The organism is Streptomyces sp. NPDC054813, assembly GCF_053611365.1.
The window spans coordinates 1-56,977 of record NZ_JBSHAF010000004.1; the positions used below are offsets into that span (position 1 = coordinate 1).

The 56,977-nt window shown below is 72.2% G+C and carries 45 protein-coding genes and 1 pseudogene (1 of these 46 cut by a window edge); 21 read left to right on the forward strand and 25 right to left on the reverse strand.

From position 1 onward, the window contains the following. Positions 1-277 precede the first annotated feature (277 nt). Both ACWGJB_RS08615 and ACWGJB_RS08620 read right to left on the reverse strand, forming a co-directional pair. Positions 278-1,507: a CaiB/BaiF CoA transferase family protein gene (locus ACWGJB_RS08615; RefSeq protein ID WP_453379475.1), complete on the reverse strand. Its 1,230-nt coding sequence runs from the start codon at positions 1,505-1,507 to the stop codon at positions 278-280. Between the two features lie 5 nt (positions 1,508-1,512). Continuing rightward, positions 1,513-2,739 carry an acyl-CoA dehydrogenase family protein gene (locus ACWGJB_RS08620; RefSeq protein ID WP_453379476.1) on the reverse strand — a complete coding sequence of 409 codons (1,227 nt, stop codon included), beginning with the start codon at positions 2,737-2,739 and terminating at the stop codon, positions 1,513-1,515. Between the two features lie 332 nt (positions 2,740-3,071). On the opposite strand from ACWGJB_RS08620, the gene ACWGJB_RS08625 reads away from it, so the two are divergent. Then, positions 3,072-3,830 (forward strand): intradiol ring-cleavage dioxygenase, encoded by a 759-nt coding sequence (locus ACWGJB_RS08625; protein ID WP_453379477.1) that lies wholly within the window; start codon positions 3,072-3,074, stop codon positions 3,828-3,830. A 3-nt stretch (positions 3,831-3,833) separates the two neighbouring features. Here ACWGJB_RS08625 and ACWGJB_RS08630 read toward each other — a convergent pair. After that, a pseudogene (locus ACWGJB_RS08630) lies at positions 3,834-4,241 on the reverse strand (ATP-binding protein); the annotation flags it as partial. Between the two features lie 4 nt (positions 4,242-4,245). Here ACWGJB_RS08630 and ACWGJB_RS08635 point away from each other — a divergent pair. Beyond that, the gene (locus tag ACWGJB_RS08635; protein WP_453379478.1) at positions 4,246-5,076 is read left to right on the forward strand and encodes a helix-turn-helix domain-containing protein; all 831 of its coding nucleotides are present in this window, start codon (positions 4,246-4,248) and stop codon (positions 5,074-5,076) included. After that, positions 5,073-5,315, forward strand: coding sequence for a DUF397 domain-containing protein (locus ACWGJB_RS08640; RefSeq protein WP_453379479.1), 243 nt, complete (start codon positions 5,073-5,075; stop codon positions 5,313-5,315). The genes ACWGJB_RS08635 and ACWGJB_RS08640 overlap by 4 nt, the downstream gene beginning before the upstream one ends. Before the next feature lie 5 nt (positions 5,316-5,320). Here the strand turns inward: ACWGJB_RS08640 and ACWGJB_RS08645 are convergent, their stop codons facing one another. Next, positions 5,321-6,220, reverse strand: coding sequence for an aminoglycoside phosphotransferase family protein (locus tag ACWGJB_RS08645; protein ID WP_453379480.1), 900 nt, complete (start codon positions 6,218-6,220; stop codon positions 5,321-5,323). A gap of 104 nt (positions 6,221-6,324) precedes the next feature. Between ACWGJB_RS08645 and ACWGJB_RS08650 the strand changes: the two genes are divergently transcribed. Then, entirely contained in the window at positions 6,325-7,308 is a 984-nt protein-coding gene (locus ACWGJB_RS08650) for a GlxA family transcriptional regulator (RefSeq protein ID WP_453379481.1), read from the forward strand. 60 nt (positions 7,309-7,368) lie between these two features. On the opposite strand, the gene ACWGJB_RS08655 is transcribed toward ACWGJB_RS08650, so the two are convergent. Next, positions 7,369-8,811: a carboxylesterase/lipase family protein gene (locus tag ACWGJB_RS08655; protein WP_453379482.1), complete on the reverse strand. Its 1,443-nt coding sequence runs from the start codon at positions 8,809-8,811 to the stop codon at positions 7,369-7,371. 112 nt (positions 8,812-8,923) lie between these two features. Between ACWGJB_RS08655 and ACWGJB_RS08660 the strand changes: the two genes are divergently transcribed. Further along, a complete protein-coding gene (locus ACWGJB_RS08660; protein WP_453379483.1) occupies positions 8,924-9,901 on the forward strand; it encodes an Lrp/AsnC family transcriptional regulator in 978 nt (325 codons plus the stop codon). Positions 9,902-9,910: 9 nt separating this feature from the next. Here the strand turns inward: ACWGJB_RS08660 and ACWGJB_RS08665 are convergent, their stop codons facing one another. Together ACWGJB_RS08665 and ACWGJB_RS08670 are read right to left on the reverse strand one after the other, a co-directional pair. Next, entirely contained in the window at positions 9,911-10,570 is a 660-nt protein-coding gene (locus tag ACWGJB_RS08665; RefSeq protein ID WP_360487158.1) for a DUF4360 domain-containing protein, read from the reverse strand. Positions 10,571-10,796: 226 nt separating this feature from the next. Further along, the gene (locus tag ACWGJB_RS08670; protein ID WP_382526754.1) at positions 10,797-11,255 is read right to left on the reverse strand and encodes an RrF2 family transcriptional regulator; all 459 of its coding nucleotides are present in this window, start codon (positions 11,253-11,255) and stop codon (positions 10,797-10,799) included. 73 nt (positions 11,256-11,328) lie between these two features. Between ACWGJB_RS08670 and ACWGJB_RS08675 the strand changes: the two genes are divergently transcribed. After that, positions 11,329-14,367, forward strand: a complete 3,039-nt coding sequence (locus tag ACWGJB_RS08675; RefSeq protein ID WP_453379484.1) for a beta-galactosidase — start codon at positions 11,329-11,331, stop codon at positions 14,365-14,367. Positions 14,368-14,431: 64 nt separating this feature from the next. Here ACWGJB_RS08675 and arfA read toward each other — a convergent pair whose 3' ends face one another. From arfA to ACWGJB_RS08700, 5 genes are all read right to left on the reverse strand, one after another. After that, on the reverse strand, positions 14,432-15,943 hold the full coding sequence (gene arfA / locus ACWGJB_RS08680; RefSeq protein WP_453379485.1) for an arabinosylfuranosidase ArfA: 1,512 nt from the start codon (positions 15,941-15,943) through the stop codon (positions 14,432-14,434). 107 nt (positions 15,944-16,050) lie between these two features. Then, positions 16,051-17,022: an arabinan endo-1,5-alpha-L-arabinosidase gene (locus ACWGJB_RS08685; protein ID WP_453379486.1), complete on the reverse strand. Its 972-nt coding sequence runs from the start codon at positions 17,020-17,022 to the stop codon at positions 16,051-16,053. 10 nt (positions 17,023-17,032) lie between these two features. Continuing rightward, a complete protein-coding gene (locus ACWGJB_RS08690) occupies positions 17,033-17,884 on the reverse strand; it encodes a carbohydrate ABC transporter permease (protein WP_453379487.1) in 852 nt (283 codons plus the stop codon). Beyond that, positions 17,881-18,819 carry a carbohydrate ABC transporter permease gene (locus ACWGJB_RS08695; protein ID WP_453379488.1) on the reverse strand — a complete coding sequence of 313 codons (939 nt, stop codon included), beginning with the start codon at positions 18,817-18,819 and terminating at the stop codon, positions 17,881-17,883. The genes ACWGJB_RS08690 and ACWGJB_RS08695 overlap by 4 nt, the downstream gene beginning before the upstream one ends. Beyond that, positions 18,816-20,171 (reverse strand): extracellular solute-binding protein, encoded by a 1,356-nt coding sequence (locus ACWGJB_RS08700; RefSeq protein WP_453379489.1) that lies wholly within the window; start codon positions 20,169-20,171, stop codon positions 18,816-18,818. Before ACWGJB_RS08700 ends, ACWGJB_RS08695 begins: the two co-directional genes overlap by 4 nt. 267 nt (positions 20,172-20,438) lie before the next feature. On the opposite strand from ACWGJB_RS08700, the gene ACWGJB_RS08705 reads away from it, so the two are divergent. Genes ACWGJB_RS08705 through ACWGJB_RS08715 form a run of 3 tightly spaced genes read left to right on the forward strand, consistent with a single transcriptional unit; the run spans position 20,439 to position 23,660 of the window. Further along, complete coding sequence (locus ACWGJB_RS08705) at positions 20,439-21,041, forward strand: toxin-antitoxin system, toxin component family protein (protein ID WP_453379490.1); 603 nt, start codon at positions 20,439-20,441, stop codon at positions 21,039-21,041. Next, positions 21,038-22,273, forward strand: coding sequence for an MAB_1171c family putative transporter (locus tag ACWGJB_RS08710; RefSeq protein WP_453379491.1), 1,236 nt, complete (start codon positions 21,038-21,040; stop codon positions 22,271-22,273). Before ACWGJB_RS08705 ends, ACWGJB_RS08710 begins: the two co-directional genes overlap by 4 nt. Further along, positions 22,266-23,660, forward strand: a complete 1,395-nt coding sequence (locus ACWGJB_RS08715) for an NAD(P)/FAD-dependent oxidoreductase (RefSeq protein WP_453379492.1) — start codon at positions 22,266-22,268, stop codon at positions 23,658-23,660. Before ACWGJB_RS08710 ends, ACWGJB_RS08715 begins: the two co-directional genes overlap by 8 nt. 35 nt (positions 23,661-23,695) lie before the next feature. On the opposite strand, the gene ACWGJB_RS08720 is transcribed toward ACWGJB_RS08715, so the two are convergent. Both ACWGJB_RS08720 and ACWGJB_RS08725 read right to left on the reverse strand, forming a co-directional pair. Then, positions 23,696-24,562 carry an SMP-30/gluconolactonase/LRE family protein gene (locus tag ACWGJB_RS08720; RefSeq protein WP_453379493.1) on the reverse strand — a complete coding sequence of 289 codons (867 nt, stop codon included), beginning with the start codon at positions 24,560-24,562 and terminating at the stop codon, positions 23,696-23,698. Beyond that, positions 24,559-25,332 (reverse strand): IclR family transcriptional regulator, encoded by a 774-nt coding sequence (locus ACWGJB_RS08725; RefSeq protein ID WP_453379494.1) that lies wholly within the window; start codon positions 25,330-25,332, stop codon positions 24,559-24,561. Before ACWGJB_RS08725 ends, ACWGJB_RS08720 begins: the two co-directional genes overlap by 4 nt. A gap of 121 nt (positions 25,333-25,453) precedes the next feature. On the opposite strand from ACWGJB_RS08725, the gene ACWGJB_RS08730 reads away from it, so the two are divergent. Further along, positions 25,454-26,053 carry a hypothetical protein gene (locus ACWGJB_RS08730; protein ID WP_453379495.1) on the forward strand — a complete coding sequence of 200 codons (600 nt, stop codon included), beginning with the start codon at positions 25,454-25,456 and terminating at the stop codon, positions 26,051-26,053. Here ACWGJB_RS08730 and ACWGJB_RS08735 read toward each other — a convergent pair. Further along, positions 26,034-26,906, reverse strand: coding sequence for an ATP-grasp domain-containing protein (locus ACWGJB_RS08735; protein ID WP_453379496.1), 873 nt, complete (start codon positions 26,904-26,906; stop codon positions 26,034-26,036). The genes ACWGJB_RS08730 and ACWGJB_RS08735 overlap by 20 nt on opposite strands. Positions 26,907-27,063: 157 nt before the next feature. Between ACWGJB_RS08735 and ACWGJB_RS08740 the strand changes: the two genes are divergently transcribed. From ACWGJB_RS08740 to ACWGJB_RS08750, 3 genes are all read left to right on the forward strand, one after another. Beyond that, on the forward strand, positions 27,064-28,131 hold the full coding sequence (locus tag ACWGJB_RS08740) for a MerR family transcriptional regulator (protein ID WP_453379497.1): 1,068 nt from the start codon (positions 27,064-27,066) through the stop codon (positions 28,129-28,131). A gap of 99 nt (positions 28,132-28,230) precedes the next feature. Next, positions 28,231-29,712, forward strand: a complete 1,482-nt coding sequence (locus tag ACWGJB_RS08745) for an acyl-CoA synthetase (protein ID WP_453379498.1) — start codon at positions 28,231-28,233, stop codon at positions 29,710-29,712. After that, a complete protein-coding gene (locus ACWGJB_RS08750; RefSeq protein ID WP_453379499.1) occupies positions 29,705-31,066 on the forward strand; it encodes a carboxyl transferase domain-containing protein in 1,362 nt (453 codons plus the stop codon). Before ACWGJB_RS08745 ends, ACWGJB_RS08750 begins: the two co-directional genes overlap by 8 nt. Position 31,067: 1 nt before the next feature. Here the strand turns inward: ACWGJB_RS08750 and ACWGJB_RS08755 are convergent, their stop codons facing one another. After that, positions 31,068-34,670, reverse strand: coding sequence for a S8 family serine peptidase (locus ACWGJB_RS08755; RefSeq protein WP_453379500.1), 3,603 nt, complete (start codon positions 34,668-34,670; stop codon positions 31,068-31,070). A 454-nt stretch (positions 34,671-35,124) separates the two neighbouring features. Here ACWGJB_RS08755 and ACWGJB_RS08760 point away from each other — a divergent pair, with 454 nt between their 5' ends. After that, entirely contained in the window at positions 35,125-36,162 is a 1,038-nt protein-coding gene (locus ACWGJB_RS08760) for a rod shape-determining protein (protein WP_453379501.1), read from the forward strand. Positions 36,163-36,275: 113 nt separating this feature from the next. Then, positions 36,276-38,399: a prolyl oligopeptidase family serine peptidase gene (locus tag ACWGJB_RS08765; RefSeq protein WP_453379502.1), complete on the forward strand. Its 2,124-nt coding sequence runs from the start codon at positions 36,276-36,278 to the stop codon at positions 38,397-38,399. Positions 38,400-38,420: 21 nt separating this feature from the next. On the opposite strand, the gene ACWGJB_RS08770 is transcribed toward ACWGJB_RS08765, so the two are convergent. The 3 genes from ACWGJB_RS08770 to ACWGJB_RS08780 all read right to left on the reverse strand — a co-directional run bounded on the left by ACWGJB_RS08770 (position 38,421) and on the right by ACWGJB_RS08780 (position 41,898). Continuing rightward, positions 38,421-39,125 (reverse strand): Clp protease N-terminal domain-containing protein, encoded by a 705-nt coding sequence (locus ACWGJB_RS08770; protein ID WP_453379503.1) that lies wholly within the window; start codon positions 39,123-39,125, stop codon positions 38,421-38,423. 424 nt (positions 39,126-39,549) lie between these two features. Then, positions 39,550-40,539, reverse strand: a complete 990-nt coding sequence (locus ACWGJB_RS08775) for an NADPH:quinone reductase (RefSeq protein WP_453379504.1) — start codon at positions 40,537-40,539, stop codon at positions 39,550-39,552. Between the two features lie 51 nt (positions 40,540-40,590). Then, a complete protein-coding gene (locus ACWGJB_RS08780; RefSeq protein ID WP_453379505.1) occupies positions 40,591-41,898 on the reverse strand; it encodes an alpha/beta hydrolase in 1,308 nt (435 codons plus the stop codon). Between the two features lie 175 nt (positions 41,899-42,073). On the opposite strand from ACWGJB_RS08780, the gene ACWGJB_RS08785 reads away from it, so the two are divergent. Beyond that, positions 42,074-44,947 (forward strand): AAA family ATPase, encoded by a 2,874-nt coding sequence (locus ACWGJB_RS08785; RefSeq protein WP_453379506.1) that lies wholly within the window; start codon positions 42,074-42,076, stop codon positions 44,945-44,947. A gap of 127 nt (positions 44,948-45,074) precedes the next feature. Then, positions 45,075-46,700 (forward strand): S53 family peptidase, encoded by a 1,626-nt coding sequence (locus ACWGJB_RS08790; RefSeq protein ID WP_453379507.1) that lies wholly within the window; start codon positions 45,075-45,077, stop codon positions 46,698-46,700. Positions 46,701-46,877: 177 nt separating this feature from the next. Here ACWGJB_RS08790 and ACWGJB_RS08795 read toward each other — a convergent pair whose 3' ends face one another. Continuing rightward, the gene (locus tag ACWGJB_RS08795; RefSeq protein ID WP_453379508.1) at positions 46,878-47,669 is read right to left on the reverse strand and encodes a hypothetical protein; all 792 of its coding nucleotides are present in this window, start codon (positions 47,667-47,669) and stop codon (positions 46,878-46,880) included. A 326-nt stretch (positions 47,670-47,995) separates the two neighbouring features. Between ACWGJB_RS08795 and ACWGJB_RS08800 the strand changes: the two genes are divergently transcribed. The 4 genes from ACWGJB_RS08800 to ACWGJB_RS08815 are packed head-to-tail and all read left to right on the forward strand — an operon-like array spanning position 47,996 to position 51,031. Continuing rightward, complete coding sequence (locus ACWGJB_RS08800; RefSeq protein ID WP_453379509.1) at positions 47,996-49,354, forward strand: GH25 family lysozyme; 1,359 nt, start codon at positions 47,996-47,998, stop codon at positions 49,352-49,354. A 34-nt stretch (positions 49,355-49,388) separates the two neighbouring features. Then, complete coding sequence (locus ACWGJB_RS08805) at positions 49,389-49,787, forward strand: hypothetical protein (protein ID WP_453379510.1); 399 nt, start codon at positions 49,389-49,391, stop codon at positions 49,785-49,787. A gap of 53 nt (positions 49,788-49,840) precedes the next feature. Further along, positions 49,841-50,257: a hypothetical protein gene (locus tag ACWGJB_RS08810; RefSeq protein ID WP_453379511.1), complete on the forward strand. Its 417-nt coding sequence runs from the start codon at positions 49,841-49,843 to the stop codon at positions 50,255-50,257. A 24-nt stretch (positions 50,258-50,281) separates the two neighbouring features. Further along, on the forward strand, positions 50,282-51,031 hold the full coding sequence (locus tag ACWGJB_RS08815) for a D-Ala-D-Ala carboxypeptidase family metallohydrolase (RefSeq protein WP_453379512.1): 750 nt from the start codon (positions 50,282-50,284) through the stop codon (positions 51,029-51,031). Between the two features lie 69 nt (positions 51,032-51,100). Here the strand turns inward: ACWGJB_RS08815 and ACWGJB_RS08820 are convergent, their stop codons facing one another. From ACWGJB_RS08820 to ACWGJB_RS08840, 5 genes are all read right to left on the reverse strand, one after another. After that, positions 51,101-52,213, reverse strand: coding sequence for a helix-turn-helix domain-containing protein (locus tag ACWGJB_RS08820; protein ID WP_453379513.1), 1,113 nt, complete (start codon positions 52,211-52,213; stop codon positions 51,101-51,103). A gap of 223 nt (positions 52,214-52,436) precedes the next feature. Next, a complete protein-coding gene (locus ACWGJB_RS08825; RefSeq protein WP_453379514.1) occupies positions 52,437-53,360 on the reverse strand; it encodes an NADP-dependent oxidoreductase in 924 nt (307 codons plus the stop codon). A 65-nt stretch (positions 53,361-53,425) separates the two neighbouring features. Then, positions 53,426-53,854, reverse strand: coding sequence for a nitroreductase family deazaflavin-dependent oxidoreductase (locus ACWGJB_RS08830; protein WP_453379515.1), 429 nt, complete (start codon positions 53,852-53,854; stop codon positions 53,426-53,428). 160 nt (positions 53,855-54,014) lie between these two features. Further along, complete coding sequence (locus tag ACWGJB_RS08835; RefSeq protein ID WP_453379516.1) at positions 54,015-56,669, reverse strand: LuxR C-terminal-related transcriptional regulator; 2,655 nt, start codon at positions 56,667-56,669, stop codon at positions 54,015-54,017. Between the two features lie 302 nt (positions 56,670-56,971). Next, positions 56,972-56,977 carry the 3' end of a hypothetical protein gene (locus tag ACWGJB_RS08840; RefSeq protein ID WP_453379517.1) on the reverse strand. The gene runs 333 nt beyond the window's last position, so 6 of the gene's 339 nt are visible here — the last part of the coding sequence; the start codon falls outside the window, past its right edge — the gene reads right to left on this strand; it ends in the stop codon at positions 56,972-56,974.

Below are 56,977 nucleotides of genomic sequence, written 5' to 3' on the forward strand. Positions count from 1 at the left end.
CTCCTTCGGCGTGGCCTTCGTCAGCGGCAGCAGACGGGAGCCGAGTCCGGCGGCGGGGATCACGGCCCTGCGGATCGTCGGTGGCATCAGGTCTCTCTCGGTCGGGGCGGCACGGGATACGCCGACGCTACCAACGGCCCCTGTCCCACTCGGCAAACGCCGACCGGCCGGACGCCTTCGTCCAGGCGACTTCAAGGCGAAGTCGAGACGAAGGCCGAGATGAGGGATACGGACGTCCCGGCCCGCCGACTCCTCCGACGAGGCCGTGCTCACCCGGCTACTCCGTTTCCCTGTCCGTGGCGTCGGGGACCGCTCCCCGGGCACGCAGTTCGGCGATCTCGGCGGGGCCGAATCCCAGCTCGGCGAGGATCTCGTCGTTGTGCTCGCCCAGGTCCGGCGCCCGTCTCGCCGGCGCCTTCGGCACCCCGCGGAGGTTGACCGGGCTGTTGACGGTCTCCGCCAGCCCGCTGACGCCCTCCAGCGGGACGACGATGTCGTTCTCGCGCAGCTGCGGGTCCCGAGCGGCCTCTTCCGGCGTCTGGATGAGGCTGTAGGTGATGCGTTCCCGGTCCAGCGCGTCCTTCCAGTGGGCGAAGGGCCGCGAGCGGAACGCGGTGTCGAGCAGCTCGGCCAGCGCGGAGGCGTGCCGGACCAGACCCTCCAGGTCGGCGAACCGGGGATCCTCCAGCAGTTCGGGGTGTCCGACGGCGCGTGCCAGTCCCTGCCAGCGCGCGGGTGAGGCGACCAGCATGAGCCACTCGCCGTCCGCGGTCCGGTAGGGGTTGTTCAGCGGGTTGGCCGGCGCCTTCCGGTCGTGCAGCTCGAAGGGTGTGCCGTCGGCGAGGGCGCCGGCCACCAGGGTTCCGGTGGCCCAGACGCCGGTGGCGAGCAGTGACGTCCCGACGTTGGCCCCCTGTCCGGTCCGCTCGCGGTGGTAGAGGGCGGTCGTGATCGCCGCGTAGATGGCGATGGCCGTCGTGTAGTCGCCGCTGCCCCAGACCGGGACGGTCGGCGGGGCGCCCGCGTCACGGGTGGAGGCCAGCAGGCCGCTGCGCGACCAGAAGGCGGTCAGGTCGAAGCCCGGCTGCCGGGCGTCGGGACCGGTGTCCCCGAAGCCGGTGAGGTCGGCGTAGACGACCCTCGGGTTCCAGCCCGCGACCTCCTCGTAGCCGAGGTGCAGCTTCTCGCGCGTGCCGTGCGGGAAGTTGGTGATCACCACGTCGGCCCACTCGACGAGCCGCTTGAGGACCTCGACGGCCGCCGGCGACTTCAGGTCCAGCACCATGCCCCGTTTGTTGCGGTTGGCGAGGTGCCAGCTGTAGTTCGCCCGCGCCTGCGGACTGGGCGGCACGGAACTCAGCCGCCGCTGAGGGTCGCCCGCGCCCGGCGGCTCGATCTTGATGACGTCCGCTCCGAAGTCGGAGAGCACGGTGGCCGCGGCCGGTGCCGCGATGAACGAGGCCGCGTCGATGACCTTCAGGCCGGTGAAGACCGATTCGGTGGTCATCGTCATCACTTCACGAAGGCGCTCAGGCCGCCGGTGACGGCGCGTCCCACGATCAGGGTCTGGATCTCCCGCGTGCCCTCGTACGAGTAGAGGGCCTCGGCGTCGGCGACGAAGCGGCCGACCTTGTAGTCCAGGACGATGCCGTTGCCGGCCAGCAGCTCCCGGGCCCACCCGACGCTCTCCCGCATCCGTACGGTGCAGTACGCCTTCGCCAGGGCGGAGTGCTCGTCCTTGAAGATCCCGGCGTCCTGCAACTGGGCGAGGCGCACCACCATCCCGCACGAGGCGGTGGCGTTGCCGAGCATCTTCACCAGCAGATCCTGGACGAGCTGGAAGCCGCCGATCGGGCGCCCGAACTGCTCGCGTTCCTTCGCGTACTGCAACGCGATCTCGTAGGCGCCGAACATCGTCCCCACGGCCTGCCAGGCCACCCCGCTGCGTGTCTGGCGCAGGATGCCGGCGGTGTCCTTGAACGAGTTCGCGTTCTGCAGCCGGTTGGCCTCCGGGACGCGGCAGCCCTCCAGCACGATGTCGGCGTTCTGCACGATCCGCAGCGCCATCTTGTTCTCGATCTTGGTCGCCGTGAACCCGGGGGTGTCCTTCTCCACGACGAAGCCCAGTACGTGGTTCGTCTCGGTGTCCCGCGCCCAGATGACGACCAGGTCGGCGAAGGTCGCGTTGCCGATCCACCGCTTGGCCCCGTCGAGGATCCAGCCGTCGCCGTCGCGGCGCGCGGTCGTCCGCAGGCCGCCGGCCACGTCGGAACCGCCGTGCGGCTCGGTCAGCCCGAAGGCTCCGATCTTCTCGAAGCGGCTCATCGCCGGCAGCCACCGCTGCTTCTGCTCCTCGGAGCCGCAGGCGAGGATCGAGCCCATGGCCAGCCCCGTGTGCACGCCGGAGAAGGTCGCCAGGGACGCGTCTGCATGCGCGAATTCCAGCGCCAGGAATCCCGAGAGGAGATTGCTCGGCTTGGATTCCGCGGAGGCCGGGTCCGCCCAGTCCACCAGCCCGAGACCACCGAATCCCGCGACCAGTTGGAAGGGGAACTCGGCCCGGGCCCAGTAGTCGTCGACGAGGGGAGCGGCCTGCGTGTCGAGGAATTCACGGACGCGCTCGATCTTCTCCCGCTCGCTGTCCGTCAGCAGTTCCTCGAAGGAATAGAAATCGGCGGGCAGCAGCCCTTTGCCCAGGTAGGGACCGGACGGCGTCGGCAGAAGCGGGTTGGCAGCCATGGAATATCTTCCTCTAACACTGCGGGACATTGCGTCGGCTTCGGAGCCCCTCGGCACCCGGCACTCTCCGTGCGGTGTCTCGGCCCTCTGGTGCGATTAGAACCGGATTCCGCGCCGATTCCGACGAGCCCTCGCCGTTCAGGGGGTGCCCTCGTCTCGGTGAACTACACCAATGGCCCTCTTCGTGCGCGGTACCGTGAGTTCCGCGGTGCCGGACAGCGATCGCCGGACAGCGATCGCCCATTCGGCTGTCTCAACTCAGGACTTGACGGCTGTTCACTTTGCCGAACTGACAGCTTTCCGACAGCAACCGTTCCTAAGGTGCCGTGTCCATGACAGACACCTCAGATGCCGCCCGCTCGGTCGGGCGCCGTACCGTACTCGTCGCCACCGGGACGACCGCCGCTGCCCTGGCCGTAGGCGCAGCGCTCTCGACCGAGGCCCCCGCGGCAGCCGCCGCCCCCGCCCTCAAGCCGGCCGCCGCCGCGGCGGTCTGCACGCTCACGGAGGAGATGACCGAAGGCCCCTACTACCTCGACGGGGCGCTGGTCCGCACCGACATCACCGAGGGCAAGCCCGGCATCACGTTCAAGCTCGCGCTCACCGTCGTCAACTCCGCCTGCACCGTCATCCCCAACGCCCTGGTGGAGGTCTGGCACACCGACGCGCTCGGCGAGTACTCCGGCTACGTCGGCAACAACGGCCACAACGAGGCCGACGACGGCACCTTCCTGCGCGGCGGCGTGCTCACCAACTCCAGCGGCGTCGCCAACATCACCACCATCTACCCGGGCTGGTACCGGGGCCGCTGCATCCACATCCACGTGAAGGTCCACACGGGCGTCACCCTGACCTCCGACGGCTCCTTCACCGGCGGTACGACCGTGCACACGGGCCAGCTCTTCATCAACGAGACCATCACCACGGCCGTCGCCAAGGTCTCGCCCTACTCGACCAACACGACCACCCGCACCACCCTCGCCCAGGACTCCATCTACGACGACGGCGGCGCCTCCTCCGGCCTGATGACCGTCACCGGCTCCACCACCGCCGGCTACACCGGCACCCTCACCCTCGGCGTCACCGGCTGACCCTCAGGGTCTGCGCCGAAAAGGCAGGTCCACCTCGGCCCGTACGGTCTTGCCCGGTGCGTCGGCGCAGTCCCTGCTCAGTACCTCCCACCGGTCGGCCAGCGCGTCCACCAGCACGAGCCCGCGCCCGCCGTCGTCCAGCGGCCCAGCCGGCCGTACGACGCCGGGTGCGGGCGGACGCCGTTCGGCCAGGGTGTCCGTGACCTCGACCCGCACGCTCCCCGTCACCAGCGACACCCGCAGCTCGAAGTCCCGCCCCGGCACCCGCCCGTGCGTCACGGCGTTGGCCGCGAGCTCCGCGACGATCACGCCGACCTTGTCGATCACCTCCGCCGACGCGAACGGTCCACCCCACGCGTGGAGTTGAGCGACGGCGAGATGGCGGGCGAGGCGGGCACCGCGCGAGGTGGCCTACATGGGCGATGGGGTGGAACCGGAGTCGTCGGACAGTCTGCGGACCTTCGGAGCGGTGCTCCAGGCGTTGCGCGAGCACGCGGGGTTGAGCAGGGAGGAGTTCGCGGAACGGGTGCGGTTCTCGAAACACACGGTGGCATCGGTGGAGTTGGGGAGGTGGATGCCGGACGAGTCGTTGGTGGAGGCGTCGGAGGGGGTGCTGGGGAACACGGGGGCACTGCGGCGGGCGGCAGGACATGTGGCTCGGCAGCCGGGGCTGGCGGCGTGGTTCCGGCAGTGGGCTCGGATGGAGGCGACGGCGATCAACCTCTACACCTACGAATGCCGAGTCCTACCGGGTCTCTTGCAGACGGAGCAGTACACGCGGGCGGTGTCATTGAGCGTGCCGCCGATTCCCAACGACGAGGAACTGGAAGACCGGGTGGCCGCGCGCATCGCCCGGCAGGAACTGCTGTCCACCCGCCGGGAGCGGCCATGCGCGTTCAGCTTCATCGTCGAACAGGCCCTGCTGGAGCGGCGAACGGGCGGCGACGACGTGACGCGAGAGCTGCTCGACCATCTGCTGGCGATGGTCGACCGCCACCGGAACGTAGAAGTCCAGATCATGCCCCTGCAGCAGCCCGTACACGCCGGCCTGGATGGCCCGTTGCAGCTGCTTGAGACCCCCGAGAATCAGTGGTTCGCTTACTCGGAAGGCCAGAAGAACGGCCGCCTCATCGCCGATCCAAAAGAGATCAGCGTCCTCCACCAGCGGTATGGAAAACTGCGCTCGCAGGCCCTCAGCCTCCGGGACTCCAGGGCCCTGTTGGAGCAGATGCGAGGAGCGCTATGAGCACGTCCGAACTGACCTGGTTCAAAAGCAGCTACAGCAGCGGCAGCGAGGGCGACTGCGTCGAGGTCGCCCTCCACTGGCACAAGTCGAGCTACAGCAGCGGCGGCGACGGTGACTGCGTCGAAGTAGCCACCTGCCCCACCACCATCCACATCCGCGACTCGAAGCACCGCCAGGGCCCCGCGCTCGCCCTCTCCCCCGCCGCCTGGGCCGGCTTCCTCGCGTACGCGGGGAAGTGACCGGGTCAGCCTTCGTCCAGTACCGCCCGGATCACGTGCCGGGCGTTGTGGGCCATCGCGGGGTTGGTGTGCCGGTAGTACGGCAGTGCGATCAGTGCCTGGGAGAGGGTGCGGGCCCGGCCGCTGATCCAGGTCGGTTCGTCCACGGCCAGTGCCTCGCGGAACGCCTTCCGGCCCTCGGGCGGCAGCAGGTTCCACGCCGGGAACAGGTCGCAGGCCGGGTCGCCCACCCCCGCGCACCCGAAGTCGATGACGGAGACCAGCCTGCCGCCGTCGACCAGCAGGTTGCCCGGCATCAGGTCGGCGTGCAGCCATACCGGCGGCCCGTCGCCGTCCGGGGCCCGCAGCGCCTCCTCCCACACGGCGGCCACGGCGTCGCAGTCGATGTCCTCCTGTGGGATCCCGCGCAGTTCCCCGATCGCCGCCCGGGTCTCCGCGTCCAGTGAGGAGAGCGGCCCGCCCCGGTGGGCCCGCGGCGCGTCCGGCAGGGTGATGCTCCGCATCGCCGTCACGAACGCGGCCAGATCCTCGGCGAGCAGCACGGGCTCGGCCAGGGCGCCCGGTTCGGGAAGCTCCCCCGGCAGCCACCGGTACACCGACCACGGCCACGGATACCCGTGGGCCGGTTCCCCGGCGCCGAGCACCTCGGGGATGCGAACGGGCAGGTGGGGTGCGAGACGGGGCAGCCACTCCCGCTCCCTCGACACGTCCTCGGCCCCGCCCTCGACCAGCGGGAGCCGCACGACCATGTCGTCTCCGAGCCGGTACATGGCGTTGACGGTGCCGCCGGACGGCCACCGCCGCACCGCCGACCCCGCCCACCGCGGGAACTGCCCGGCGATCAACCGTCGTACAAGGCCGTCGTCGATGGGGTGCATACCGGGATGCAGGTGCCCTGTACTCATGCGCGTCATCGGATCACCGGGCGCCGACGGGCGTCAAACGTCTTTCCGGTCTCCGGGGCGTGACGCTCGGTGGCCATATCGGCGGCCGGCGATAGAATCGTGCCATGTCCGACCTCGACTTCCTTCCCACCCGCCCCCACCGGGTCGTCGTGCTCGCCCTCGACGGGGTCTACCCCTTCGAGCTGGGGATCCCGAACCGGGTCTTCCCTTGTGTCCCGGGCGCCTACGAGGTGCTGACCTGCGCGGCGACGGACGACCGTACGGTGGCGACCAACGCCGACTTCACGGTCACCCTCGGGCACGGGCCCGAGGTACTGGAGAGCGCGGACACCGTGGTCGTACCGCCGTACGACATGACGCGGATCACGGACGAGGTGCCCGCGCCGGTGGCCGCCGCGCTCGCGCGGATCCGGCCCGGTGCCCGGATCGTCTCCATCTGCACGGGGGCGTTCACGCTCGCGGCGGCCGGGCTGCTGGACGGGCGGCCCGCGACGACGCACTGGGCGCTGGCACCCCGGTTCCGCCGGATGTTCCCGCAGGTCGCCCTGGATCCGGATGTGCTGTTCATCGACGACGGTGACGTGCTGACCTCCGCGGGCGCCGCCTCCGGTGTCGACGTCTGCCTGCACATCGTCCGTTCCGACCACGGCAGCGCGGTCGCCAACAGCGTGGCCCGGCAGTGTGTCGTACCGCCGTGGCGGGACGGCGGCCAGGCGCAGTACATCGAGCAGCCGGTGCCCGACGAGAGCGCCACCGGGACCGCCGGCACCCGGGCGTGGGCCCTGGAGAACCTGGAACGGCCACTGGCCCTGCGGGAGTTGGCGGAGCATGCCCGGATGAGCCAGCGCACCTTCGCGCGCCGCTTCCTGGACGAGACCGGGGTCAGCCCCGGCCGCTGGCTGATCCAGCAGCGGGTGCACCGGGCCCGCCACCTGCTGGAGACCAGCGACCTGGCGATCGACCGCATCGCCGCGGAGGTCGGCTTCGCCACCGGTACGTCCCTGCGGCAGCACCTGCACGCGGCGATCGGGGTGTCCCCGCAGACGTACCGGAACACGTTCCGGGCGACGGCGGCGGCCCGGGGCTGAACCGGGCCGCTCCGGCCCTCGCACAGCGCCGGGGCGGGGCCGACCAGCCGGAGCGGCCTCTCAGCCGAAGTGGCGGATGCGGGCCGGGGTCGCGGGTGCGTAGGGGAGCCAGTCGTGCACCGATCCGGTGCGGACGAACTCGGCGACCGCGGTGGCGAACTCGTGTCCCAGGGCGCGCTGGGCGTCTCCGACCCTGCCGAGCATCGGGCTGTCCGGGTAGGCGTCGAAGGTGTTGAAGAGGAAGGGCAGTTCGGCGCAGTGGGCGGCGCCGAGGGAGTGCGGGTCCTCGGCCGGGCGGTGGTCGAACCGGTAGACGTGGGTCGCGTTGCCGCCGGCCGCGTGGTGGTCGGCGATCTCCAGCGAGCCGTCGCGGAAGAGCGTGTCCGTGCCGATCGCGGTGAAGATCTGCGCGGGGGTGGCCTGCGGGAGCCGGGCGGCGTACGCGTCGTAGATCTCCCGGGCCCGGTCGCCGGCCTGGGCGGACAGGAGGTCCAGGAGACCGGTGGGGGTGAGGTGCTGGATGGCCGGGTCGAAGGCGAAGAAGGACGTCGCCTCGTCAGCGGTGGTGCCGATGAGCAGCGGCCTGCCCTCCAGGGCGCCGTCGGCGAGCGCCCGCTGCCAGGTGCGGGGCATGCCGGGGGCGCCGAGCACCGGGTACATCGGCGGGGCGGCGTTGCCGGGGCGGGCGAGCCGGGCCGCGAGCCGCCCGTAGGCGGACAGGAGCTGCTCGGCGGGCAGGGCGCGCAGCGCTTCCGCGTCCGCGGGGACGCCGAGCAGCCGCAGGTAGGCCTCGGCGTTCTCGGCCGCGTCCTCGGGGTCCTGCGGGGCCAGGCCGAAGGGGCCGCTCTGCAGCAGCACCCGGGTGACGAAGCCGGAGGTCTCCGGGTCGAATGCCAGGGACAGGGTGGAGTAGGCGCCGGCCGACTGGCCGCCGACCGTCACCTCGCGCGGGTCGCCGCCGAAGGAGGCGATGTTGTCCCGCACCCAGCGCAGCACGGCGGCCTGGTCCTGGGGGCCGAGGTTGGCGGCGCCGATCTCCGGCAGGTACAGGTAACCCAGTGGTCCCACCCGGTAGTTGGCGGTGACGACGACGATGTCGCCGAGGGCGGCGAGGCGGCCGCCGTCGTACCAGTCCCAGCCGCCGGAGCCGCTGGTGAAGCCGCCGCCGTGCCACCAGACCAGGACCTGGCGGGGCGTTCCGTCCGCCAGGGCCCGGCGCGGGGCGAAGACGTTGACGGTGAGGCTGCCGTCCTCGTCCCAGTCCGGCACCCGGTGCCCCATCACCTGCTCGAGGCGGGACGGGCCCTGCGGAACGGCCGGCCCGGCCTGCACCGCCTCCCGCACCCCCGTCCAGCCCGGGTGCGGCAGCGGCGCGGCGAACCGCAGCCCGCCGACGGGCGACGCGGCGTACGGGATGCCCCGGAAGGAGACCGTCCCGCCTTCCGCGATCCCCTGGACCCTGCCCTGCCCCGTGGCCACCACCGGGTTCTCGAAGTCCGCCATCGTGCTCACCTCTCTCGGTTCGGTCGCGATGTCTCTGATCCTCACCGGGAGCGTGGAAACGAGCCAGAAAGTGGGCTTTTGGTCGAGGATGCAGGCCATATGATCGATGAGTATGGAGAAAGTACGCCAACAGCTGGATGACACCGACAGCCGGATCGCCGCGGCGATGATGGCCTCCCCGCGTGCCTCGTGGCGTACCGTCGGCCGGGTCCTCGGCGTGTCCGAGCGGACCGTGGTCCGGCGGGCGGCGCCGCTCTACCACGACGGCACCCTGCGGGCGACGGCCGTCCGCAACCCCGTGTGCTTCCCCGACCTGGTCCCGCTGGCCCTGCGCATCCGGTGCAAGCCCAACCGGATCAGCGCCATCGCCGCCACCCTGGCCCGCCGCCCCGACACGATCTGGGTGGACGTCCTCGGCGGCGGCGACGAGATCTGCGCCGTGCTGTTCCTGGACAGCGCGGACGCCCGCAACAACCTGCTGCTGCGCGACCTCCCGGCCACCGCGGCGGTCCGGTCGTGGACCTCGCACGCGCTGCTGCGGGTCTTCCCGGCCGGCTTCGACTGGAGCGGCGGCCTGCTCTCCGAGGAGGAGCTGGCCAGTCTGCGCCCGGACCTGCCGGCGGCCTTCGGCAGGACCCCGCTCCAGCCCGTCGACCACCGGCTGATCGCCGGACTGGTCGAGGACGGGCGAGCCTCCTACACGGAGCTCGCCCGCCGCGCCGACACCTCCGCGCTGACCGTGCGCCGGCGCCTGGAGGCGCTGGCGCACGGCATGGCCGTACGGCTCGCGACCGAGGTCGACCTCGCCCGGCTGGGCATCCGTACCGAGGCGCTGTTGTGGATGACGGTGGCCCCCGGCGGCCTGGAGGAGACCGGCCGGCGGCTCAGCCGCCATCCACAGGTGCGGTTCGCCTCGGCGACCACCGGCTCGGCCAACCTGCTGGTGGCGGTCGCCGCGGCCGACCTCGACGCGCTGTACGTCTTCCTGAGCGAGACCGTCGGCGCCCTGGAACACGTCACGACGATCGAGGTCACGCCCATCCTGACGGGGGTCAAGCGGACCGGGCTGGTCCGCCCCGGGAGCCTGTGACCGGCCCGGCTACTTGGCGGGGCACTCCTTCCAGGCCAGGTGGTAGACGGTGCTGATCTCACCGTCGGTGGAGTCCATGGTCATGAAGCTGACCTTGCCGGGGTTCGCGCTCCCGGCGGTCACCCGCAGCTCCGTGTTGATGTTGAAGTTGCGCTGGACCCCGCAGGGCGCCCAGACCAGCTGGGCCCAGTCGGTGGTGTCGGTGGCCTGCCAGTTGTCGTCGTACGGGCCCCGGAAGGGGTGGTTCGCGGAGGCCGTGTTGGACGAGCCCTGGAAGTAGTACGAGGCGCGCTGGGTGCCGGTGGCGCCCTGCTGGAGGGAGGCGAAGCCGCGGTAGTCGGCGCTGGCGATGGCGTAGGTGAAACCGCCCGGCACGTGAACGACCAGGTTGAGCTGGCAGTTGCGCCGGAAGGCGGTGGGGTCGGAGTTGCCGCCGGCCTGGGCGAGGTAGTCGCTGTAGGTGACGGTGAAGGCCTCGTTGTCCTCGGAGACGGCGACGGCGGTGGTGCCCTGCGGGCAGCCGGAGCCGTTCACCGTGGCGACGTTGATCACGATCTTGTCCGGCGGCGGGTCGTCGAAGACGGGCGACGACGAGGCCTTGGCCTGGGCGGGCAACCCGGCGGTGAGCAGCGCGGCGAGCGCTCCGCCGAGCAGGAGTCCATGCCTCATGGGTTTCATGGTTTCTCCGGTTCGGTGATCGAGTGGGGGGTGACACCCTCGGTCCAGGACCCTCACGCCCCTCAAGGTTCGATGTGGTTCACCTTTGAAGAACCTGTGAGCTTCCTGTGAAGAACGAGGCGCTCGCATCGTAGGAACCCCCGCACCGAGCGGTCAGGGCGAACTCCGGCCATTCACAACGGCGGATTTCACAGCCCCGTCAACCCTCGCCTCACCCCTACGGGTTCTCCCAGGCCGCGGGTTCCGCGGCCAGCGCCCGGACCGGCTCCGGGAGGGCGTCCGCCGCGATGTCCGCCACGGTGACGCCTTCGAGGATCCGGCGGACGTTCGCGCGCAGCGCGATCCACAGGGGCAGCAGCGGCTGGGCGGTGCCGGTGTAGGCCAGACCCGTGGGGCGCTCGCCGCGTACCGACACGATCGGGCCGTCCACCGCCCGGATGAGGTCCGCCACCGTGATCGCGGACGCGTCCCGGGCCAGCCGGTAGCCGCCGCCCCCGCCACGCCGGCTGTCGACGATCCCGGCACGCCGGAGGTCACCCAGAATGCCCTCCAGGAATTTGTGCGGGATCTCCTGCGCCCCGGCGATCTCCTCGGCCTTCACCGGGCCGTCGTCCTGCCGTACGGCGAGCTCCAGGACCGCCCGTACCGCGTAATCCGCTCGTGCCGAGATCCTCATGTGTCCATTGTGGGGCGTACTCCCGTGGACAATGGCCGCACCCGCGCCCCGTAAGATCGCCCGGGAGGATCCCTTGGCGCTCAGCAGACGTACCTTCAGTGCCCTCGCCGGCTCGGCCGCGCTCGGCTTCGCCCTGGGCGGCAGCGGCGGCCCCGGGGCACCCGCGGCATACGCGGCACGCACGGTGCCGACCGGCCCGCCCCCCGCCCCGCCGCGCGCCGACGGGCGGCGGCACGCGATCGGCTACGACCAGTACTCCCTGGTCGTCGACGGCCGGCGGCTGGTGGTGTGGTCCGGTGAACTGCATCCCTTCCGGCTCCCGAGCCCGTCCCTGTGGCGGGACGTGCTGGAGAAGATGCGGGCGCACGGCTACAACACCGTCAGCATCTACGTGGCGTGGAACTACCACTCCCCCGCGCCCGACACGTTCGACTTCACCGGCGTCCGTGACCTGGACCTGTTCCTGCGCACGGCCGCCGAGACCGGGCTGTACGTCATCCTCCGCCCCGGCCCCTACATCAACGCCGAGGTCGACGCCGGCGGCTTCCCCGGCTGGCTGACCGCCACGCAGGGCTCGGCCCGCACCACCGACCCGACCTACCTCGGGCACGTCGACGCGTGGCTGACGGCCGTCAACCGCATCGTGCGCCGCCACCAGCACACGGACGGCGGGGGGACCGTCCTGCTCTACCAGATCGAGAACGAGTACGACGGCCACGTCGCCGACCCGGCCGGCCCCGCCTACATGTCCCACCTGTACAAGAAGGTGCGCGCGGACGGCATCGACGTCCCCCTCTTCCACAACGACAAGGGCCGCAACGGCTACTGGATCCCCGGCTCCTTCGACACCGGCGGCGAGACCGGGAAGTGGCTGTACGGCTTCGACGGCTACCCCGCCCCCACCCAGACGCCGCCGGACTGGGGCGACTTCGGGATCGGCGGCCTCAAGGGCGGCGCGACCGCCAGTCCCCGTACGCCCGGGTTCGTGCCGGAGTACGGAGGCGGCTGGTTCGATCCGTGGGGCGGGGTCGAGTTCGGCGGCAAGGGGTACACCGAGTCCCGGCGCACCCGGGACGCGGCCTACGAACGCCGCTTCTACCTCACCAACCTCGCCAACGGCATCACCCTGCACAACGTCTACATGACCTACGGCGGCACGAACTGGGGCTGGCTGCCCGCTCCGGTCGTCTACACGTCGTACGACTACGGGGCGGCCATCGACGAGGCCCGCAACGTCACCCCGAAGATCGCGCCGATGCACCAGCTCGGCCACCTCCTCCAGCGCGTCCCGGACTTCGCCAAGCTGGAGCGCGCGGCGGACGTCCACGCGGACGGGCTGAAGACGTACCACCTCACCAACCCGGACACCCAGGCGCATGTGTACGTGCTGCGCAACGACGGGGCGAGCGAGGTGACGTCCACCCTGAAGACCCACAAGCGGGACGGGGGTGACGACATCGAGGTCACCGTCCCGGCCAAGGACGCCCGGCTCATCACCACCGGGCTCTCCCTCGGCAAGCGGAAGCTGCGGTACGCCACCGCCCAGCCGATGGCCGTGTTCACCGCCGGCCGGCAGGACATCGCCCTGTTCACCGGCCGGTACGGCGAGATGGCGCACCTGGTGCTGGAGTGCCCGAGCGAGCCCTTCGTCCAGCGCCTGGACGCCGAGGCGGCCTGGGTGTACGACCAGGGCGTCCTGCACGTCACCGCGCCGCTCGGCCAGGGCGGGCTCACCCGGGTCCTGGTCCAGCGCGGCGAGAGCGACACCCCGCTGCTCCTGCTCTTCGCCGACGACGCGACCTCACTACGGCTGTTCCCGTACGACACCCCGTCCGGCACCCTGCTGGTCTACGGCCCGGCGCTGCTGCGGCACGCCAAGCTCGACGGATCGACCGTGCAGCTCACCGGGGACACGGTCGGGCCGAGCGGCGTGGAGGTATGGGGGCCGCGCGGGATCTCCTCGGTCACCTGGAACGGGCGGCCGGTACGGACCCGGGTGACCCTCTCGGAGAGCCTGGTCGCCACGTCGGACCTGGCCGGGGCGCCGAAGCCGGCGCTGCCGGTCCTCGCCGGCTGGCGCCGGAAGACCGAGAACCCCGAGTCGGCACCGGCCTTCGACGACTCGTCGTGGACGGTGGCCGGCAAGAAGACGTCGTTCAGTACGACGCCGGTCCCGGACGGTCAGCCGGTGCTGTTCGCCGACGACTACGGCTTCCACTACGGGGACGTCTGGTACCGGGGCCGGGTGGACGGCGACCTCGAGGACCTGGAGTCCCTCTCCCTCGCCTACAGCACGGGCACCCAGGGCATGCTGATGGCCTGGCTGGACGGGAAGCCGCTCGGTTCGCACCGGATGCCGGTGCCGGACACGAAGACGGTCCGGCAGGGCAGTTGGGCGGCCACGGCCGAGTTCTCCGTCGCCGGGCTGAAGAAGGAGTGGCAGAAGGAGTCGCAGGAGAAGTCGGAGAAGGGGTCGGAGAAGGAACAGCGCGAGCAGCGGCAGCATGTGCTGTCCGTGTTGGTGCGGCGGATGCAGCACGACATGGACGGCCGGTCCCTGGACACCCACAAGGTGGCCCGTGGCCTGACCGCCGTGACCTTCAAGGGGGCTTCTCCGAAGGTGAGTTGGCGGATCCAGGGCGAGACCGCGCCCGATCCGGTGCGGGGTCCGCTGAACAACGGCGGCCTCTACGGGGAGCGGCAGGGCTGGCATCTGCCCGGCTTCGCCGACGCCGGGTGGGAACCGGCCGAACTCCCGCGCGCGGACGAGGGTATGGGCGTCACCTGGTACCGCACCGGCTTCAAGCTGGCCGTGCCGGACGGGGTCGACGCGTCGGTGGGGCTGGTCCTTGAGGACGATCCGGCGCGGGCGTACCGGGCCCAGATCTTCCTGAACGGCTGGAACCTCGGGCAGTACATCAACGATGTGGGACCGCAGCACACGTTCGTGCTGCCGAACGGGATTCTGCGGACCAAGGGGGCCAATACGTTGGCGTTGGCCGTGCTTTCGGACGGGACGGGCGAGTTCGGGCCGGGGGTTGTGCGGCTGGAGTTGCTGGGGAGTGCGGCCGGAGGAGTGCGGGTTGTGGGGGTGGACTCCCCCGGCCGTTGAGTGCGGGTTGTGTGTGGTTGCTCGCGCAGTTCCCCGCGCCCCTAAAAGCAAGGGGCGCCGGCCCCTACGTCAGTCGGATCACGTTCCAGGACAAGGGCTCCAGAGTGGCCTTGAGCGTGCCGTCGTTCAGCGATGTGCCCTCGGCCGGGTGGGGGGTCACGCGCTCCGGCTCCTCCAACGTGTTGCGGGCGTCGGGGTCCTGGTCCGACAGGACGCTGTGTTCCGTCACCGACGTCAGGCCCAGCCCGCCAAGGGTTACTTCGAGCGGCAGCGCCTCCGTCCGGCTTCGGTTCACGGCGAAGACGGTGACCGTGCCGTCGTCGGCCCTGACCGCCGTCGCGTGCAGCAGGCTCGTCTCGCCGTACTTCTTCGTCTCGTACGTCGGTGAGTCGGCTCGCACGTCCAGGACCTGGCCCCGGCCGTACCGGGACGCCTGGGCGAACGGGAAGAACGTCGTCTGGCGCCAGGCCGGGCCGCCGGGCTCCGTCATGATCGGGGCGATGACGTTGACCAGCTGGGCCAGGCAGGCCACCGTGACGCGGTCGGCGTGGCGGAGCAGGGCGATGAGGAGGGAGCCGAAGACGACGGCGTCCGTGACGCTGTAGTTGTCCTCCAGGAGGCGGGGGGCCTCGGGCCAGTCCCGCGCGGCGGAGTTCTCGATCGCATGCCACTTCGAGGTGTACCAGACGTTCCACTCGTCGAAGGAGAGGTTGATCTTCTTCTTGGACTTCAGCCTGGCGCCCACGTGGTCACAGGTGGCGACCACGTTCTCGATGAAGGACTCCATGTCGACGGCGGAGGCCAGGAAGGAGTCGACGTCGCCGTCCTGGGGCTCGTAGTAGGCGTGCAGGGAGATGTAGTCGACCAGGTCGTATGTCTCCGCGAGGACCGTCGCCTCCCACTCGGCGAAGGTCGGCATGGACTGGCTGGAGGAACCGCAGGCGACCAGTTCCACGGACGGGTCCATCTGGCGCATGGCGCGGGCGGTCTCGGCGGCGATGCGGCCGTACTCCCCGGCGGTCTTGTGGCCGGTCTGCCAGGGGCCGTCCATCTCGTTGCCCAGACACCAGAGCTTGATACCGAAGGGGTCCTTGTCGCCGTGGGCGGCGCGGAGGTCCGACAGGGCGGTTCCGGAGGGCTGGTTGGCGTACTCCTGGAGTTCCAGGGCCTCCGCCACGCCGCGCGTGCCGAGGTTGATCGCCATCATGGGCTCGGCCTGCGGGCCCACCTTCTTCAGGAAGGCGATGTACTCGCCGAGTCCGAAGCGGTTGGTCTCCGTCGACCGCCAGGCGAGGTCGAGGCGGCGCGGGCGCTCCTCCACCGGGCCGACCGAGTCCTCCCACTTGTAACCGGAGACGAAGTTGCCACCGGGGTAGCGGAGGGTGGTGACGCCGAGTTCGCGGACCAGGTCGAGGACGTCCGTGCGGAGGCCTTCGGCATCGGCCGCGGGGTGGGACGGCTCGAAGATGCCGGTGTAGACGCAGCGGCCCAGGTGCTCGACGAAGGAGCCGAAGAGGCGGGGGTTGACTTCGCCGATGGTGAAGGCGGGGTCGAGGGTGAAGCGGGCGGTGCGCAATGTTCGCCTTTCGGGGTGGGTTGTTTCTGAATCGTGGGCGAGTGGGGGTGGTTCGTGGCTGGCCGCGCCCACGCGGCGGAGCCGCAAACGGACACAGCCCCGCGCCCCTAAAAGACTCTGGGCCAGCCGTCCTTTGTCCAGCCCAAGGGGTTGAGCCCCAGCTTCGGGGTGCCGTTGTCGGCCGCGTCGTAGTAGTGGTACGCCAGCCATGTTCCGCCGTGGACGCTGAACGTTGATTCGCCGCCCGGGCCTATGTACCTGCCGTGGCTCGCCAGCAGCAGGTCGCCCCCGCCGTTCAGCATCGGTGTGCCCGTGCTGTCGGTGTACGGGCCCGTCACCGACGTCGAGCGGCCCACCCTGATCTTGTAGGTGGAGTTCACTCCGGCGCAGCAGGCGTCGTAGGACGCGAAAAGGTAGTAGTAGCGGCCGTGGTGGAGGATCGAGGCGCCCTCGACGGCGTAGGGGGCGTCGGGGCGGGTGGCGAGGTGGGCGACGGCGGCGCCGGGGATCGCCTTCCCCGTGCGCGGGTTCAGCTCCACCATGCGGATGCCCGTCCAGTACGAGCCGAACGCCATCCACAGCTTGCCGTCGGCCCGGACGACCGCCGGGTCGATGGCGTTCCAGGAGTCCGTCGTCTCCGACGAGAACGCCTTGCCGTGGTCGGTCCAGGTGCCGGGGAGGCCGGACGGGGAGGTGGCCACGCCGATCGCGGAGTGGTTGGTGCCCCAGGAGGAGACGGCGTAGTAGAGCCAGTACTGGCCGTAGCGGTAGGAGAGGTCGGGGGCCCAGGGGTCGGCGGTGGAGTTGTAGTCGTACCACCAACCCGGCGGTGCGGTGAAGGCGTTGCCCGCGTCGGTCCAGTCGTGGAGGTTCGTGGAGAGGCGGGCGCCGATGATGCCGCCGGTGGAGTAGGCGACGTACCGGCCGTCGCCGAGCTGGTGGACCGTGGGGTCGTGGACGATCTGCCGGCCGGTCAGGGGAAGGGGGTCGGGGTAGGTGACGTCGGCGGAGGCGGTGGCGGGGAGGAGGGCGATCGTCGCCGCCGCGAGCAGGGCGGCGACTCTGGGGAAGCGCTTCAACTCGGGCTCCTCACTGGCCGGCCAGGCCCGTGTGGGCGACGCCCGCCACGATCTGGCGCTGGAAGAAGACGAAGACGACGATCAGCGGCAGGCCCGCCATGAGACCGCCGGCCATGAGCTGGGCCCACTGGATGCCGTAGGAGTTCATGACGGTCGCGATGCCGTTCGGCATCGTCATCAGGTCGGGGTTGTTGGTCACCATGTAGGGCCACAGGAAGTTGTTCCACGAGGCGATGAAGGTGAAGATGCCGACCGCGGCGAGGGAGGGACGGGAGAGCGGGAGGACGATCGTGAAGAAGACCCGCCAGCGGCCCGCGCCGTCGATGAAGGCCGCCTCCTCCAGTTCTCGCGGGACGCCCTGGAAGAACTTGTAGAGGATGTAGACCATGGCGGCGGGCGCGCACTGGGGCAGGATCATGCCCCAGTAGGTGTCGACCATGCCCATCTGCTGGACGGTGGTGAACAGGGGGACACCGAGGACGGCCGGGGAGACCATGAGGCCGGACATGACCAGGGCGAGCAGCGGGCCCTTGCCGCGGAACTCGGTGCGGGCGAAGCCGTATCCGGCGAGCGCGCTCACCAGCAGGACGATCGACGTCACGCAGACCGAGACGACCAGGGAGTTCACGAACCAGTCGGTGATGTTGCCGGTGTCGAAGAGCGCCCGCCACGCCTGGCCCGTCCAGTGCTCGGGCAGCCAGTGCGGCGGCACCTCAACGGCCTCGGTCTCCGACTTGAGGGAGGTGAACAGCCCCCAGGCGAGCGGGGCGAGGAAGACGACGGAGACGGCCGCGCCGAGGAGGGTGAGGACGATCTGGCTGGGCGTCCAGGTGGACTTGCGGTGCGGTACGGCCGTGGTCATCGGGTGGCCTCCTCGGTGCGGTTGCGCAGCAGCCACATCCTCGCGAGGGCGACGGCGGCGATGATCACGAAGAAGATGACGGAGATCGCGGAGGCGTAGCCCACGCGGTAGCTGGTGAAGCCCTCTTCGAGGGTGTACTGCACGAAGGTGCGGGTCGAGTTCTCCGGTCCGGGGCCGAAGTCCATCATGACCACGGCCTGGTCGAAGACCTGGAGCGAGGCGAGGATCTGCAGGGCGACGACCAGGCCGGTGATGTTGCGCAGCATGGGGAGCGTGATGTGGACCGCGCGGTGCCAGGCGTTCGCGCCGTCCAGCTTCGCGGCCTCGTAGAGGTGGGCGGGGATGGACTGGAGCGCGGCCAGGTAGAGCAGGAAGCTGAAGCCGGCCGTCCACCACAGGGTCTCGACGACGATGGCGAGCATCGCGTACGACTTGTCGGTGAGCCACGGTGTGTCGATGCCGAACACGTGGTTGATCATTCCCGTGCCAGGGTTGAACAGCCACTGCCAGAGGTTGCCGGCGACGGTGGAGGGGAGAAGGAAGGGCACGAAGAAGCACAGCCGCCACAGCCATTTCCCGCGCTCGATGTGGTGGGCGAGCATCGCGAGGAGGAAGGCGAGGACCGTGATGCAGGGGACGACCAGCAGCGTGAAGTACGCGCTGTGGCCGAGGGCGTCCCACATCAGCGGGTCCTTGAGGGCCTCGCGGTAGTTGTCGAGGCCGATGAAGCTCTCGCCCGCGCCGGTGATGTTGGCGTCCGTGAGGCTGAGGTAGATGCCGCGCAGCAGCGGCCAGATCACGAAGAGGGCGAAGAGGAGGAGGAAGGGCGCCACGAACCAGCCGCCGTGCTGGAAACCCGGCCTGCGGCGGACGGTGGCGCTGTCGGCGGCGGTCCTGGCCCGTGCCGGGGCGAGAACGGTCTCGGCGGTCGTCATGCGGCCGTACCTCCCTGCGCGGCGGTCCTGCCGTCCATGGGGTTCTTCATCGCGAGCAGCTTGGCGAGTTCGCTCTTCATCCGGCCGGCCGCGGCGTCGGGCCTGGCGGAGCCGAGCGTCGAGGAGACGACGATCGGACCGACGCGCTGGGCGAGGATGCCGGTGGAGCCCGCGAACCACACCTTGGGCTCGTTGGCCTGGTGGTCCATGGCCGACACGTACTCGTTCTGCGGGTACAGCTTCTTGTACGCGGCGGTCGTCAGGGTCGGCGTGTACGCCGGGATGTGGCCGCCGGCCGCCCACTGCCGGGCGTGGGTGACGACGTAGGCGGCGAGCCGGTGGGCCGCCTCGTCGGTGGCGCCGCCGCGGTCGGACTGGTGCGGCAGGACGAAGGAGTGGGACTCGGCGTGGGTGGCCTGTCTGCCGAAGACGGGCGGCAGCGGGATCGCGCCGTAGTCGAGCTTCGCCGCGTTGTAGACCGGCACCGACCAGTTGCCCTCCCAGGCGAACGGGGCGCCGTTGATGAACTGTTCGGCGCCGACGGAGCCCATGGCCGGGTCGGCGTAGCCGTCGGTGACGTGCCGGCGCAGGAACTCCAGGACCTGGGTGGCCCTGTCGGTGTCGAAGGTGACCTCGGTGTCGGCGTCGTTGAACCAGGTGCCGCCGAGCTGGGTGTAGAAGGCGACGAAGAACCACCACTGGAAGTTCTGGTCGTTGATCCACAGGCCGATGGTCTGCAGGCCCTTCCTGGTCGCCTTCTTGGCCTCCTTGAGCACACCGAACCAGTCGTCGGTGGACGTGATGGGCACGATCCGGTCGTCGGATCCGAGCAGGCCCGCCTTCTTCAGCACGTCCTTGCGGTAGAAGCAGAGCTGGACGTGGACGTCGAGCGGCAGGGCGTAGAGCTTGCCGTCGATGAGGCCGCGCTGCCACAGCCCGGGGTTGTAGTCCTGTTGCCGCAGGCCGTACTCGGCGAGCAGGTCGACGTCCCAGGCGTCCAGGAGGCGGCCCGGCGCGAAGCCGGCGACCCGGCCGATGTGCATGACGCCGAGGTCCGGTGCGCGGTTGCCGGCGGCCGCCATGGCGAGCTTGGTGTAGAAGGGATTGCCCCACTGGAGGGTGGAATCCTTGACCGCGATGTCCGGGTGCGCCTTACGGAAGGCGTCCAGCATCGCGATCATGTTGTAGCCGTCGCCGCCGCTGAAGAGGTTCCAGTAGCGGACGCGGGTGCGCGCGGTGGAGGCGAGCGCGTCGGCTCCGGTGCCGAGGGCCGCGAAGCCGAAGCTCGCCGCCGCCGCCAATCCGCCCGCCGTGCCCAGTAGGTGCCTGCGACTGAGGCCAGGTCGTCCCATTGCCTGCCCTTACCTTCGAGGAACTTGCCCGTATCACTTACTCGTATCACTTGTTCGATATTTCGACTCATGCCCGTAACTTCGAACGGGACCGTAAAATCGAAGCGCTTGCGCGTCAATGGGTCCGGCGGGACTTTCCTGCGCCGGCGGTCGTTCCGGGCTGAACCACCGTCGCCGGATCGCATGACGCGGACACATCCGGACGCGTAATCTCGGACGGGCCGACGCAGCACGGCGACCGCCGTGGGGCGGGGCGAAGGGGGAGCGATGGACTTGGCCGGCGCGCGGCACCGGTGGGCCCGGACCGCCGCGAGGCTGCGGCGCTCCGGTCCGGGCGCGCAGATGCGCGTCCTCGCCGCCGACCTCACCGCCGCCGTCCGCGCCCGGCCCCGACAGCCCGCCGGGGTGGGCGAGTTGTGCCGGGCGCTGTGCGAGGAGATGACCGCCCTGCGCGCCGGGCGGCCGGTGGAGCTGCGGTTCGAGCGGTTCCCGGACGAGATCGAGGTCACCGGAGTCTGGGTGGAGTTCCAGGACTTCGACCTGGTCATCGTCGAGGAGCGGGCCGAGGCCGTGCAGCAACTGGTCATCCTCGGGCACGAGTTGTGGCACCTGCACACCGGCCGCCGGCATCCGCACGAGGTCGGTCCGGAGGCGGCCCGCGCGCTGGCCGGCCAACCCGGCTGGCGGGACATGGCGCTGACGGTGGCCGCGCGCAACGGCTCCCGGGAGACCGACGAGGCCGAGGCCGACGACTTCGGGTACCGGCTGGCGACCGCCTTCCGGCCCTACATCGAGCACCCGCGCCGCCCTCCGTCCGACCCCGTCCAGCGCACCCTCGGCTACCGCGGACGCGGCGGAGCGGCTCGGTGACCACCCCCTTGTCGGCACGGACCCCCTCGGGGCTGCTCAGCGAGCTCTACATCTCCTTCTGGATCCCCACGGCGGTGCTGACCACCGCCCTGGTGATCAAGCTGCCCACCATCATCCGGCTGTGGCGCGACCCGCTGCTGCGCGCGGTCGGCGGACTGCTGCTGCTCGCCTGCGCGGTGTTCGTGTTCTGCACGCCGTCGACGATCGCCGCCGTCAACCGGTGGACCGGCGTCCCCAACATCTCCGCGCCCTGGTGCTATTCGCTCATCACCGCGTTCGGCGGCTCCTGCCTGCTGCTGATCATCGCCTGGCGCAACGGGCTCGCCGACCGCTCGGCCGCCACCCGGCGCGCGATGCGCTGGGTGATCGCCGGCTACTCCTCGGTGATCGCCGCCCTGTGGCTGCTGTTCGCGCTCGCCGACGTACCGGTGGAACGGCTCCGGGACCTGGACACGTACTACGCCACCACCCCCTTCATGCGCGAGGAGATCCTGCTCTACCTCGTCGCCCACTGCGTGGCCTGTCTCATCACCTCGCGGCTGATCTGGAACTGGGTGCGCACCGAGGGCCTCGACGCCTGGCTGCGCTGGGGACTGAAACTGCTCGGCGTCGGCTACGTCCTGAACCTGATCTTCGACGTCTGCAAGCTGGTCGCGGTCACCGCCCGCTGGTGCGGCTCGGACCTGGACTGGCTCAGCACCAGCCTGGCCCCGCCGGTCGCCGCCCTGTCCGCGATCAACATCGCCGTCGGCTTCATCCTGCCGCACGCCGGCCAGTACCTCCACGACCGCTGGCGGGTCCGGCTCGCCCACCACGAGCTGCGGCCGCTGTACCAGCTGACCCGGACCGTGCACGGCGACGGCGTCCCCTTCGTGCTGCGCGCCACGCCCGAGCTGCGGCTGACCCGGCGCGAGACCTTCATCCGGGACGTCCTGCTGCCCCTGACCCGGCGCATCGACGCCGACCTCGACCGGCGCTCCTACGACGCCGCGCTCGGCCTCGGCCACCCGCCCGAGCGGGCCCGGGCACTGGCCTCCGCGGTCAGCATCCTGAACGCCGTCGGCACCCGGGGCCGTACCCCCGAGCCCGCCGACGCGGCCGGCGGCCCGGACGCCACCCACCTCCTCCGGGAGATCGGAGCGGTGTCCCGGGCGCTGCGCCACCCCGACCGGATCGAGGCGGTACGGGAACGTGCGACCGCCCCAGCAGAGAGCGTTGCCCTTCATGACTGACCGTACCGCCGTCGTCCTCGGCGGCTCCCTCGCCGGCCTGCTCGCGGCCCGGGCGCTCACCCCCTTCACGGACCGGGTCGTGGTCGTGGAACGGGACGCGCTGCCCGCCGGACCGGAACCGCGCAAGGGGCTCCCGCAGGCCCGGCACGTCCACCACCTGTGGTCCGGCGGCGCCCGCGCCCTGGAGGAACTGCTCCCCGGCACCATCGGACGGCTGCGGTCGGCGGGCGTACGGCGGCTGCCGGTGACCACGGACATGGTGGCGCTGTCCCCGCAGGGCTGGTACCGGCGCTGGGCGGAGTCGGCGTTCGTGCTGCCGGGCAGCCGGGACCTGCTGGACTGGGTGGTACGGGAACGGGTCCTCGCCGACGACCGGATCGAACTGCTGCCGCGGACCGAGGCGGTGGGCCTGCTCGGCACGGAGCTCGCCGTCACGGGCGTACGGCTGCGGGCCCTCGACTCCGGCGCGGAGCACGTGCGCACCGCGGGACTGGTAGTCGACGCGACCGGCCGGGGCTCCCGCACACCCGCCTGGCTGGCCGGACTCGGCCTGCCCGCACCGGAGTTCCGCGAGGTCGACTCCGGCATCGCCTACGCCAGCCGGATGTTCCGGGCCCCGGCGGAGGCGGTCCGCACCGGCTTCCCGATCGTCCACCTCCAGGCGAGTCCGCGGGGCGGCGGCCCCGGACGCGGGGGTGTCCTGATGCCGATCGAGAACGGCCGGTGGCTGGTCACCCTCTACGGCAGCCGCGGCGGCGAACCGGGCGCCGACGCCGGCGACTTCCTGCGCTACGCCCGGCAGGAACTGGCCCACCCCGTCATCGCCGAACTCCTGGCGAACGCCGAGCCGTTGACCGACGTGTCGGTGACCCGTACGACGGCCAACCGGCGCCACTTCTACGAACGGGCCCAGGCCTGGCCGGAGAACCTGGCCGTCCTCGGCGACGCGGTGTGCGCGCTCAACCCCGTGTACGGGCACGGGATGTCGGTGGCGGCACAAGGGGCGCTCGCGATGCGGGACGTGATACGGCGTCAGGGTTGGGGCTCCCCCGGGCTCGCGCGGTCCCTCCAGAGGGCGGTGAGCCGGCCGGCGCGGGCGGCCTGGGAGCTGTCGACGGGGGCGGACGTGTTCTACCCCGGCGCGACGGAGAACGGCCCGACACTGCGGGACCGGCTGGCACAGGCGTACGTGGACCGGCTCCTGTACACGGCGACCGGGAACAGCCGGATCGCCCGCCGGGTGACGGACGTGACGTCGCTGGAGCGGGGCACGGAGGTGCTGATGACACCGGGTGTGGTGCTGGGCGCGCTGGTGGGCCCGCTGAGACCCCAACTGACCCGCCCCCCACTGACCACGGAGGAACTGAAGGCGGCGGGGGTCCTGTAGGCGGGGCGGCAGAGTGCCCCCCGCCTCCCCAACCGCTACCCCTGGAACGCCGGTTGGGCAACTCCCTTCCCGGCGCCCGGAATCACCAGCAGGGAACCCGCCGTCGGATGCGGCCGCTCCAACCCCACCCGCGCCGACGTGACGTACAGGTCGGTCAGGTCGGCGCCGCCGAACGCACAGGCCGTCGTCAGCGGTGTCGGCAGGCTGATCACCCGGTCCAGCTCGCCGTCAGGCGTGTAGCGGTGCACCGCTCCCCCGCCCCACAGCGCCACCCACACACAGCCCTCCGCGTCCACCGTCAGCCCGTCGGGGAACCCGGCATCCTCCTCGATGGTCACCAACGGGCGGCGGTCGAAGGGGAGTTCGCCGTCGTAGTCGAAGACGTCCACCCGGCGCGTCGGCGTGTCGACGTAGTACACGCGGCTGCCGTCCGGGCTCCAGCCCGTCCCGTTGCTGACCGTGACATCGGGCAGCAGGGTGGTGACCGAGCCGTCACCGGTCACCCGGGACAGCGTGCCGCCGCCCACCGTCTCGTCGTAGCGCATGGTGCCCGCCCACAGGGAGCCGTCCGGCGCCACAGCCGCGTCGTTGGCACGGCGGCCGGGGACCGGCTCGCGGTGCAGCCAGCGGAACGTGTCGTCGGGGTCGAGGAGGCCGACGCCGTCGCGGAGGTTGAGGACCAGGCCGCCGTTCGCGCGGGGCTTGACCGCGCCGATGTGCTGCTCCGCGGTACGGATCGTCCGGCGGCCGGTGGCCGGGTCGTACGTGTGGATCCGCGCGCCCAGGACGTCGATCCAGATGAGCCGGCCGGTCGCCGCGTCCCACGTCGGGCCCTCGCCCAGCGTCGCCTCCGCCGCCACCGCGACCTCGTACGCCGTGTATGCCGTGCGCCCCGTCGTCATGCCACGCTCCGGTGGCCGAGGCGCTCGGAGAGTTCGGCGGCGCCCTTGGCCGCGAGCTGCTCCAGCTCGACGCGGCGCTCGTCGCTCCAGCGGATCATCGGGACGGAGACGGACAGCGCCGCGACGACCTGGCCGGTACGGTCGCGGACCGGCGCGGCGACACAGGAGACGTCCGGGTTGGACTCCCGGCTCTCCACGGCGACGCCCCGCGCCCTGATCTCGGTGAGGGCCTCGCGCAGCGCGCCCGGCTCGGTGATGCTGTTCGGGGTCATCGCGACGAGGTCGGCGTCGTCCGGGATGCGCGCGGTCAGCTCCGGCTCCGGCAGCGAGGCCAGCAGCATCTTGCCGACCGAGGTGCAGTGCGCGGGGAGCCGGCGGCCGGCGGCGGAGACCATGCGGACCGCGTGCGTGGAGTCGACCTTGGCGATGTAGATGACGTCGGTCCCTTCGAGGATCGCCACATGGACGGTCTCGTCACAGGTCTCGGCGACGGACCGGGCGACCTGCTGGCCCTCGGCGGCGAGGTCGAGCTGCTCGGCGTACCGGCTGCCGAGCTGGTACGGGCGGACGCCGAGCCGGTATCGTCCGGGCTGTCCCGGTACGGACACGATGTACGACCGGGCGGAGAGCGTGGTCACCAGCTCGTGCACGGTGGTGCGCGGCAGCTGGAGTCTGCGCACTATGTCGGGGGCGGAGAGAGTCCCGTCCCCGTCGAGGAAGAGCTCAAGAATGTCGAGAGCCCGGGTCACGGCAGGCACGAGGCGTCCCACGTCCGGCCCCCTCCCTTGGGTCTAGGCGCCGGATATCGTCGGAAGCTGCGGGAGCCGTTCGAGATATCAACAGGCGATCGGCATGACGAACACAGGCTAGCCATCGAGGATTGCCCGGGCAATGGCCGGGAACCAGCCGGGGACGGGTATGTGCACCATGGGTGGCATGCAACTGGACTTCCAGCTGGTGCTGCTGCGCCGTATGGCCGACCACAACCCGGACCTGGTCGAGGACGCCCGGCGCGCGCTGGGCGCGTCGATCGCGGACATGCGGGAGGCCAACAAGCGGTGGCAGGCGATGGCCCGCTCGCCCCGGTCCCGCTCGGCGGCCGCCCGCTACCGCTCGGTCCTCGGCCCGCCCGACTCCGAGACCAAACGCACCGTCGGTGACCTGGAGTGCATGGCCTGGCAGTGGCCCCTCCCCCTGTGGCCCACGCTCCGCTTCGAGGTCATGGCCGGCCCCGGCGGCGCCGTCTGGAACGAATGGCTGGTCCGCGCCCCCGGCGCCCCCGCCCCGAAGCTGGAGACCCTCGACGACCTCACCCCGTGGTCCTGCACGGTCGACGAGGCCGCCCGCGCCTTCGCCCCCGCCCGCCCCCTGGAGGGCACGGCCCCCACCCGCTGGGGCCTCACCTTCAGGGTCCCGGACGGCCGTCAGGTGGTCGCGGAGTTCACCTGGGGCCTGCTGCAGCGCACCGCGGTCATCGACGAGCCGCGCTGAGGATCGCCTCCGCCACCCCGTCCACCGATCCGGGGTGCAGGAACAGGAACAGGTTCGGCTCGACCAGCTCCAGCTCCATCACCTGTGGCTGTCCGTCCGCCCCGTCGACCAGGTCCACCCGGGCGTACAGCAGCTCGGGCCCCTCCGGTACGGCGGCCAACGCGCGCTCCGCGACGGCGAGTTCGTCCGGGGTCGGGTCCCACCGCGCCAGGTCGGGGTGGGCGACCTTGTCCGCGTCGTACGCCGTGCCCGGGGTGAGGACCGCCCGCTTGCGGCTGGCGTGCAGCAGCCGCCCGCCGAAGAACTGCAGCGCCCGCTCACCGCTGACGTCGATCCCGGCCACGTACGGCTGGACCACCGCGGTCAGCCCCTCGTCGTGCATCCGGGCCAGGTGCCGTACGGCCGTCCCTTGCTCGTCGGGCGTGTAGCGGGCGGCGAACCGGGCGCCGGCGCCGAAGGTGGGCTTGACGACGAAGTCGCGGTCGGACGGCAGCTCGACCGGGTCGCCCGGCGCGAGATACCGGGTCGGCACGACGGGCACACCGGCCGCCGCGAGATCACCGAGATACCGCTTGTCGCTGTTCCAGCGGACCACGGCGGCCGGATTCGCGATCCGGGTCGCCTTCCCCACCCGCTCCACCCACGGCAGGAACTCCTCCGTACGCCAGCTGTAGTCCCAGGTGGAGCGGATGACGACCAGGTCGAAGCCGCCCCACTCCACGTCGGGATCGTCCCAGGGACGGGCGACGGCGTCCGCCCCCGCGGCGGTCAGCGCGCGCAGCAGCACCGGCAGGTCCTGGTCCTTGCTCGGCTCCGCGCCGGGGTCGTAGGTGGCGAGGGCTATTCGGGGCACGGCGGGGGCTCCCTTGTCCTGGTGGCGGCGGGTGTTCCGGTCCGTCGCAGGCTAACCACTCCTGCCCGCCGTACCGCAACCGCGGCCGCCCCGTTGACCTTCACCTTCGGTGAAGCCCCAGCATCGGTGGCAGACGTCGAGGAACACGAGGTACGGCATGAATTGGCTGACCATCGGCGCCTTCGCGAAGGCCTGCCGGCTGTCGCCGAAGGCACTGCGGCTGTACGACGAGCTGGATCTGCTGCGGCCCGCCCGGGTCGACCCGGACACCGGCTACCGGTACTACGCCGTCGAGCAGCTCGAACGCGCCCGGCTGGTGGCCTGGCTGCGGCGGCTGGGGATGCCGTTGGCGCGGATCCGCGAGGTGTGCGGGTTGCCTGCCGGCCGGGCCGCTCAGGAGGTCCGGGCGTACTGGGCCCGGGTCGAGGCGGAGACCGCCGTACGGGCTGACCTGGCCGCGTTCCTCGTCGACCACCTGTCGGGAGAATCGAGAAGGGAAACGACCACGATGCTGGAGTTGCGTTACGCCGCCCACTCGGACCGGGGGCATGTCCGGCCGGCCAACCAGGACACCGTGTACGCGGGGCGCCGGCTGCTGGCCGTCGCCGACGGCTGCGGGGCGACCGGGGCCCGGGCCAGTGCCGCCGCCGTGGACGCGCTGAAGTTCCTGGAGGACGCCGAGTTGTCGGCAGGGAACGTACTGAACCTGCTGGAGGACGCGGTGCGTTCGGCGGACGAGGCGGTGCGGGACGTGACGGAGGGGAACACGGATGCCGGTACGACGCTCACCGCGCTGCTGTGGACCGGGTCCCGGCTGGCCCTGGTACACATCGGGGACTCGCGGGCGTACCTGCTGCGGGGCGGGAAGCTGTTCCGGATCACCCACGACCACAGTGTGGTGCAGTCGCTGATCGACGAGGGACGGCTGACCCCGGCGGAGGCCGCCACCCATCCACAGCGGATGCTGCTGGCCAGGGCGCTGGCGGGGAGCGAGCCGGCGGTGCCGGACCTGAAACTGCACGAGGCCCGGGACGGCGACCGGTACCTGCTGTGCTCGGACGGGCTGACCAGGTTGGTCTCCGATCAGCGGATCCGGGAGTTGCTGAGCGGGGGCGGCCCGGCGGACGCGGTGCGGGCGCTGGTCGAGGCGGCCAACGCTGCGGGCGGGGACGACAACGTGAGCGCGGTCGTCGCCGACGTCGTACCTCGCACCCACCCGCTGTGATCAAGGTCGGTCGGCGGAGTGTGGGGTGGGGCGGCCCCGGAGGGCGGTGGCTGGTGTAGGAAGGGGCTGTCGAGGTTCCGACGGGTGAGGAGTCGTCGCGTGTCCTTTCTGTTTCCGGCCCTGGTGGACGGTCCGGGCGAGCGCAGCGAGACGGGGGTCCCCCCGGCCGAAGTCCGGGAGAGGGTCGCTCTGCGGTTCGGCGCACGGTCGCTGACGTACGGGCAGCTCGCCGCCGCCGCGGGCGCCGTCGCGGGCCGCGTCCGGGACGCCGACCGGGTCGCCGTCTGGGCGACTCCGGAGCTGGAGACGGCCGTCGCCGTCGTCGGCACCCTGCTGGCCGGCAGAGCCGCCGTACCGCTCAACCCCAAGTCCGGCGACAAGGAACTCGCACACATCCTCTCCGACAGCGCGCCGGCCGCGGTGCTGACCGCCCCGGGGACCGAACTCCCCGCGGCCGTGGCGGGCCTGCCGCGTATCGACGTCGACGTGCGGGCCGCCGGCCCGGTCCCCGAGGACCGCACCACCGAGGCCGACCCCGCCCTCGTCGTCTACACCTCCGGCACCACCGGCCCGCCCAAGGGCGCCGTCCTCCCGCGCCGGGCGCTCGCCAGCACCCTGGACGCGCTCGCCGACGCCTGGCAGTGGACCGGGGACGACGTGCTGGTGCACGGGCTGCCGTTGTTCCATGTGCACGGGCTGGTGCTGGGGATTCTCGGGCCGTTGCGGCGCGGTGGTTCCGTGCGGCACCTCGGGCGGTTCGACACCGACGGCGTGACCCGCGAGCTGAACGACGGCGCCACCATGCTGTTCGGCGTCCCCACCATGTACCACCGGATCGCCGAGGCGCTGCCCGCGGACCCCGCGCTGGCGAAGGCCCTCGGCCGGGCCCGGCTGCTGGTCTCCGGGTCGGCCGCGCTGCCCGTCCACGACCATGAGCGGATCGCGGCCGCGACCGGGCGCCGGGTCGTCGAGCGGTACGGCATGACGGAGACGCTGATGAACACGAGTGTGCGTGCGGACGGGGAGGCCCGGGCGGGGACCGTCGGGGTGCCGCTGCCGGGTGTGGAGCTGCGGCTGGTTGAGGAGGACGGGACGGCGCTCGCCACGTTCGACGGGGAGACCGTCGGGGAGATCCAGGTACGCGGTGCGAACCTGTTCACCGAGTACCTCAACCGGCCCGACGCCACCGCCGCCGCCTTCACCGCCGACGGCTGGTTCCGCACCGGCGACATGGCCGTGCGCGAGCCGGACGGCTATGTGCGGATCGTCGGCCGCAAGGCCACCGACCTGATCAAGAGCGGCGGTTACAAGATCGGGGCGGGTGAGATCGAGAACGCGCTCCTGGAGTATCCGGGGGTGCGGGAGGCCGCCGTCACCGGGGAGCCGGACGCGGATCTGGGCGAGCGGATCGTCGCCTGGATCGTCCCGGCGGATCCGCAGTCCCCGCCCGGGGAACGGGAGTTGGCGGACCATGTCGCCGGCCGGCTCGCCCCGCACAAGCGCCCGCGTGTCGTCCGCTACCTGGACGCCCTCCCCCGCAACGACATGGGGAAGATCATGAAGCGGGCCCTGGGTGTCTGACAACCGGCCGGTCCGGCTCTCCGCCCGGCAGTTCCTCGACCTCGTCGCCGACCCCGGCACCTTCGCCGAACTCCCGCACCCGGCACGGGAGTCCCGGCCCGACGGCCCTCTCGGCTGGCAGGGTTACGACGCCTCGCGCGCCCGCGCCGCCGGGCGCACCGGCGAGGAGGAGTCCGTCGTCGTCGGCACCGCGCGGGTCGAGGGCACGGCGGCCGTGCTGATCGTGTTCGAGTTCGGGTTCCTCGGCGGCTCGCTGGGCGAGCGGACCGGGGACCGGCTGGAGGCGGCGTACGCGCATGCCCGCGGGCACCGGCTCCCGGTGGTCCCGCTGGTCGCCACCGGCGGCAGCCGGATGCAGGAGGGCATGCTCGCGCTGTCCCAACTCCAGCGGGTGGCACGGCAGTCGGCGCTGACCCGGGAGGCGGGGCTGCCGCAGATCGCCGTGCTGCGCGATCCGACGACCGGCGGTGGCTGGGCCACCCTGGGCGCCGGCGCCGATGTCGTCCTGGCGCTGCCCGGGGCACAGGTGGGCTTCGCGGGCTCCCGGGTCCGGCCGCCGGACGCGGACCCGGCGGCGTACACCGCCCACGCGCAGCTCGCGGCCGGGTCGGCGGACGCGGTGGTACCGCTGGAAGAGCTGAAGGCGGCGCTCGGGCTGTGGCTGCGGCTGCTCACCAACCCGGCCACGGCCCCCGCCGACCCGCCGGACGCCCTGGGTGACACCGGCCTGCCCGCCACCGGATGGCAGGCCGTCCAGCGGGCCCGGTCTCCGCGACGGCCACGCGCCCAGGCGTACCTGGACGCCTGCTTCGGTGACCGCCGGGCCGCCCTCGTCGGCGACCGGTGCGGCGGCGCGGATCCGGGCGGGATGCTGTGCGGGTTCGGCGAGCGGGACGGCCGTACCGTCGCCTTCGCCGCGCAGACGGGCACGGCGACCCGGCCCGCCGGATACCGGACCGCCACCCGCCTGATACGGCTCGCCGACCGGCTCGGGATCCCCGTGCTGACCCTCGTCGACACCCCGGGCGCCGCCAACGACGCCGAGGCGGAACGGCAGGGCGCGGGCGCGGCGATCGCGGAGCTGTTCGGCGCGGTGGCGGCAGCCCGGACGCCGATCACCACCCTCGTCATCGGCGAGGGCGGCTCGGGCGGGGCGCTGGCGCTGGCCGCGCCCGGCAACACCTGGGCCACGCCCGACAGTTACTTCTCGGTCATCGCCCCGGAGCTGGCGGCGGCGATCCTCAAACGGCCTCCGGAGGAGGTCGAGGCCACCGCCAGCCAGCTGCGGATCCGGCCGCAGGACCTGGTGGAGCTGGGGGTGATCCGGGGCATCACCGGTCACCCCCGGCGCTGAGTCACCTCACTCCCACCGCCCGGACGATCTCCTGGGTGACCGAGCCGCCCCGGTCGTCGCTCGCCGAGGCGCGCAGCGAGACGTACCCGGCGTCGCGCGGCACCGCGAGCACGCCCCGCCCGGCACGGGTGAGGGGGACGTTCCGCCAGGAGGCGCCGTCGTCGTACGACACCGCGAGGCGCGGGCCGCCGAGGGTGCCGGTGCCGGTCGCCCCGGCCACGTACGAGACGCCGATCCCGACCGGGACCCGGTGGCCGCCCCTGACGTCCCCCGCGAGGTCGGTGTCGACGTCGAAGGCGAGGTTGATCAGCGGAAGGTAGCTCCAGTGGTCGTCCGGGGTGGCCGCCGACCGGAAGGTCCACTCGGCGTGACCCCGGGTGGCGAGCGGCCACCTGCCGGCGTCCAGGGCGGTGTCGGTGACCACCCGGTAGGTGTGCTCGTCGGCCGGCGCGTCCCACACGTACGCCCCGGAGCCGGTGCGCCGGTCGACCAGGGTGCCGTCCTGGTAGACCGAGGTCTGCTGGGTCATCCCGCTGTCCTCGCTCCACACGTCGCCGAAGCCGGTGTGGTCGGGCCCGGAGTCGCCCCAGCCGGGGGTGTTGAACTCCAGCTGGTTGCCGGCACGTTGCTGGCCCCAGCCGAGTCCGGTGCCGAGCCAGGGATGCCACACCGGACGGAACCAGTTCAGCGCCGGCCGTGATCCGCCGGTGTACGTCACCAGTCCACTGCGCTCCTCCAGCGTGCCGTCGCCGACGGTCACCGACTCGTGCCAGCGCTGGCCGGGTCCGGTGGAGACGTAGTCGGTGCGCTCGGCCGGGAAGTCGACCCGCTGCTGGAAGCCGAGGCCGACCGGGAAGGCGTCGGTGATCGAGTACCGGAACTCGCCGCCGCCGACCGGCCGCGCGGCGTGGAACTTCACGTCCACGGCGGCGAGTTGGCGGCGGGTGGGGGCGTAGGTCAGGTTACGGTCCGGTATCGCACCCCGGTGGCCCTCCGAAAGGTCGTACACATAGGGCGAGTTGCGGGTGCCGGTCATGTCCACCCGGCCGGCCGCCCGCAGTCGGGCCGCGTCTGCGGCGTCGACCGTGGCTATCTGGAGCGGCCGGTCGGTGTTGTCGTCGGTGCCCCACCAGGCCATCAGCCGGCCCGGCGTGTCATCGGTGACGAACAGCGCCCTGGCGCCCGCTTCCTGCGCGGCCCGGGCGAGGGCGGTGGGGTCGGCGCCGGCGGCGAGACGGGCCAGGACCGCCTTGCCCGTCACACCGGTGAAGGGGCCGTCTCCGACGTCGACGAGCGGCAGCCGGGTGCGCCCCTCGAGGAGCGTCCCGCCGGACTGCACGGTCGCCTCGCCGATCCCCTTCACCGCCAGCAGCGGCTTCGCGAGCCGCCACACGGTCCGGTACTCGAAGGTGCCCCGGGTGACGTTCGCGGTCGGCGCGGCGAAGACGCTGTCGTAGGTGAGCGGCACCTGGACCGCGCCGAAGAGGTCGGTGCCGTTCGCGTTCCGGTCGTACTCCATGAGGAGCTGGTCGGTCTCGGTGCGCCGTTCGGTGACGGCCTTGATCTCCCGCAACTGCCGTCCGTCCAGGGTGACTTCGCGGTCGCGGTCCAGGGTGATCCCGGGGGCCGCGAGGAAGCCGAGGCCGAGGGAGTCGGCGCCGTGGCTGCCGTGCACGTCGAGGAAGGAGGTGAGGCTGTAGGTGCCCGGCTGGAGGCGGAGCCTGAGGGTGCCGGAGTCGCCGACGCGGGCGGGCTCGGCGTCGGACCCCTCGGCCAGCCGCTGTACGACGAGGTCGGCGGCGGTGGCGGCGCCGTCCCGGTCCTTGACGTGCACGGTGAGGGTGTACCGCTCCTCCTCCTTGACCAGCCCGAAGACGGTGTGCGCGACGGGGGTCCCCGTTCCGGCGAGGGCAGCCACGATCTGCCCGCTGGTGTTCCCGACGGCCGCGTCGGCGCCGTTCCCGGTCACGGTGGTGGTGGCGGTGCCGTGCGCCGGGACGGTGAGGGTGTCGTCGGCGAGGGTGACGACGCCGTCCGGGGCGCCCTGCGCCGTCAGGTTCAGCCGCACGTCGTCGTCGGAGGTGTTGGTGTAGGTCAGCGTCCTGGTCACCGGCTGGTCCGCGTCGTACGGCCAGCCGTAGAAGCCGAGGTCGGCGCTGCCGGTCGCGGTGACCTGCGCGCTCACCGCACCGGCGACGTCGACCCGCCCCGCGCCCAGCAGGTAGGCGGAGGCGTCGAGCTGCTTCGACGTGGACATCAGGGCGTCCTTGAGCTGCGCGCCCGTCCAGTCGGGGTGCTCCTCGGCGAGCAGCGCGGCCGCCCCCGCGATGTGCGGGGTCGCCATCGACGTACCGCTCATGGTCGTGTAGTAGCCGCTGCCGGAGGTGAGCTGGGAGCGGGCGGCGAGGATGTCGACGCCGGGGGCGGAGAGGTCGGGCTTCAGGGCGTTGTCGCCGTACCGGGGGCCCGCGCTGGTGAAGTAGGCCGCCTGGTCGTCCGCGTCCACCGCGCCGACGGTGAGGGCCGCGTCGGCGGCGCCGGGCGAGCCGATGGAGGAGGGGGCTCCGGTGTTGCCCGCGGCGACGACGAACAGCGCGCCGGTCTCGGCGGACAGGGTGTTCACCGCCTGGGCCATCGGGTCGGTGCCGTCGCTGGGCTCGGTCGAGCCGAGGCTCATGGAGATCACCCTGGCGTGCACGTCCCGGGCGGCCCACTCCATGCCGGCGATGATCTGGGACTCGCTGCCCGATCCCTGGTCGCTGAGCACCTTGCCGACGGCGAGGGTGGCCCCGGGCGCGACACCCTGCTCCTTGCCGTCGGAGGCGGCTCCGCTGCCGCCGACGGTGGAGGTGGTGTGGGTGCCGTGGCCGTTGCGGTCGGCGACGTCCTCGCCGTCGATGAAGCTCCTGGTGGCGCCGGTCCGGCCGGCCAGGTCGGGGTGGGTGAGGTCGGCGCCGGTGTCGAGGACGGCGACGGTGACGCCCTTCCCCGTGTAGCCGGCGTCCCAGGCGGCGGCCGTGCCGATCTGTGCGTTGCTGTCGGCCATGGTGGCCTTGACCCGGCCGTCGAGCCAGACCTTGCCGAGGCTCTTGCGTGCCGTGAAGGTCCGCCAGAAGGTGCGCCCCCGGCCGGCGTCGACGGCGGCCCCGCGCAGACTGGGCAGCGCCCGGGTCCGCTCGGCGCCACGCACGGCGGTGGCCCCCTTGCGGTAGGTCACGATCAGCGGCAGGGCATCGCTCCTGGCATCCGCGAGCCCCTGCCGGATCAGCCCGCTGACGTCGAACAGCCGCCGGTCCAGGGTGCCTTCGCGCAGATAGGGCAGGGCTTCGTCGGGTACGACGGTGATGTCGCCGTCGTCCACCTGGGTACGGACGGCACCGGTGGCGCCGGGCGGCCGCTGGACGGTGACCGTCTTCTTGCCCTGCCCCACGTCGGTGACGGTGACCTTGTCGCCGGTGACCAGGGTGACGGTGGTGTCGCTCGCGGGCGAGCCGGCGGCGGCCGCCGGCGCTGTCGCCGTTGTCGCCGTTGTCGGGAGCAGGCCGATCACGAGGCCCGCGGACAGCAGGGTCGTCCCACGCCCGATGGTTCGTCGTCTTCTCATCCACGCCTCTTCTCGAGGGATGCGATCAGGTGCGTCGAGTGCTGGGAAGAGTGTCACGGTGCCGGTGTGGCAAGGGAGTTGAGCGGTGCTGGCGGGAAGGCGCCCGGGCGGGTTTCCGCCACGGCGCCGGGACAGGGGTGTCGCGTCCGGCGTTCGGCGGTCGTCACCGACCGCGATCCCCGCACGGCGCCCGCGTACCTGCGCCGGCGCGGGCCGAAGCCGAGCGGGAGGCGCCCGGCAGGCCGACGTCCCCTTCTTCCGTGTCGGCGGCGAACCCGGCCCGCGTCCCCTCCTCGAGGCCGCCCGCACCCTGTAGCCGGGAAACCCCCCGTTCAGCCGCGCCCCGCCCGGCCCCCTCCCGAAGGCGCGCCGTCAAAATCCCCCGGAGGATGCGAAGCAGGCCGCCGACCGGCGGTGCCACCCCGTACGGCCCGCGCACTCGGGAGGATCTGCCGTGACCGTCAGTCTGGAGCAGTTGCGCCGCTGCCATTTCGCCGTCGATCTGGGGGCCGCCCGCACCCGGGTGTACGTGAAGGGCATGGGCCTGGTCGTCGACCAGCCTTCCGTGGCCGCCGTGAACACCCGGACCGGCGCCCTGATCGCCGTCGGCGAGTTCGCGGAGAAGATGACCGGCCGGACACCCGACTACATCCGCGTCGTACGCCCCATCTCGGGCGGTACCGTCGTCGACATCGAGATCGCCCAGCGGATGCTGCGTCATCTGCTCGGCGACAAGATCCGCCGTTCCCTGCGCCGCAAGCCCCGGCTGCGCGCGGCGGCCTGCACCCCGCACGACGCCGATCCGCTGGCCCAGCGGGCGACCATCGAGACGCTGGCGGGGCTGGGGGCGCGGCGGGTGGAGCTGGTCGACACGCTGATCGCCGCCGCCGTGGGGTGCGGGATGCCTGTGGAGCGGCCCGAGGCGACCATGATCATGGTCTGCGGGGCCGCGGCGACGCAGGTCGCGGTGCTCTCCCTCGGGTCGATCGTGTGCGCCGAGCGGCTGCCGGTCGGCGGCGAGGCCGTGGACCGCGCGATCGTGCAGCATCTGCGGCACGAGCACGAGCTGATGCTGCCGAGCCAGTCGGTACGGCCCCTGCAGCTCGCCCTGTCCGGGAACGGCCTCACCCCGCACGGCCCGGCCTCCACCGAGATCCACGGGCGGGACGTGGCCACCGGCCTCGCCCGCAGCGTGCGAGTCGACACCGCCGCCGTACGCGATGCCATCCAGACGCCGCTCACCGGGGTGCTGGACGGGATCGGCAAGGTGCTGCGGGACTGCCCGCCCGATCTGGTCGCCGATCTCGCCGACCGCGGGATCATGATGGTCGGCGGCTCGGCGCTGCTCCCCGGTTTCGACCAGTTGCTGCGGCAGGCCACCGGTATGCCCGTGCACATCGCGGAACGGCCGGACGTGTGCGTCGTGCAGGGCATCGGCGCGATGCTGGAGGGCCGCATCGAGCCGCTGGTGCTGAACCCGCTGGCCGCCTGACCCCGACCGGTGGGCCGGCGTCGACTTCCCGTCGTACCGGGCCTGTGATCGTCGTCCCGGCCGTCCCCGATATTCCCATGCCGCCGCATCGGACGGGTGACACCCTGTCGGGCATGGTGACCTCCCCGCTTCTGCGACAGCTCGCCCGCACCCGCCGCTTCACCCTCGGCGCGCCCGCCCGCGTCACCGTGGCGCCGGACGGTGCCCGGGTCCTGTTCCTGCGGAGCCGGGCCGGAGACGATCCGGTCGGGTGCCTGTGGTCGCTCGACCCGGCAACCGGTGCGGAGCACCTGCTGGCCGACCCCGCCGGGCTGCTCGGCGACGCGGCCGACGAGGTGCCGGAGGAGGAACGCGTCCGACGCGAGCGCGCCCGGCAGGCGGCCTCCGGGATCACCGACTACGCCACCGACGCGGCCACCCGGCTTGCCGCGTTCGCGCTCTCCGGGCAGCTGTGGGCGGCGGACACGGGCTCCGGCGCCGTCCGGCGGCTGCCCGCCCTGCAGCCGGTGGTGGACCCGCGCCCCTCCCCGGACGGCCGGTACATCGCCTACGTCTCGCACGGCGCGCTCCGGGTGATCGGAGCCGACGGCAGCGGCGACCGGGCGGTGGCCGCGCCCGAACCGGCGGAGGGTCCGGACGTCTTCTTCGGCCTGCCGGAGCATGTGGCGAGCGAGTCGATGGGCCGCCACCGGGCGTACTGGTGGGCGCCGGACGGGGAGCGGCTGCTGACCACCCGGGTGGACAACCGGGAGGTCGGGCTCTGGTACATCACCGACCCGGCCGACCCCGCCAAGCCGCCGCGCTCCATGCGCTATCCGCGGGTCGGCACCGCCAACGCCGAGGTCACGCTCTGGATCGCCGACCTGGCGGGCGACCGCACCGAGGTCCGCTGGGACCGGGCCGGCTTCGAGTACCTGCCGGTGGCCGGATGGGACGGGCACGGTCCGTTCGCCGCCGTGCTCAGCCGCGACCAGCGCACGCTCCAGGTACTGGCCGTCGACCCGGCGGACGGCGCGACGAGCCCGCTGGCCGAGCGGCACGACGAGCGCTGGGTGGAGCTGCTGGTGCCCGGGGTGCCCGCGCGGACCGCCTCCGGCCTGCTGGTCGACTACCTCGACCGGGACGAGACCCGGCATCTGGGCATCGACGGCACGCCGGTCACGCCGGACGGCCTGCAACTGCACGAGGTGCTCGCGGTGGACGGCGAGACGGTGCTCTTCGTGGCCTCCGCGGAACCCGCCGAGCGCCATGTGTGGACATACCGCCGGGGCGAGGGCGTACGCCGGTTGACCGAGCAGCCGGGCGTGCACACCGGCGCTCACGGTGGCGGCACGCTGGTTCTCACCACGCGCACCCCGGAGCGGCCGGGCTCGTACACCACCGTGTACCGGCTGACCGGGGACGGGCGACCGGAGCCGGCCGGCCCCGCGCCCGTCGAGATCACCTCGCACGCCCAACGGCCGCTGCTGGACGTACGCTTCGAGTCCGCCGCCGTCGGTCCGCGCGAACTGCGCACGCGCCTCTTCCTGCCGTCCTGGCACCGGACCGGTGATGCCCCGCTGCCGGTGCTGGTCGACCCCTACGGCGGCCCCGCGATGCAGAAGGTGCTGGCCGAGCAGGCCGGTCACGCCTTCGTCTCGCAGTGGTTCGCCGAACAGGGCTTCGCGGTGCTGGTGACGGACGGAGCGGGCACGCCCGGACGCGGGCCCCGCTGGGAGAAGGAGATCTTCGGCGACCTGATCGGTCCGACCCTGGACGACCAGGTCGCCGCACTGCACGCGACGGCCGAGCGCCACCCGGAGCTGGACCTCGGCCGGGTCGGTATCCGCGGCTGGTCGTTCGGCGGGACGCTGGCCGCCGCCGCGGTGCTGCGCCGGCCCGACGTCTTCCACGCCGCGGTGGCGGGCGCCCCCCTCACCGACCAGCGCCTCTACGACGCCTGTTGGAAGGAACGCTTCCTCGGTCCGCCCGACCGGTACCCGGAGCACTATGAGCTGTCGTCGCTGCTCGCCGACGCTCCGAAGCTCAGCCGCCCGCTGCTGCTGACGCACGGGCTGGCGGACGACAACGCGTTCGTGGCCAACACGTTGCAGCTGTCCCGCGCTCTGCTGGCCGCGGGGCGGCCGCACGAGGTGCTGCCGCTGAGCGGGATGACACACTCGGCGCCGGCCGACGACACGTTCGCCCGGCTGCTCGGGCACCAACTGGAGTTCCTCCGGCGGCACCTGGCCTGCTGACGGTGCCGGACGGTCGTTTCGTCACTGCCCGCCGCGCGCGGCCGGCCGTTGGGCGATCTCGGCCTCGACCGTCTCGTGCAGCTCGTCCGACGTGAAGCCGAGGTTGCGCAGGATCTGCGCGGCCAGGCTCTCGTCCACGCGGATCAGGCCCAGGAGCATGTGTTCCGTGCCGACCCAGTCGTGGCCGAGGTCGGCGGACGCGCGGAGTGCCTGCTCGATGACCTCCTTGCTCTCCGGGCGGAAGGGGATGTGCCCCCGCAGCACCTTCTGCCCGGCCGGCGGCATCGCTTCCTCGATCGCGTCGCGGATGCGTTGCTCCGACTCGGTCCTCGCGACCAGCACCTCGTACGCCAGGCCGCGTGGTTCGCCGAGGAGGCCGAGCAGGAGGTGTTCGGTGCCGATGGAGTCGTGCCGGTGGGTTCGGGCGGCCTCCTGGGCCAGCACGATGCCGTGCCGGTTCAGGTTGGTGAACCGCTCGAACGGGTTGGACGTGTGGCGTTGCTGGGCGGCCTGTTTGGTCACCCCGATGGCGTCGCCGATCTCGGTCCATGACGCGCCGGTCTGCTTGGCCTTGCTGACGTAGTGGTCGATGAGCTGGTCACCGAGGTCGGACAGGGTCTGGGAACGCAGTCGGGCCTCGCTGACACGGGCGAGTGCGTCGGCTTCGGGAAGTTCCTCGTCGAGTCGGGCGATCAGGTCGGCGAGGCTGATGTCGAGTGGACTCATGCGTCAATCTTAAATTGACGATCCTCGACCGTCAATCTGTAATTGACGGTCGGTCCGAAGCAAGGCCCGCGCGCAGGAGGCGCGTTGACCGCCGATCGATATACGCCTAGTACGGCAGGATCCGCCCGGAAGGCGTCCTGCGGTCGATCTCCTGTCCCCGGGGAGCGGGCCGACGAACAACGCGTACGCGGATCCGACCGTCCATGACGCCCTCCTCTTGCCGAGCCCTGACCGGGCCTGCCGTCCGGTAGGAGGGCCATGCCCCGCGACCGGTACCTCCAAGCCTCATGAGCGCCGCGAGTTGGCAAACCACCCTTCCCCTCCCCATCACCCCGTTCGGAAACTCCGGTGCTGCCGTGCCCGTCGTTTGACACACCCGTAATGCGGCGTCATCCGCAGGCAACAACAAGGGACTTGGCAGCCGTCAGCTTCGTCGGAGCGGTCGGACCCGGAGCACCTGCTTCGCGCGGGCCTCCCCCGCCTCCAGCCTGGCGTGGGCCTCGGCCGCCGCGGTCAGCGGCAGTACCTCGGTGGCACGCGGGCGCAGCAGCCCGTCGGCCAGCAGCCGGCCGACATGGGCGGCGGCCTCGGCGAGTTCGTCGGTGCGGGCCCGGGAGATGGCGAAACCGTGCACCGACCGGTCCTGCGGGTACAGCGCCGCGGCCGGCAGGACGGGCCGGGTCCGCAGCCCGGCCATGACGACGACGCGTCCGCGCGGCGCGAGCAGGTCGAGCGCCGTCTCCAGGTCGTTGCGCCCGGAGGTGTCGACACACAGGTCGACCCCGTCGGGTGCGGCCTCCCGGATCCGCCGGGCCGGCTCGGGGTCCCGGTAGTCGACCGCCTGCCGGGCGCCGAGCGTACGGCAGTGGTCCAGGTCCCGGGCGGCGGCGACGGCCACCACCCCGGCCCCGGCCCGGGCGGCCATCAGCAGGGCGGCGCTGCCGACGTTCCCGGCGGCGCCGAGGACCAGCACCGTCTCCCCCGCCCGCAGCCGCCCGTGGGTGAACAGCGCGAGGTAGGCCGTGGACGCCGGGTGGGCGAGCGCCACCGCGTCCACCGCGTCGACGCCGGCCGGCAGCCGGTACAGCCGGTCGTACGGCACCACGGCCCGCTCGGCGGCGGCGCCCTGCCGCCCGGCGTGCCCGAGGCTGCTGCACCACACACGGTCGCCGGGCCCGAAGCCGGGTGCGGCGGGGCCGGCCGACACGACCGTGCCCACCAGGTCGCGCCCGACGACGAAGGGGAAGGACAGCGGCGTCCGCCAGGCCCCGGAACGTACGTAGGTGTCGACGTGGTTGACGGCGGTCACCTCGACGTCGACGAGCACGTCGCCGGGTCCGGGCTGCGGAGCGGGCAGTTCACCGACCCGGATGAGGTCCGGCGGACCGAGCTCTTCGATGTAAGCGGCAAGCATGGCTGGATTCTGCTCCGGCCGAACGGCTTTCCCCCGTGACCCGGCCGTCCGTCACCGGCGTGCCGTGGCGGTGGAGCTGGGTTCCGTGCCCTCCGCGCGGAGCGAGCCGTGGCCGGGGGTGGGGGTGGGCCGGGGTGTGCCCTCGGCCTCGGTCGTCCGCTTCGCGTGGTGCCGGGGTACGACGTCCTGCGGGAAGGTCAGCTGGCCGTTCATCCACTTCAGGGCGGCGGGCATCTCCCGTACCCAGGTGGGGAAGTTGTGGCTGCCGTTCTCGGGGAGGATCGAGACGACCCGCATGGGCGCCCTGACGGCCCTGATGAAGGCCTCGGTCTCCGCGTAGCCCTTCTCGCCGTGCTTGCTGTTGGCGACCAGGACCGAGACCTGGGGGACGGGCAGGTGCTTCAGCCGCCACATCAGGTCGTGGCCGTCGACCCGCGCCTGGCGGCCCGGACCGCTGCCGAAGAGGTTGCCGGTGGTGGGGTCGTCCTTGACCTTGTAGTCCGGGGACAGGGCGGCGGCCGTGGTGTAGACGCCCGGGTCGCGCATCGTGAGCTGGAGGGCGCAACTGCCGCCCGAGGAGTACCCCATGACGCCCCAGGAACTGGCGTCGTGACCGGCCCGGTAGCCGGACCTGATCGCCTCCGGCAGGTCCTTGGCCAGGAACGTCTCGGTCTGCGGTCCGCCGGGGACGTCCACGCACTCGGTGTCGCGCGGCGGGGCGATCGTGGGCCGGATCATCACCATGATCGTCGGCTGCATCTGGCCCTTGCCCTGCAGCTCGCCGGCGGTCTGCGAGACCCGCAGATGCTGGGCGAGGTTGAAGATGCTGCCCGGGTAGCCGCTGAGCGCGACGATCACCGGGAACCGCATGCGGTGGTACGCCTTCTGGAAGTACTGCGGCGGCAGATAGACGAAGGCCGGGTCGACCACGCCGGTGCGCCTGCCGACGATCTTGACGGACTCCACCCGGCCGACGGCCGCGGCCGGCCCGTCCGGCAGCCCGCTGACCCGGTTCAGCTGCTGGTCGCCCGCGGGCTGGACGAGCCCGCCGTGGACACTGCTTATGCCGTTCACCGAGCCGTCGCCGGTGCCGCCGGCCGCCTGCGTGACGCCGACGGGAGCGGTGTCGACGTCGCCGAACAGTTCGCCCCAGGAACCGAAGAACTGGTACGACGAGTTCAGTGCGCACGCGAACGCCGCGACGATCGTGACCTGGGTGACGCCGACGGCCGCCAGCCGTCCGAGTACCTGCCACAGCCCCGGCCTGGCGAAGCGCGGCCACAGCCAGACCAGCAGCGCCACGCACAGGGCGGCGAGCACCACCGTCGCATATACGGTCGTTCGACTGGTCAAACCCATGTCGTTCAGTCCCTGACTTCCCTGCCCGTGCGTATTACCTACGCACAGGAGGAGGGCGGAAGAGCCTTTCCCGTTCCGTAACGAGGGATTCAGGCAAAAGACATTGCCTGTTCCTTTATGTCGCATGGTGATCGATGTCATTGACAAGCCGATCACCGAAGGTTGTCATGAACACATGTTTCCGACCGGGCGCCGTGCGCTGCTCGACGCCGCCCGAGTCCAGGCGGCGGCACGCCCCGGAGTGCTCCTCCACGGACCCGCCGGCATCGGCAAGTCCACGCTCGTGACGGCGCTCGCCGCGACCCTGGCCGCCGACGCCCCGGCCGGCACCGTACTGCACTGCGCGCCCGCCGAGGAGGAGACGCGGCTCCCCTTCGCGGGTCTGGTCGGCCTGTTCGCACGGGTCCCGGAGAGCTGCCTGGAGACCCTGCCGCCCGAGCCCCGGACAGCGCTGCGGGCGGCCCTGTTGCGCGGCCCGGAACCGGCGGACGACCGGGGCCGTCTCGCGGTGCGCGTCGCCGTCCTCGACGCGTTGCGCGCCCTGGCCGCCACCGGCCCCGTCCTGCTGGTCGTCGACGGTCTGCAGTGGCTGGACGAGCCGACCGCCGAGGTCCTCGCGTTCGCCGTACGCCGTCTCGAAGGTCCCGGCATCGGGATGCTCGCCACCGAGCGGGTGGCCGACGGCGGACAGCCCGAACGGTTGCGCTGCTGCCCGCCCGGCACCGTCGAACTCCCCGTGCCGCCCCTGACGGACGGCGAGACGGCCCGCCTCGTGCGCGCCGAGCTCGGTGCCGACCTGCCCCCGGCACTGCTGCGGGCGGTCCAGGAAACCGCCGCCGGAAACCCCTTGTACGCACAGGAGTTGGGGCGGGCGGCCCGGCACGCCCCGGTGCCGCTCGACTTCGGCTCGCCCCCGCCCGTGCCCCCGAGGCTGCGCAACCTCCTTCTGGCGCGGACCCGTTCGCTGCCGGAGGCGGTGCGGCACACCCTCCTCGTCGCGAGCGCCGCCGCCCGCCCCACCCTGACCCTGCTGCGTGCCGCGGGAATCCCCGACCCGGCCGCGGACCTCGCGGAGGCCGAACGGCTCGGCATCGCGACGGCCGACGCCGAGGGGATCGTACGGTTCGGGCACCCCGTACTGCGGGCGGCCGTGCACGCGGACGCCCCCGAGCACGGCCGGCGGCAGGCACACGCGCGGCTGGCCCACGCGGCGGCCGAGCCCGTGCAGCGGGCCCGCCACCTCGCGCTCGCCCACCCGTACGAGGACGAGGCCACCGCCCGCACCCTGATGTCCGCGGCCGGGTCCGCTCGCGGCGACGGCTCCCCCGGCGCCGCCTTCGAACTGGCCGCCCTCGCCGCCCGCCGCACCCCCGCCGACCGCCCGGCGGAGCAAGCCGAACGGCTGCTGGCCGCGGCCGAGTACGCGTGCGACGCCGGACGGCCCGAGGAGGCGGGCGAGGCCGCCGGCGCGGTCCTCGCCCGGTCGGGCTCCGCCGCCCAGCGGGTGCGGGCCCGCCTGGTCCTGCTGCTCGGTGCCGGGCAGGCGCTGGAGAGCGCCGGGGACCTGATCGCGGAAGGCCTCCGGGACGCCGCCGGCGACCCGCGCTCCGAGGCCCGGCTGCACCACTGGGCCGCCGTACGGGGGCTGCTGTGCGGGGAGTTGACGGAGGCGGCCCGGCAGGCCCGGCAGGCGGCCGCGGCCGGCGACACGGAGACCAGGATCGGGGCCCTCGCCACCCTCGCCCGGGTGCGGTCCCTGGCCGGGGAGCCGGTCGCCGCCGACGCCGCGCTCAAGGAGGCGCTCGCCCTCGTCGGCGGCGCCGACGGCGGCCCGGAGAGCCGGCGGCTGATCCGGATGCGGGCGATCCTCGCCCTGGACTCCGACCAGGTGACCGAGGCCCGCGACCAGGTCGTCCGGCTCCTCGCGGAGACCGGCGGGTCGGCCGGGGCCGAGGAGACGGTGGCGACCCTGGTGGCGCTGACCCGCATCCAGGTCCGCGCCGGACACTGCCGGGAGGCGCTGCGCACCGCGGCCCGCTGCTCGCGCGCCACGGGCCAGGCGGCCCCGGCGCTGTACGCGGCGGCCCTCGCCGCGACCACCGGCGGCGCCGCCGACGAGGCCCGGCAGCTGGCCGCCCGGGCGGTCCAGGCCTCGGAGGCCGACGGCGACCGGCTGTTCCTGATGCGCGCGTTGGCGGTGCTCGGGCAGGCCGAACTGCTCGGCGGCGATCCGCGCGGGGCGGCGGCCGCGGTCGAGGCGCTGCAGCGCGTCAAGGAGCTGGGCGAGGCCATGTGCGCCGCCGACCCGCCCCTGCTGCACTGGTACGCCGACCTGGCCGAGGCGCTGGTCGTCCTGGGCGAGACCGACGCGGCCGGCGCCGTGCTCCACGACGCCCACGCGCGGCTGCCGGACGCGGCGCCCGGCAGCGTGCTGGCGGCGCTGGAGCGGGCGGCGGGCCTGCGCGAGGCGGGCCTCGGCCGGGCAAAGGAGGGGGCGGTACGGCTGCACGGCGCCGTCGAACGCCTCCGTCACCTCCCGCTCCCCGTCGACCTGGTACGCACCCTGATCGCGCTCGGGGCGGTCGAGCGCCGGGCCCGCCGCCGGAACGCGGCCCGCGAGGCGCTCGCCGAGGCCCTGGAGACGGCGACCCGGATCGGCGCGGCACCGCTCGCGTCCCGGGCCCGGGAGGAGCTCGCCCGGCTGGCGGCCGGGGAGCGCGGCGGCGAGGCGGGCGCCGGCGGGCCCGAACTCACGCCCGCCGAGGCCAGGATCGCCGAACTGGTCGGCGGCGGGGCGACCAACAGGGAGGTCGCCGCGGAGCTGTTCATCAGCGTCAAGACGGTGGAAGGGGCGCTGTCGCGGGTCTACCGCAAGTTCGGCGTCCGCTCGCGCACCGCGCTGGCGCACGCGATGGCGGTCGCCGTCCTCGCGTCCGGAGCGGCCGTGGACGTCATCGACGACGACCAACCCGGGCCCCCGGCAATGGACGTGACGATCAGTCAGTCGGCCCGCGTGCGCGTCCCCCGCACGTTCGACACCCGCAATTAACACGCAACGCAAGGGTTACCCCGCTTATGGGGGCAGGGCCGCAGTTCCTACGGTGATCCCGTTCCGCTCGCGGGATTCCGCTTACGGGGCACACTCCCCACCCCCCACCCCCCTCCGGAGGACTTCGGTGAAGTCACGCCTGAAACTGCTCGGTCTGGTCGCCGCGCCGGCCCTGGTCACGGCGGTCGTCCCCGCCGCCTACGCGTCCGACGCCCCCCACACGGCCCGCGCCGCCGTCGCCGGGGACGTCCTGCCCGGCCTCAAGCACAACGCGTCCCGCACCGGCAAGGTCGCCGCCGGCAAGCGGATATCGGTGGCGATCAGCCTGACTCCGCGCGGCGGTAAGGCCCTTGACACCTTCGTGGCCGAGGTCAGCGACCCGCACTCGGCCTCGTACGGCCACTACCTGACGAAGCAGCAGTTCGCGGCCCGGTTCGGCCGGACCGACGCCGAGGTGAAGAAGCTCCGGGACTACCTGCGCTCGCAGGGGGTCACCGTCGGCAAGGTGCACTCGGGCAACCTGCTGGTCGACGCCAGCGGCACCGCCGCCCAGCTGCAGAAGGCCTTCGGCACCGAGCTGTCGACCTGGAAGGACGCCGCCTCGGGCCGCTCCTTCTACGCCAACGACAGCGCGCCGACGCTGCCGTCCTCCCTCGCCTCCCTGGTCAGCGACGTGGCGGGCCTCAACAACCGCGTGCAGCTGCACCACCAGGCGACCCCGCACACCGTCTCCCCGCACGACGGCCCCGGCGGCGGCTACACCCCGGCCCAGCTCAAGGGCGGCTACAACGTCTCCAGCACGTACACCGGCAGCGGCCAGAAGATCGCGCTGCTGGAGTTCGACGGCTTCCAGCAGTCCAACATCACCAAGTACGACACCAACTACAGCCTGGGTTCGCCCACCCCGACCGTGTCCAAGGTGGACGGCGGCTCCGGCTCGCTCGGCGACGGCCAGGTCGAGGTCGAGCTGGACATCGAGGTCCTGCACGCGATCGCCCCGAAGGCGAACGTGACCGTGTTCGAGGGCCCCAACTCCGACGCCGGCGAGGTCGACACCTACCAGGCCATCGTCGACAGCGGCATCCCCACCACCTCGATCAGCTGGGGCGCCGCCGAGAGCGCCCGCACCACCGCCAACATCAACGCGGTGGACGCCGTCTTCAAGGCGGGCGCCGCCGAGGGCCTCGGCTTCTACGCGGCCTCCGGTGACGACGGCTCCGACGACGCGGGCGACGGCACCACCGCCGTCGACTACCCGGCCAGCGACCCGTACGTCACGGGCGTCGGCGGCACCAAGCTGACCGTCACCTCCGCCAACGCCTTCAGCAAGGAGGTGGCCTGGTCGGGCGGCGGTGGCGGCAAGTCCTCCGTCTTCAAGATCCCGAGCTGGCAGACGGCCGTCCAGAAGAGCGCGGGCGGCGGCTACCGGCAGGTCCCGGACGTCTCGGCGCACGCCAACCCCAGCCCCGGCGTCTCCATCTACTCGCAGGGTTCCTGGTCCTCGGTCGGCGGCACCAGCGCGGCGGCCCCCGAGTGGGCGGCGTTCGCGGCCCTCTACAACCAGCGGGCCGCGGCGGCCGGCAAGGCCAACCTCGGCTTCGCCAACCCCGCGCTCTACTCGGCGAGCGGCACCGGCTTCCACGACATCACCAGCGGCAGCAACGGCGCCTACTCGGCGGCCTCCGGCTGGGACTTCACCACCGGCTGGGGTTCGTACAACGCCTCGACCCTGGCCACGAAGCTCCTCGGCTGACCCCACCTCCCGCACCGCCGGACGCGTCCGGCCCGGCCCCGGCCCCGAGTCCTGCCTTCGGACCCGGGGCCGGGCCTTTCGGGTGCCGGGCCTTCCGGGTCTGCTGGGCCTCTCGACCCCGTGGGGCCTCTCGACACCGCCCCGGGCCTCTCGACCCCGTGGTTCGGCGGCGGGTCGTCACCTGACGTCGACGAAGTCGCCCGCGACGGTGGCCGGGCCGGTGGTGGCGGTGCCGGTGAAGAGGAAGCGGAAGTAGCCGTCCGCCTTCGCCTTGGTGGTGGTCCTCAGCGTGCCGCCGCTGCCGCTGGTGACGTTCTTCAGGGTGGTGTACGCGGAGCTGCCCTTCTTGCGGAACTGCAGCCGTACCGACTGCCCCTGGTAGCCGGTGTAGCCGCCGCTCTCCCAGTCGGCGCGGGTGAGCCTGCCGGTGACCGTGACGGTCCTGCCCTTCTTCACCGGCTCGGGCGAGGCGTTGACCGTCACCTTGGCCGACCGCTGGAACCGGGCCGTGCCGGCGACGTCGGTCTCCGTCCAGTCGTCGCCGGTGTCCTGCGCCGCGGCGAGCACCTTCCAGGTGCCGGCGAGGCCGTTGTGGCCGAAGTCCCGTGCGGCGTCGACGCCGAAGCTCACTTTGCAGGTGACGGCGGTGCGGTCGGCGGAGGCCGCGGTGCACGCACCCGCCGGCGGGTACTGCGGCAGGATGCCGTCGGCGTCGTCGGTGTTCGGACCGTGCCACAGGTAGGCCCAGGACGCGGCGACGCCGTCCGGGTCCTCGGCCGTCCAGCTGATCGTCACGGTCTTTCTGGTGGTCAGGCCGAGTACGACGTCCTTGCCGCCGTTGACGACGACGTCCGAGAACGTGGTGCCGCCGGACGCGGCCCGGTCCGCAGCCCGGGCGGATGCCGGAACCACCGACGCGGAAGAGCAGGCGGCAAGAGACAACAGGACGACGACCGCACGCATGCGCATGGATTTCCTCCCTCGGGATCGGCGACCTCACCGGCTCAGCACGGCGGGGCCTGACGACGGGTCATGCCGACTAGACACGTGAGGGCCGGTCCCGGTTGCCCCCCTTTCTCCGGTCCGGCCGCGGCGGACCGCGGTGTCCGCCCCGGGAGCCCCGTCCGAGCCGCCGTGTCCCACGTGCATCCCAGCGGTGATCCGTCCCCGCAGATCACAGGCGTGCGACTGTCCCGGCGTCCCGGCCGGGGAGAAGCCGATCCGCTTCGGGACGAGCCCTGCCAGCCTGATCCGTGCCGGGACCTCCCGGCTACCAACCTGAGGGGGAACACCAGATGGGACAGAGGACGCTTCTGCGGGGTCTGACCCTCGCCGTGGCAGCGGTCCTGCCTCTGTACGGGCCGACGGCGGTACAGGCGGTACAGGCGGCGCAGTCCGCCGCGGCCGCCGCGGTCGCGGTCTGCGGGCATACGAGCGCACAACCCACGCTGCAGCGGGGATCGACGGGGGACCCGGCGGTCGAGGCGCAGTGCGAGCTCAATCTGGCGACGAAGCCGAGCCGGTACACACCGATCGCGGCGGACGGCTCGTTCGGGCCGGCGACGGAGACGCGGGTCAAGGAGTTCCAGCGGTGCGCCGGGCTGGACGCGGACGGAGTGCTCGGCCCGCAGACCTGGGCGGCGCTGAACACCTGGGCCGCCCAGCCGCACACCTGCGCGACCCAGGGCACGTCGAGCACGGCGCAGACGGCCGTGTGCGGCCACACCGACACGCGGCCGACCCTGCAGAAGGGCGCGAAGGGCACCGAGGTCGAGGAGGTGCAGTGCCGGCTGAACCTGGCCATGGAGCCCTTCCACTACCCGCCGCTGACGATCGACGGCGACTTCGGGGGCGGCACCGAGGGCCGGGTCATCGAGTTCCAGCACTGCGCCAACCTCGGTGCGGACGGCGTCGTGGGCCCCAACACCTGGGCGAAGCTGGTGGACTGGGCCGGCCGCAACACGTACTGCACGCCGCCGCGCCCCGCCGGCTACCCGATCGACGGACTGGACACCGCCAAGTACCAGCACCCCGGCGGCGCGCCGATCGACTGGAAGGCCGTACGGGCCTCGGGTGTCGAGTTCGCGACGGTCAAGGCCACCCGGGGCCTGAACGTCACCGACGAATACCTCGCCACCGACCTGCCGGCGGCCAGGGCGGCGGGACTGGCCGTCGCGCCCTACCACTTCTACACGGGCACCGCGGCCGACACCGGAGCCGCACAGGCCGACCGGTTCATCGCCGCCGTGCGGGCCACCGGCTACACCGGGCAGCGGGCGGGCGACCTGCCGCCGGTGTTCGACCTGGAGCGCATGGACGACGGCACCGGACGCTGCCCCACCTACGGCACGGTGGCCGACGCCAAGGCCTGGCTCGACAAGGTGGAGGCTGCCTTCGGCCGCACCCCGATCATCTACACGCAGAAGTCCTTCCTGGACGACTGCCTGGGTTCGACCACCGCCTTCGCCCGGTATCCGCTGCAACTCGCGGACTACCGGCAGTCGATCACCCAGCCGCCGGTGCCGAACGGCTCGACGACCTGGGCGATGTGGCAGTACACCGACGCCGCGCTGTTCCCGGGCATCAAGGCACCGGCGACCGCGGACGTGTTCAACGGCACCCAGGCCGACCTCGACCGGCTGGCCAACCGCTGATCCCGGCCGTACCGCCGTACCAAGGAGGACCCCCATGACCACCCGGTTCGCTCGCGCGTCCCTCGTCGCGCTGCTCGTCACCCTGGGCCTCACCGCTCCCGCACCCGCAGCCTCGGCCGCCGCCACCGCCACCGCCACCGCCACGAGCTGCTACGGCGGGGCCGTCACCGTGCGCTACGGGGACGTGCTCGACTTCGGCCCCTACTGGACCACCAGCCGCTGCATCGACATCAACATGCGGGTCACCGGCGGAACCGCGGACTACGTGAACGCCTGCGTGAAGTTCGCGAAGACCGGCGTCTGCAACCGCTGGACCAAGGTCGGCCGCAGCTGGACGACCATCGCCACCGACGTCCTGGACGGCACCAAGTTCACGGTGCCCAACGGCGTGCCCCTGGAGGGCGACGACGCCGTCATGCAGATCGCCTTCTGAGCCCCTCTCCCCTCCCCCTCGCCTCTCTCCCCTCACACGGAACGGAGACCACCATGATCCGGAGCAGGATCCTGCCCGCGGCTCTGATCACCGCGGCCGCCCTGCTGGGAGTGGGCGTCGCGCCCGCCTCCGCACAGACCTCGGCCGCCGCCACCAGCTGCTACGGCGGCGCGAAGACCCTGACGTACCACTACCAGGCGGCCGTCAAGGAGTACGGCACCTACACCACGTCCTCGCGGTGCAACGACATCAACATGCGGCTCATCACGGACGCGCCGGGCGTGTACCTGGACGCCTGTGTGGTGTTCACCGACCACACCACCAAGTGCAACAACGGCGACGCTTACACCACCCACGGTACCGAGTGGGGGACCGTCGCCACGGACGTCCTGGACGGCACCCACTTCATCCTGCGCGTGCACGCCTACGACATCGACGCACAGAACGTGACCTTCCAGATCGCCTACTGACCTCTTCTTCCCGAAAGGACGACCATGACTTCCTCCTTCCGTCCCATCGACCGCCGCACCATGCTGCGCGGCACGCTGGCCGCCGGCGCAGGCGTCGCCTTCGGCCAGCTGCTGTTCTCGGGCGTCGCGCAGGCCTACTCGTGGTCGCGCACCCTGACCCAGGGCGCGACGGGTGCCGACGTGACCGAACTGCAGATCCGGATCGCGGGCTGGGCGGCGGACAGCGCCAGCCAGAGCCGGGTCGGCATAGACGGGGACTTCGGCCCCGGTACGGCGGCCGCCGTACGCCGGTTCCAGGCGGCGTACGGTCTCAGCGTCGATGCCGAGGTCGGTCCCAACACCCAGGCGAAGCTCAACTCGCTGGAGCAGTCGGACGGTTCCACGCTCCACTTCAACTTCAGCGAGTTCGTCAACCAGTCGGACGGCACCTTCAACGGCGGCAAGCTGAGCGCGTCGCAGGTGAAGGAGAACGTCCGCCGCTGCATGTACAAGCTGGAGGCGCTGCGCAAGAAGCTGGGCGACAAGCCGATCACGGTCAACTCCGGCTTCCGCAGCATCGCGCACAACGCCGAGATCGGCGGGGCCAGCGACAGCATGCACCTGTACGGCACGGCCGCCGACCTCGACGTGCCCGGCGTGGCCACCAAGACCGTCTACCAGAAGGCGGAGACCTGCGGGTTCTCCGGCCTGGAGACGTACACCGTCGACCACCAGCACGTCGACAGCAGGGCCGACCTCGGCCGCGCCTGGTGGTGGGAGAACGGCACGGTCTGACGCCGCTCTCGGGGGAGCGGAGCTCCGGGTACCGCCGCTTCGGTACCCGGAGCTCCGGGCTTCAGCGCCTCAGCGCTTGCTCTTCGGCTTGCTCTTCGGCGTGTTGTTCGGCGTGCTCTTCAGTGCCGCCTCGCAGGAGGGCCAGTCGTGGAAGTCGTGCCGGACGCTCCACAGACGGTGGGCCGCCCTGATGTTCCAGTCCGGGTCGAACGCCCGCAGCGGGGTGCCTTGGAGGTCCTGCAGGCGGGCGTCGGAGATCTGGAACACGCCCCAGTTGCGGCTGCCGTTGGTGTTGGGCAGTACGTACAGCGGGTCGAGGAACGACGCGCAGCGGGCCACGGCGACGGCGGTGCCGGGATCCTCGACGAACACCTCGCGGATCCGCTTCGCCACCTTCGCCGGCGGCCAGGTCGTCATGCTCACCTTCTGCCCGTAGAGCGCCTCCTTGGTGGCGTCGTCGACCACGTTGGTGGCCGGCAGGCCCGCCAGCACCTGGAACGCGGTCAGCCTGCGCAGGGTCTCCGGCCCGAAGTCCCCGTCGACGGCCAGCGTGCCCTTCGCCCGCGTCAACAGGGTCTGGACCTCGCGTACGCACTCGTCGTGCTGTCCCATGCTCACCGACTTGCACGCGGGTGAGTACAGCAGCTCGCCGCCGGTCGCCGGCGCGTCACCGGCGGAGCTTCCGACGGGCAGCCACACGAAGCCGGCCACCAGCACCACCGCGACCACGGCGGCCAGGATCGCGGAACGCGAGGAAAGCCTCTCGGGCAACCGGGACCGCCGCGGCTTGGTGGTCTCCTCGGGGATGATCTCCGACGGGGTGACATCACCGGGTGCGGGGCTCGTCAGCACGGGCACGGCAGGCTCAGCCACCTCCGCCTCAGCCTGCGGTTCCGGTTCCGGGTTCTCCTTGGCGGTCGTGGCCGGTACGTCCCGGTCGGTGTCCGCCAGCGCCCACAGCCGGTGCAGTTCGCGGAGCTCCTCCGCACTGGCGCCGCACACCTTGGCAAAGGCGTGCACGACCCGGTAGTCCGTCGGAACGCTGAGGCCGGAGCAGTACCGATGCAGGCTGGAACCACTGACGCCCGCCTCCTTGCCGAGGCGGTCGTAACCCCGGCCGCTGCGGTCCTTCAGCATCCGCAGGTGGGCGGCGAACTTGTCGGTCTGCGGAGAGGCAACCACACGTCCCCCCTTGCTCAAGCCTCTACTGACGGGTAGAAGCTACACCGCAGGAATGGAGCGCGTACGTTCTTTCGATATCGCCATACGACCGCCAACGACCCTTCTTGCGACCGTATTTGATGGCGCGTCAATAAGTGGACGCTTCATGCCGGAGAAAGTGCCGGAACTGACGATCAGCTCGTTTTGTGCCATCGCCACCCCTACTGGCCCTACCGACTCCGGCCTAGGGCACGAGGACGATCTTGCCGTGGGTGTGGCGGCGTTCGAGCTCGGTGTAGGCGTCGCGGACCAGCGCCAGCGGGTAGACGTTCGCGATCGGCACCTCGAGGTGTCCGTCGGCGATCAGGCCGGCAAGCTCGGCGAGCACCTTGGCGCCCGGCCCGGCCGCGCTCCCCCCGTCGGTCTTCACCCCGTGCTTCCTGGCGGCCTCGAAGTCGGCGATGGTGTCGATCCGTTCGGCCGGGACGCCCAGGTCGAGGGCCAGCTCGACGTATCCGGTGCCGTGGGTGTCGATGAAGGCGTCCACGCCGCCGGGCGCGGCGGCCCTGATCCGGTCCGCGACGCCGTCACCGTACGCGACCGGAGTCACGCCGTGGCTCTTCAGCCATTCGTGGTTGCTCTCGCTCGCCAGGCCGATGACCGTGGCTCCGGTACGGCACGCGAGCTGGACGGCGAGCGAGCCGACCCCTCCGGCCGCCCCGGAGACGACCACGGTCTCGCCCTCCTCGGGGTGGACGGCGTGTACGGCCCCCCACGCGGTTGCGCCGGCGACGTACAGGCTGCCGGCCACCTCCCAGGAGACCTTCTCCGGCTTACGCGTGAGGTCACCGGCCTCGACCAGGACCAGCTCGGCCTGGGAGGCCCGTTTGTGCGTGAATCCGATCACCTGCTCGCCGGGCGAGAATTCGGCGACCCCGGCGCCGACCTCCTCGACGACCCCGGCGAGGTCGCTGCCCTGCCCGGACGGGAACGTCGACGGGAACAGGTCCGCCACCGCCCCCGTGCGGATGGCCGCCTCACTGGGGTTGATGCCGGCCGCCTTCACGCGTACGAGGACCTGCCCGCCCCCGGGTACCGGGCGTTCCACCTCGTCGACCCGCAACACGTCGATCCCGCCGAACTCGTCGTACCTGACCGCCTTTGACATGCTCTCTCTCCTTCGCGACTCGTCGGGGTCCTGGCCCCGGTGAACGGGCTGAGCTGGGGCGCGGGCTACGCCCGTCGGAGTTCGAGCACAGGAATGGTGCGCACTCCAGCGGTTTTGTCCGCGTATTCGGCGAATCCCGGGCAGCGCCGAGCCTGCTCGGCGTAGATGCGGTCGCGTTCGGTGCCGGACAGTTCACGGACGGTCACCGGATATGTCTCGGTTCCGCGTTCGACGTCGCCGACACCGGCGGCCGCCAGGTTGCGATGCCAGTCCGGGTTGGTGGGCGCTCCGCCCTTGGTCGCGAAGACGTAGATGATGTCCGGCTCGGTGTCGTGCGGGAGGTACATCATCGGGGTGACGTACTCCCGCCCGCTCTTGCGGCCTCGGTGATGCACCAGGACCAACGGAGCACCCTCGAAGACCCCGCCGACCCTGCCGTCGTTCGCTCGGAACTCCGCGACGGTCTTCGCGTTCCAGTCGAGCGCCTCGGTCATGTCGGACTCCTGTCTGGGAGGTGGGCTGGTGCGAGCATCAGGGCTGGTGCGAGCATCGCCACCAGGCAGGTGAGGCAACATCACCGGATCAAGGTGATTCGCAGCCGGATCAAGGCGCCCTCCCCGCGCCGGCGGGCGGAGCGAGCGCCGTCCAGCAGGGCTAGGGCCGGTGGCGAGCGGCCAGCAGCCGCAGCTCCCGGGCGCGCCGCACGGCCGAGGACCGGTCACGAACCTGGAGCTTCGTGTAAATGCTGCGCAGGTGCGTGCTGACGGTGTTCAGCGAGACGGACAGTTCGCCGGCGATCTCGGGCCGGGACAGGTTCGTCGGGAGATACCGGAGCACCCTGAGCTCGCCCGGGCTGAGCTTCGTCGTCGGCGGTGGTGACGGCTGCTCTTCGGCCGCCGGAGATGAGTCGTACAGGACATCCAGGATGTCGGCGAGCAGCGCGCCGTGTGCCGTCCGGTGCCGGGGTAGTGCCTCCAGCAACTCCTGGGAGCCCGTCATCGCGAACGGAAGGACCAGCCGGTCGGGCTCCGCCAGGGCCAGCGCCTGTTCCGCCGCCTGGTTCGCCGCGCCCTGGTCACCGAGTTCACCATGGGCGAGCCCGGCGAGCAGGTGCGCCTCGATGACCGTGACGTAGCCGAGAACCGGTGCCGTGCCACCGAGAACCTCGTGCAACGCATCCAGGGCTCCGGCCGGATCGCCCTCCGCCAGGCAGATCGCCGCGCGGGCGTTGCGGATCTCACCGGAGCCGGCCCGCTCGTCATCCAGCGCCGCGAGGGCGGCGCGGGCTTCGCCGGGGAGCCCGAGGCGGGCTTGCGTGGCGAGCAGCCAGCCGGTCATCTGGCTCGCCAGCGCCTGCGATCCCTCCAGCCGTGATGCCAGGTGTTCGGCCGCGCCGAACTCCTCGAGCGCCTCGCGGCGGCGGCCGCGACCGGCGTGCAGCATCGCGGCCGTCTGGTGCAGCAGCAGCCTGATGTCCGGCCCGGTGTCCGTTCGCAGGGCCCGTTCGGCGCGTCGCAACCACCGCTCGCCCTCGTCGAACTCGCCCAGCCACGCCATCGTGCCGACGAGCGTCACCAGCGCGGGTGCGATCACCGGTTCCGTGCCCCAGCCATGGCGTTCGGCGAGCTCTATCGCCTCGCGGCACTGGCGCTGGGTCGTGGTGAACGCACCGGTCTTCGGCATGTCGGCGCCATGGAAGATATGCGCGAAACCGAGCTGCGCGAGGCAGCCGACCTCCAGGTACGGGCGGCCGGTCTCCCGGGCCAGCACAGCGCCCTCCCGGAGGTGGTGTACGGCGTCCGGCAGCCCCAGCGACCACGCCTCGGCCGTCCCCAGATTCATCAGCGCCATCGCGCGCAGATCGCTGTCCAGGGCGATGTCCTCGTCGGACCGCCCGGACACCGGGGAGCCGAGGAACCTGACCTGCTCGACGACGCCGGCCAGGTGACCTCGCCGTCTGGCCAGTGACAGCCGCAGCGACGCGACCGCCGTCCCCAGCCGGCGCCGGCGCTCCGGCGTCGTCGTGGCGGCGTACGTCTCGGCGACCGCCAGGTGCGCGGCCGCCTGGTCCAGGCGGCCCTCGCCCAGGTCACCCATTGCGCGCACAAGGGCCAGCTCGGGGCGGTCCTCGCCCGGCGGGAAGGCCCGCACCAGCGCCTGCATGGTCTGCGCCTGACCGTCGAGCGCCAGGCTGAAGGCATGGTCGGCCAGCAGCCGGGCCGCGTCAGCCCAGTCGCCGGCCGCCTGGGTGTGCCGGACGGCCTCGGCCACCTGGCCCCGCGAGGTGAACCATCCGGCGGCGCGCCGGTGCAGCGCGGGTACCTCCTCGGGCAGCGTCCGGCGCAACTCCAGTCGCAGGAGATCCGCGAACAGGTGGTGGTAACGGAACCAGGTGCGCTCAGGGTCGAGCGATTCGACGAACGCGTTCGCGTCCTCGAGACCCAGCAGGATCTGTTCCGAGCTCGGGCGGCCGGTCAGCAGGTCGGCCAGCTCGCCGTTGACCCGGTCCAGCAGGGAGGTGCGCAGCAGCAGATCCTGGACGTCGGGCGGCCGGCGTTCGAGCATCTCGGCGATCAGGTACTCGGCGACCGTGCGGTCGCTGCCGGAGAACTCCGCGACGAACCGCTCGGGGTCAGGATGGCCGACCAGGGAGAGCATCGCCAGCCGCAGGCCCGCGGCCCACCCTTCGGTCCGCCGGTGCAGCAGCGCCGCTCCGGAGTCGGAGAGCGCGATGCCCGAGGCGTCGAGCAGTTCGCGGGTCTCGCGCTCGGAGAAACGCAGGTCCGCCGCGCGGATCTCGTCGAGCTCGCCCGTCAGGCGCAGCCGGTGCAGCCGCAACCGGACGTCGTGGCGCATTGTCAGTATCGCGTGCGCCTGCGGGGGAAGGCTGGTCAGCAGCCGGGTGAGCTGAGCGGGGGCCTCCGGCGAGAGCAGCTCGTGGAGATCATCGATGACCAGTGTGACGCCGCCGTGGGCGTCGGCCATCTCCGACAACACCCGGTCGACCATCGCCGACGCGTTGAAGTCGGGTGTCGCTGCCGGCAGTGCCGCACCGCCGTCCGCGTCGGTGGCGTGGCGAACCGCACCGAGCAGAGCCAGCCAGAACTGCTGGGCGTCCTGCTGACCGCGCGGCACCTGCACGAAGGCGAGCCGACGTGACCGGCCGGGCCGGTCGGCCCAGGCGCGCAGCAATGTCGTCTTCCCGCTGCCGGCCGGAGCCGAGATCACCGTCACCTTGCCCGCCGCCGCGCGATCCAGGGCAGCGACGAGATCGTCCCGGTCGATCAGCCGGGGAGCTGCTGGAGGCACCGTCCAAGGACCGCCTTGCTATCCGCGCCCGACACCCTGGCACCGGTCGCCCAGCCCCGGCGCCTTCCCGTCGTAAACAGGCTAGCGCGCCTGCTGACAACCGCGCGTGGACCCTGGATCGACCGGCGTCACGCTGACGCGGCCTCGCCCTCACCGGGATCCGGCGCCGGCATCTCGACCGACCGGCGGTCGGGCTGGGCCGATGCCTGCGGGCCGGGGCCGAGGATCTCGGAAGGGAGATCCTCGGCCCCGGCCCGGTCACTGCGGCGCTGGTTCCGGCCGGCTGCCGCCGAAGGCGCTGCTCAGCC

Excerpts from the sequence above, each read along its gene's own strand:
- ACWGJB_RS08640 (WP_453379479.1), top strand. The coding sequence starts at position 5,073 with ATGAGCACGTCCGAACTGACCTGGTTCAAAAGCAGCTACAGCAGCGGC.
- ACWGJB_RS08705 (WP_453379490.1), top strand. The coding sequence starts at position 20,439 with ATGGACTTGGCCGGCGCGCGGCACCGGTGGGCCCGGACCGCCGCGAGG.
- ACWGJB_RS08795 (WP_453379508.1), bottom strand. The coding sequence starts at position 47,669 with ATGCGCATGCGTGCGGTCGTCGTCCTGTTGTCTCTTGCCGCCTGCTCT.
- ACWGJB_RS08670 (WP_382526754.1), bottom strand. The coding sequence starts at position 11,255 with ATGAGGATCTCGGCACGAGCGGATTACGCGGTACGGGCGGTCCTGGAG.
- ACWGJB_RS08700 (WP_453379489.1), bottom strand. The coding sequence starts at position 20,171 with ATGGGACGACCTGGCCTCAGTCGCAGGCACCTACTGGGCACGGCGGGC.
- ACWGJB_RS08800 (WP_453379509.1), top strand. The coding sequence starts at position 47,996 with ATGGGACAGAGGACGCTTCTGCGGGGTCTGACCCTCGCCGTGGCAGCG.
- ACWGJB_RS08690 (WP_453379487.1), bottom strand. The coding sequence starts at position 17,884 with ATGACCACGGCCGTACCGCACCGCAAGTCCACCTGGACGCCCAGCCAG.
- ACWGJB_RS08805 (WP_453379510.1), top strand. The coding sequence starts at position 49,389 with ATGACCACCCGGTTCGCTCGCGCGTCCCTCGTCGCGCTGCTCGTCACC.
- ACWGJB_RS08775 (WP_453379504.1), bottom strand. The coding sequence starts at position 40,539 with ATGCTTGCCGCTTACATCGAAGAGCTCGGTCCGCCGGACCTCATCCGG.
- ACWGJB_RS08780 (WP_453379505.1), bottom strand. The coding sequence starts at position 41,898 with ATGGGTTTGACCAGTCGAACGACCGTATATGCGACGGTGGTGCTCGCC.
- ACWGJB_RS08740 (WP_453379497.1), top strand. The coding sequence starts at position 27,064 with ATGAATTGGCTGACCATCGGCGCCTTCGCGAAGGCCTGCCGGCTGTCG.
- ACWGJB_RS08645 (WP_453379480.1), bottom strand. The coding sequence starts at position 6,220 with ATGAGTACAGGGCACCTGCATCCCGGTATGCACCCCATCGACGACGGC.
- ACWGJB_RS08720 (WP_453379493.1), bottom strand. The coding sequence starts at position 24,562 with ATGACGACGGGGCGCACGGCATACACGGCGTACGAGGTCGCGGTGGCG.
- ACWGJB_RS08755 (WP_453379500.1), bottom strand. The coding sequence starts at position 34,670 with ATGAGAAGACGACGAACCATCGGGCGTGGGACGACCCTGCTGTCCGCG.
- ACWGJB_RS08730 (WP_453379495.1), top strand. The coding sequence starts at position 25,454 with ATGGCCGGGAACCAGCCGGGGACGGGTATGTGCACCATGGGTGGCATG.
- ACWGJB_RS08785 (WP_453379506.1), top strand. The coding sequence starts at position 42,074 with ATGTTTCCGACCGGGCGCCGTGCGCTGCTCGACGCCGCCCGAGTCCAG.
- ACWGJB_RS08825 (WP_453379514.1), bottom strand. The coding sequence starts at position 53,360 with ATGTCAAAGGCGGTCAGGTACGACGAGTTCGGCGGGATCGACGTGTTG.
- ACWGJB_RS08770 (WP_453379503.1), bottom strand. The coding sequence starts at position 39,125 with ATGAGTCCACTCGACATCAGCCTCGCCGACCTGATCGCCCGACTCGAC.
- ACWGJB_RS08815 (WP_453379512.1), top strand. The coding sequence starts at position 50,282 with ATGACTTCCTCCTTCCGTCCCATCGACCGCCGCACCATGCTGCGCGGC.
- ACWGJB_RS08660 (WP_453379483.1), top strand. The coding sequence starts at position 8,924 with ATGGAGAAAGTACGCCAACAGCTGGATGACACCGACAGCCGGATCGCC.
- ACWGJB_RS08620 (WP_453379476.1), bottom strand. The coding sequence starts at position 2,739 with ATGGCTGCCAACCCGCTTCTGCCGACGCCGTCCGGTCCCTACCTGGGC.
- ACWGJB_RS08830 (WP_453379515.1), bottom strand. The coding sequence starts at position 53,854 with ATGACCGAGGCGCTCGACTGGAACGCGAAGACCGTCGCGGAGTTCCGA.
- ACWGJB_RS08650 (WP_453379481.1), top strand. The coding sequence starts at position 6,325 with ATGTCCGACCTCGACTTCCTTCCCACCCGCCCCCACCGGGTCGTCGTG.
- ACWGJB_RS08765 (WP_453379502.1), top strand. The coding sequence starts at position 36,276 with ATGGTGACCTCCCCGCTTCTGCGACAGCTCGCCCGCACCCGCCGCTTC.
- ACWGJB_RS08615 (WP_453379475.1), bottom strand. The coding sequence starts at position 1,507 with ATGACCACCGAATCGGTCTTCACCGGCCTGAAGGTCATCGACGCGGCC.
- ACWGJB_RS08635 (WP_453379478.1), top strand. The coding sequence starts at position 4,246 with ATGGGCGATGGGGTGGAACCGGAGTCGTCGGACAGTCTGCGGACCTTC.
- ACWGJB_RS08695 (WP_453379488.1), bottom strand. The coding sequence starts at position 18,819 with ATGACGACCGCCGAGACCGTTCTCGCCCCGGCACGGGCCAGGACCGCC.
- ACWGJB_RS08625 (WP_453379477.1), top strand. The coding sequence starts at position 3,072 with ATGACAGACACCTCAGATGCCGCCCGCTCGGTCGGGCGCCGTACCGTA.
- ACWGJB_RS08810 (WP_453379511.1), top strand. The coding sequence starts at position 49,841 with ATGATCCGGAGCAGGATCCTGCCCGCGGCTCTGATCACCGCGGCCGCC.
- ACWGJB_RS08715 (WP_453379492.1), top strand. The coding sequence starts at position 22,266 with ATGACTGACCGTACCGCCGTCGTCCTCGGCGGCTCCCTCGCCGGCCTG.
- ACWGJB_RS08665 (WP_360487158.1), bottom strand. The coding sequence starts at position 10,570 with ATGAGGCATGGACTCCTGCTCGGCGGAGCGCTCGCCGCGCTGCTCACC.
- ACWGJB_RS08655 (WP_453379482.1), bottom strand. The coding sequence starts at position 8,811 with ATGGCGGACTTCGAGAACCCGGTGGTGGCCACGGGGCAGGGCAGGGTC.